The 57,671-nt window shown below is 71.0% G+C and carries 42 protein-coding genes (2 of these 42 running past the window's edge); 21 read left to right on the plus strand and 21 right to left on the minus strand.

Features of this window, described 5'->3' with window-relative positions; genetic code table 11:
* A protein-coding gene (locus EV372_RS28400) for an epoxide hydrolase (RefSeq protein ID WP_130398604.1) crosses the window boundary here: on the plus strand, positions 1-1,139 show its 3' portion. The gene continues 4 nt to the left of window position 1, outside the view; 1,139 of the gene's 1,143 nt are visible here — the last part of the coding sequence; its start codon lies beyond the left edge, outside the window; the stop codon is at positions 1,137-1,139.
* A gap of 120 nt (positions 1,140-1,259) precedes the next feature.
* On the opposite strand, the gene EV372_RS28405 is transcribed toward EV372_RS28400, so the two are convergent.
* Together EV372_RS28405 and EV372_RS28410 are read right to left on the minus strand one after the other, a co-directional pair.
* Entirely contained in the window at positions 1,260-2,657 is a 1,398-nt protein-coding gene (locus EV372_RS28405; protein WP_130398605.1) for a purple acid phosphatase family protein, read from the minus strand.
* A gap of 97 nt (positions 2,658-2,754) precedes the next feature.
* Positions 2,755-4,410, minus strand: a complete 1,656-nt coding sequence (locus tag EV372_RS28410) for a hypothetical protein (protein WP_130398606.1) — start codon at positions 4,408-4,410, stop codon at positions 2,755-2,757.
* 253 nt (positions 4,411-4,663) lie between these two features.
* On the opposite strand from EV372_RS28410, the gene EV372_RS28415 reads away from it, so the two are divergent.
* Positions 4,664-5,320 carry a hypothetical protein gene (locus tag EV372_RS28415; protein ID WP_130398607.1) on the plus strand — a complete coding sequence of 219 codons (657 nt, stop codon included), beginning with the start codon at positions 4,664-4,666 and terminating at the stop codon, positions 5,318-5,320.
* A 195-nt stretch (positions 5,321-5,515) separates the two neighbouring features.
* On the opposite strand, the gene EV372_RS28420 is transcribed toward EV372_RS28415, so the two are convergent.
* The 5 genes from EV372_RS28420 to EV372_RS28440 all read right to left on the minus strand — a co-directional run bounded on the left by EV372_RS28420 (position 5,516) and on the right by EV372_RS28440 (position 10,314).
* On the minus strand, positions 5,516-5,959 hold the full coding sequence (locus tag EV372_RS28420) for a YchJ family protein (RefSeq protein ID WP_486484073.1): 444 nt from the start codon (positions 5,957-5,959) through the stop codon (positions 5,516-5,518).
* A 170-nt stretch (positions 5,960-6,129) separates the two neighbouring features.
* A complete protein-coding gene (locus tag EV372_RS28425; protein ID WP_130398609.1) occupies positions 6,130-7,089 on the minus strand; it encodes a serine hydrolase in 960 nt (319 codons plus the stop codon).
* Positions 7,090-7,390: 301 nt separating this feature from the next.
* The gene (locus EV372_RS28430) at positions 7,391-7,579 is read right to left on the minus strand and encodes a protein kinase family protein (RefSeq protein WP_486484074.1); all 189 of its coding nucleotides are present in this window, start codon (positions 7,577-7,579) and stop codon (positions 7,391-7,393) included.
* A gap of 68 nt (positions 7,580-7,647) precedes the next feature.
* Positions 7,648-8,493 carry a poly(ethylene terephthalate) hydrolase family protein gene (locus EV372_RS28435; protein ID WP_130398610.1) on the minus strand — a complete coding sequence of 282 codons (846 nt, stop codon included), beginning with the start codon at positions 8,491-8,493 and terminating at the stop codon, positions 7,648-7,650.
* A 408-nt stretch (positions 8,494-8,901) separates the two neighbouring features.
* Positions 8,902-10,314, minus strand: coding sequence for an MFS transporter (locus EV372_RS28440; protein ID WP_253794161.1), 1,413 nt, complete (start codon positions 10,312-10,314; stop codon positions 8,902-8,904).
* Between the two features lie 200 nt (positions 10,315-10,514).
* Between EV372_RS28440 and EV372_RS28445 the strand changes: the two genes are divergently transcribed.
* Positions 10,515-11,369 carry an MmyB family transcriptional regulator gene (locus tag EV372_RS28445; protein ID WP_130398611.1) on the plus strand — a complete coding sequence of 285 codons (855 nt, stop codon included), beginning with the start codon at positions 10,515-10,517 and terminating at the stop codon, positions 11,367-11,369.
* A 215-nt stretch (positions 11,370-11,584) separates the two neighbouring features.
* On the opposite strand, the gene EV372_RS28450 is transcribed toward EV372_RS28445, so the two are convergent.
* On the minus strand, positions 11,585-12,631 hold the full coding sequence (locus EV372_RS28450; RefSeq protein ID WP_130398612.1) for a glucose 1-dehydrogenase: 1,047 nt from the start codon (positions 12,629-12,631) through the stop codon (positions 11,585-11,587).
* A gap of 368 nt (positions 12,632-12,999) precedes the next feature.
* Between EV372_RS28450 and EV372_RS28455 the strand changes: the two genes are divergently transcribed.
* From EV372_RS28455 to EV372_RS28470, 4 genes are all read left to right on the plus strand, one after another.
* Complete coding sequence (locus tag EV372_RS28455; protein ID WP_130398613.1) at positions 13,000-14,400, plus strand: acyl-CoA synthetase; 1,401 nt, start codon at positions 13,000-13,002, stop codon at positions 14,398-14,400.
* A gap of 254 nt (positions 14,401-14,654) precedes the next feature.
* Complete coding sequence (locus EV372_RS28460) at positions 14,655-15,422, plus strand: FG-GAP repeat domain-containing protein (RefSeq protein ID WP_165436048.1); 768 nt, start codon at positions 14,655-14,657, stop codon at positions 15,420-15,422.
* Between the two features lie 198 nt (positions 15,423-15,620).
* Positions 15,621-16,040 (plus strand): Fur family transcriptional regulator, encoded by a 420-nt coding sequence (locus EV372_RS28465; RefSeq protein ID WP_013153727.1) that lies wholly within the window; start codon positions 15,621-15,623, stop codon positions 16,038-16,040.
* A gap of 59 nt (positions 16,041-16,099) precedes the next feature.
* Positions 16,100-17,599 carry a catalase gene (locus EV372_RS28470; RefSeq protein WP_130398615.1) on the plus strand — a complete coding sequence of 500 codons (1,500 nt, stop codon included), beginning with the start codon at positions 16,100-16,102 and terminating at the stop codon, positions 17,597-17,599.
* A gap of 192 nt (positions 17,600-17,791) precedes the next feature.
* Here the strand turns inward: EV372_RS28470 and EV372_RS28475 are convergent, their stop codons facing one another.
* Positions 17,792-18,169: an ankyrin repeat domain-containing protein gene (locus EV372_RS28475; RefSeq protein WP_130398616.1), complete on the minus strand. Its 378-nt coding sequence runs from the start codon at positions 18,167-18,169 to the stop codon at positions 17,792-17,794.
* Between the two features lie 224 nt (positions 18,170-18,393).
* On the opposite strand from EV372_RS28475, the gene EV372_RS28480 reads away from it, so the two are divergent.
* Positions 18,394-19,182 carry an SAM-dependent methyltransferase gene (locus EV372_RS28480; protein WP_019608411.1) on the plus strand — a complete coding sequence of 263 codons (789 nt, stop codon included), beginning with the start codon at positions 18,394-18,396 and terminating at the stop codon, positions 19,180-19,182.
* A gap of 357 nt (positions 19,183-19,539) precedes the next feature.
* Complete coding sequence (locus tag EV372_RS28485; RefSeq protein WP_130398617.1) at positions 19,540-19,974, plus strand: hypothetical protein; 435 nt, start codon at positions 19,540-19,542, stop codon at positions 19,972-19,974.
* A 103-nt stretch (positions 19,975-20,077) separates the two neighbouring features.
* Here EV372_RS28485 and EV372_RS28490 read toward each other — a convergent pair whose 3' ends face one another.
* The gene (locus tag EV372_RS28490; protein ID WP_130398618.1) at positions 20,078-21,079 is read right to left on the minus strand and encodes a glycoside hydrolase family 11 protein; all 1,002 of its coding nucleotides are present in this window, start codon (positions 21,077-21,079) and stop codon (positions 20,078-20,080) included.
* Between the two features lie 392 nt (positions 21,080-21,471).
* Here EV372_RS28490 and EV372_RS28495 point away from each other — a divergent pair, with 392 nt between their 5' ends.
* Positions 21,472-21,765: an Rdx family protein gene (locus EV372_RS28495; protein WP_019608408.1), complete on the plus strand. Its 294-nt coding sequence runs from the start codon at positions 21,472-21,474 to the stop codon at positions 21,763-21,765.
* A 99-nt stretch (positions 21,766-21,864) separates the two neighbouring features.
* On the opposite strand, the gene EV372_RS28500 is transcribed toward EV372_RS28495, so the two are convergent.
* Positions 21,865-23,052, minus strand: coding sequence for an FUSC family protein (locus EV372_RS28500; protein WP_130398619.1), 1,188 nt, complete (start codon positions 23,050-23,052; stop codon positions 21,865-21,867).
* A 231-nt stretch (positions 23,053-23,283) separates the two neighbouring features.
* Here EV372_RS28500 and EV372_RS28505 point away from each other — a divergent pair, with 231 nt between their 5' ends.
* The 3 genes from EV372_RS28505 to EV372_RS28515 all read left to right on the plus strand — a co-directional run bounded on the left by EV372_RS28505 (position 23,284) and on the right by EV372_RS28515 (position 28,824).
* On the plus strand, positions 23,284-23,880 hold the full coding sequence (locus tag EV372_RS28505; RefSeq protein ID WP_130398620.1) for an HD domain-containing protein: 597 nt from the start codon (positions 23,284-23,286) through the stop codon (positions 23,878-23,880).
* 239 nt (positions 23,881-24,119) lie between these two features.
* The gene (locus EV372_RS28510) at positions 24,120-25,061 is read left to right on the plus strand and encodes a VOC family protein (RefSeq protein WP_130398621.1); all 942 of its coding nucleotides are present in this window, start codon (positions 24,120-24,122) and stop codon (positions 25,059-25,061) included.
* Between the two features lie 346 nt (positions 25,062-25,407).
* Entirely contained in the window at positions 25,408-28,824 is a 3,417-nt protein-coding gene (locus tag EV372_RS28515) for an AAA domain-containing protein (RefSeq protein ID WP_130398622.1), read from the plus strand.
* 127 nt (positions 28,825-28,951) lie between these two features.
* Here the strand turns inward: EV372_RS28515 and EV372_RS28520 are convergent, their stop codons facing one another.
* The 4 genes from EV372_RS28520 to EV372_RS28535 form a co-directional block, all read right to left on the minus strand.
* Positions 28,952-29,311, minus strand: coding sequence for an MmcQ/YjbR family DNA-binding protein (locus EV372_RS28520; RefSeq protein ID WP_130398623.1), 360 nt, complete (start codon positions 29,309-29,311; stop codon positions 28,952-28,954).
* Positions 29,312-29,425: 114 nt separating this feature from the next.
* Positions 29,426-29,974: a CG0192-related protein gene (locus EV372_RS28525; RefSeq protein WP_130398624.1), complete on the minus strand. Its 549-nt coding sequence runs from the start codon at positions 29,972-29,974 to the stop codon at positions 29,426-29,428.
* 326 nt (positions 29,975-30,300) lie between these two features.
* On the minus strand, positions 30,301-32,280 hold the full coding sequence (locus EV372_RS28530) for a caspase, EACC1-associated type (protein ID WP_130398625.1): 1,980 nt from the start codon (positions 32,278-32,280) through the stop codon (positions 30,301-30,303).
* Positions 32,277-32,657: an effector-associated constant component EACC1 gene (locus tag EV372_RS28535; protein WP_013153739.1), complete on the minus strand. Its 381-nt coding sequence runs from the start codon at positions 32,655-32,657 to the stop codon at positions 32,277-32,279. Before EV372_RS28535 ends, EV372_RS28530 begins: the two co-directional genes overlap by 4 nt.
* Before the next feature lie 586 nt (positions 32,658-33,243).
* Here EV372_RS28535 and EV372_RS29290 point away from each other — a divergent pair.
* Positions 33,244-33,618, plus strand: a complete 375-nt coding sequence (locus EV372_RS29290) for a hypothetical protein (RefSeq protein ID WP_197044339.1) — start codon at positions 33,244-33,246, stop codon at positions 33,616-33,618.
* Positions 33,619-33,773: 155 nt separating this feature from the next.
* Here EV372_RS29290 and EV372_RS28545 read toward each other — a convergent pair whose 3' ends face one another.
* From EV372_RS28545 to EV372_RS29200, 6 genes are all read right to left on the minus strand, one after another.
* Positions 33,774-34,598: a peptidoglycan recognition protein family protein gene (locus EV372_RS28545; protein WP_130398626.1), complete on the minus strand. Its 825-nt coding sequence runs from the start codon at positions 34,596-34,598 to the stop codon at positions 33,774-33,776.
* A 557-nt stretch (positions 34,599-35,155) separates the two neighbouring features.
* A complete protein-coding gene (locus tag EV372_RS28550; protein WP_130398627.1) occupies positions 35,156-36,241 on the minus strand; it encodes a type I restriction endonuclease in 1,086 nt (361 codons plus the stop codon).
* 330 nt (positions 36,242-36,571) lie between these two features.
* On the minus strand, positions 36,572-38,158 hold the full coding sequence (locus EV372_RS28555) for a 3'-5' exonuclease (RefSeq protein WP_130398628.1): 1,587 nt from the start codon (positions 38,156-38,158) through the stop codon (positions 36,572-36,574).
* Between the two features lie 495 nt (positions 38,159-38,653).
* Positions 38,654-41,284, minus strand: coding sequence for a phospholipase D-like domain-containing protein (locus EV372_RS29590; protein ID WP_486484075.1), 2,631 nt, complete (start codon positions 41,282-41,284; stop codon positions 38,654-38,656).
* Positions 41,281-42,774: a hypothetical protein gene (locus tag EV372_RS28565; protein ID WP_130398629.1), complete on the minus strand. Its 1,494-nt coding sequence runs from the start codon at positions 42,772-42,774 to the stop codon at positions 41,281-41,283. The genes EV372_RS29590 and EV372_RS28565 overlap by 4 nt, the downstream gene beginning before the upstream one ends.
* A 159-nt stretch (positions 42,775-42,933) precedes the next feature.
* Positions 42,934-43,095 carry a hypothetical protein gene (locus tag EV372_RS29200; RefSeq protein WP_156095253.1) on the minus strand — a complete coding sequence of 54 codons (162 nt, stop codon included), beginning with the start codon at positions 43,093-43,095 and terminating at the stop codon, positions 42,934-42,936.
* A gap of 437 nt (positions 43,096-43,532) precedes the next feature.
* Between EV372_RS29200 and EV372_RS28570 the strand changes: the two genes are divergently transcribed.
* The 7 genes from EV372_RS28570 to drmA form a co-directional block, all read left to right on the plus strand.
* Positions 43,533-43,853 (plus strand): hypothetical protein, encoded by a 321-nt coding sequence (locus EV372_RS28570; protein WP_130398630.1) that lies wholly within the window; start codon positions 43,533-43,535, stop codon positions 43,851-43,853.
* 11 nt (positions 43,854-43,864) lie between these two features.
* Complete coding sequence (locus EV372_RS28575; RefSeq protein ID WP_130398631.1) at positions 43,865-45,466, plus strand: alpha/beta fold hydrolase; 1,602 nt, start codon at positions 43,865-43,867, stop codon at positions 45,464-45,466.
* A 125-nt stretch (positions 45,467-45,591) separates the two neighbouring features.
* Positions 45,592-46,182 carry a DUF6518 family protein gene (locus EV372_RS28580; protein WP_372497204.1) on the plus strand — a complete coding sequence of 197 codons (591 nt, stop codon included), beginning with the start codon at positions 45,592-45,594 and terminating at the stop codon, positions 46,180-46,182.
* Positions 46,183-46,212: 30 nt separating this feature from the next.
* On the plus strand, positions 46,213-46,380 hold the full coding sequence (locus tag EV372_RS28585) for a DUF397 domain-containing protein (RefSeq protein ID WP_130399166.1): 168 nt from the start codon (positions 46,213-46,215) through the stop codon (positions 46,378-46,380).
* A gap of 465 nt (positions 46,381-46,845) precedes the next feature.
* Positions 46,846-50,019: a DISARM system SNF2-like helicase DrmD gene (gene drmD, locus EV372_RS28590; protein ID WP_130398633.1), complete on the plus strand. Its 3,174-nt coding sequence runs from the start codon at positions 46,846-46,848 to the stop codon at positions 50,017-50,019.
* Positions 50,016-54,101, plus strand: coding sequence for an Eco57I restriction-modification methylase domain-containing protein (locus EV372_RS28595; RefSeq protein ID WP_130398634.1), 4,086 nt, complete (start codon positions 50,016-50,018; stop codon positions 54,099-54,101). The genes drmD and EV372_RS28595 overlap by 4 nt, the downstream gene beginning before the upstream one ends.
* Positions 54,101-57,671: the 5' portion of a DISARM system helicase DrmA gene (gene drmA, locus EV372_RS28600; RefSeq protein ID WP_130398635.1), read on the plus strand. The gene runs 368 nt beyond the window's last position; 3,571 of the gene's 3,939 nt are visible here — the first part of the coding sequence; its start codon is at positions 54,101-54,103; its stop codon lies off the right edge, out of view. Before EV372_RS28595 ends, drmA begins: the two co-directional genes overlap by 1 nt.

Here is a 57,671-nt window from a genome sequence, read left to right on the forward strand (position 1 = left end):
ACGAGGACGACGCACTCACACCGTTTCGCATCGACATCCCGCAGGCCGACGTCGACGACCTGCGCGACCGGCTGGCGCACACGCGCTGGCCGGTCCCCGTGCCGGGCCGAGAAGACCGCGCCGACTTCAGCCGCGGCATCCCCCTGGTGTACCTGAAGGAGCTCGCCGAGTACTGGCGCGACGGGTTCGACTGGCGTGCGCAGGAGGAGGGGCTCAACGGGTACGGACAGTTCACGACGGCCGTCGACGGCCAGACGTTCCACGTCGTCCACGTGCGGTCGGCGAACCCGGAGGCCGTCCCGCTGATCCTGAACCACGGCTGGCCGGGCTCGTTCGTCGAGTACCAGCGGCTCATCCCGCTGCTGACCGATGCCTTCCACGTGGTCGTCCCGTCACTGCCCGGCTTCGGGTTCTCCACCCCGCTGTCGGGGACCGGCTGGGAGCTGGCGCGGACGACGGAGGCCTACGCCGAGATCATGACGCGTCTGGGCTACGAGAGGTTCGCGGCCCACGGCACCGACATCGGTGCGGGCACCACCGGCCGCCTCGCCGCGCTCCACCCGGAGCGCGTCATCGGCACGCACATCGGCAGCGACCCGCGGTGGCTCGGGTTGCTCGGCGACAAGTTCCCCTACCCCGACGGCCTGTCCGATGACGAGACCGCCCGGATCGAGGCGGTGCGCGCCGAGGCCGCGGCCGAACGCGGGTACCTGGCGATGCAGGACCACCGCCCCGACACGATCGGCGCGGCACTCACCGACTCGCCGGTCGGTCAGCTCGCGTGGATCGCCGAGAAGTTCAAGACCGGGACCGACGGCGCCTACCGGACGCCGGACGAGACGGTCGACCGCGACCAGCTCCTCACGAACATCAGCCTGTACTGGTTCACCCGCAGCGGCGCGTCGAGCGCGCAGTTCTACTACGAGTCCGCGCACTCCGGAACCGACCTGGTCACGGTCTCTGACGTGCCGTCCGGATGGGCCGTGTTCGACGCCCACCCGCTCATGCGCCGCGCGGTGGACCCGCAGAAGGCGATCGGTCACTGGAGCGAGTTCACCGAGGGCGGTCACTTCCCCGCGATGGAGGAGACGGAGCTGCTCGCGGACGACATCCGCGCCTTCTTCCGCGGCGTTTCCTGACTCCGCGTCAGGGCCAGCGGGACGCGAGGACCCGTTCAAGACCCGACCGCCCCGGGCGCCCGCCCGGCCGTGGCCGGGGCAGCGGCCGCCCGGAAGACGCGTACGACGGGGGACGGTGCCTCAGGAGCCGTCGGTGACGCGCTTGCCGTCCCCCTCCTGGACGATGGTGAAGGAGTCCACGACCCGGCCGTCGGCGGTGCGGGACCGGTACTCCAGGGTGTCGCCGTCCACCGAGACCGTCTGGAAGGTCTGGGTGTCGGTGCGCTGCACGCGCACCTCGGCGCCGTGGTCGGTCCAGTTGCCCTCGGCCGCGTCGTAGGTCTTGGGGCCGGTCACCGCGACCACGTAGACCGGGCCGGTGTGCGTGTCGGGGTCGCCGGTCCGGTGCTCGGCCATGTTGCCGCGGGTGTAGGAGTGGTCGTGCCCCTGGAGGACCAGGTCCACGTCGTACTCCTCCAGCACCGGCAGCCACGCCTCGCGCAGCGGTTCGTTGTCGCGGTCGGGGTCGGCGGAGAAGACCGGGTGGTGGAAGGTGACCACGGTCCACTCGTGGGGGTTGTCGGCCAGCACCCGCTCCAGCCACCGCCGCTGCGTGTCCAGCCACTGCCCGGTCTCGTCCGGGGGCGCCTCGCGGTAGTTGGAGTTGAGCACCACGAACCGCACGCCCTGGTAGTCGGTGTGGTAGACCGTCTCGGCCAGGTCCGCGCCCTGGTCGGGGCCGTTGCCCGCGCCGTGGAACTGCGGAACCCAGTGTTCGCTCAGTCCGTCGTCGTACTCGTGGTTGCCGGGCGTGGCCACGTGGTTCACGCTCCCGGTGGCCGGGCCGAAGGCGTCGAACCACTCGTCCCACTCCGAGCCGCTGTCGGCCGAGTCGATCAGGTCGCCGGAGTGCACGGCCAGCTCGGCGTCGGGCGCGGCCTCCAGCCCGGCCCTGACAACGGGGGCGGCCTCGTCGGTGATGTCGTTCTGGATGTCGCCGAAGTACAGGAAGCTGAAGGGTTCGGCCCCCTCGGCGGCGGTGGTGAAGGTGCGCCAGTCGCTCACCGCTCCGCCTGTGCCGCCGCCCTGGTCTCCGGCGGCTTCGCCGCCTCCCCCGCCCGTACCGATCCGGTAGCGGTAGGCGGTGTCCGGTTCCAGGCCGGTGGCCGTGGCCGTGAAGGTGGAACCGGGCTCCTCCCCTCCGGTGGCCCGCCCCCGGACCCGGGTGGGCTCCGCGGATTCGTCCTCGGGACCGATCTCCAGGAAGGCCTCCCGCGCGCCGTGGGCGCGCCAGGTCACGGTCTGGGAGGTGCTGGGATCGGCGGTGGGTGAGAGGAGGACGCGGTCGACCGGCCGCTCGGGCGGGGCCTCGGGGGTACAGGCGCCCAGCCCGACCGTGAGGACCGCGCCGCCGAGGGCCGCGAGCGCGCGGAACGCGACGGAACGGGACCGGACCGGGGCGGACGCGGCCGAGCGGTCCCGCGGGGACCGGGGCGGCACCGAGCGGGGCCGAGGAGCGCGGGACGAAGCGTCGAGCATGAAGGACCTGTCCTTTCTGACGGCGAACCGGTGCCGCGGGCGCGAAGGGGCGGCGGGGAGCCGCCGACGCGACGGCTCCCCCGGTCTACCCGGACAGCTACCCGACCAGGGAGTCGAGCATGGGCCCGAACTCCTCGTCGGAGGTCAGCAGCTCCACCGACCTGTTCTCGTGGTCGATCCTGGCCCCCACGGGACGCAGGTCGGGCGGCGTGCCCTGATCGCGCGAGCGCGAACCGGGGTGCCACCAGTAGAGCTGGGCGCTGACGGGCTTGTCGCCGTCGGCGGTGAACCGCTCGGCGATCTGCTGCATGTGGTCCAGGGCGGCGATCGGGTGACCCTTCCCCAGGGGGTGGGCCAGGAGCACCTCGGGGACGGGGAAGGCCACGAGCGCGCCGTGCGGCAGGTCGCCGAGATGGCGGGCGAGGTCGTGCGCGTGCGCCGCCACGTAGGGGTGCTGGCCGCCGATGTGCACGATGTGCGCGCCGTTGACCTCGTGCTCGCTGACCTCGACGGCCTCGGCCACGGAGGCGGCCACCGCCTCAGCGAAGACCTCGCCGTCGGGGCGGCCGGAGCGCTCGTGCACCTGGCGGGGCAGCGGCCTCAGCGAGTCGGAGGCGTCCACGACCACGGTCTGCCACAGCCCGGGGGCGATCTCGCGGGTCAGGAGGGAGTCCAGCACGCCCTCGGGGAAGGCGGAGGCGGGGTAGAGGCGCACCCGGAGCCGTCCGTCGGTGTCGCCGCCGCCCTGCCCGGTGGCCTGGTTCAGCTGTTCGACCGACGTGCGTGCGAACTGGGCGGTGTTGTGCGCGATCTGCTCGGGGGTGGCCTCGCTCAGTGCGGCGCGCAGTCCGCTGATGTCGGCGCTGGCGTGGTTGCCGTCGGGCAGCGTCACGACGAGCGTGTCGGCGCCCTGGAAGGCGGCGCCCACCCCGACCTCGGCGAAGGCCTCCGCCAGGGAGACGGCCACCGTGTCGTCGGGGTCCGGCGCGGAGGGAGCGCCAGCCGGGTCCGCGTCCCGCGTACCGGTGGAGGACGCCTCGGCGGAGGACTCGTCGGCGGCCTGCTCCTGCTCCCGCTCCCGCGCGGCGCCGGCCATGAAGTCCGCGAAGCGGGCGGCCAGGTCGGTCCGCTGCTCCTCCGCGGCGATGACCGCCTGGTCGAAGGTCTCCCTCATGTCGGTCTCCATGAGGACCGCGCCCCCGAAGTCGAACACGCGCAGGCGGGTCGGCGGCAGGAAGTCGGCGCGCAGCCCCTCCCCCTCGCAGGCCCGCACCAGGGCCGCGCCGAACTCCTCGCGCGTCCGCTCGGGGTCCAGTTCGCGCGCCTGCTCCAGCCGGGCGCCGAGCCAGTCGGGGATCCGGTCGTGCGCGCGCGGAAAGCGCTCCAGTTCCTGGGCGTAGATGAGCGGGCTCGTCCCGGGCGGCAGGTCGGGTTCGGTGTCGTGGTTGTACTCGACGTTGAACTGGTGCGTGTGGTGGACCGAGAGGACCATGGAGAGCCAGGTGCCCCCGTCCTCCTGGAACCCGGACCGCTTGAGCGCGTCGACCAGGTCGCCGACACCGCCGGGTACCTCCAGCTGCCGGACCCGGCCGTCCGCCTCCTGGACGGCGAGCATGTCGCTGCGGTGGGCGCCGATCACCCTGGCCAGGTAGGTGAGCTGCTGCCAGCCCTCCGGGACGACCGCGACCAGTCGCCCGGCGAGGTTCTGGAGGACCTCGCCCTGCTCCAGGGGGCCGGGAGGTTGGGGAGTCATGTGGGGCTCCGTGTCCGTGTGGGTGCGTTCGGTCGGTTGCGCCTTCCCTTCCTATCGTGCCGGGAGGACGGAGTGTGACCTCGTCCGCACCTCACGCTGTTCGCCGCGCTCCGACGCCTGCTGACGCGGCCCGGGCGCCGTTTCGACCCTCCGACACGGAACCGCTACCGTGAACTCCGCCCTGTCGTGGCCGCCCCGCCCCGCCGCGGCCGCGCTCTCTCCCCCGGACCTGATACGGACTCCCATGAATTCCATGCGTACGCGCCGCAACGCCTCCCTCCTGGTCGGCGCGCTCCTCCTCGCGGTGACGGCCTGCGGCGGCGGTGAGGGCGAGGAGGCCCCAGCCGAGGGGGAGAAGGTCGTGCTGGACCTGGCCGAGTTCACGCGCGCCGAGGTTCCCGACAGCGTCGACAGGATCCGCCCCGAGGACCTGCCCGAGAAGCCCACGAGTGCCGAGCCGATGAACGTGCGCATGGCCTGGAACGCCATGGAGATGGCGCACAAGGCGGGCAACCACGTGGACCCCGACGCGACGGCCGAGTGCCCCGGCCCGGAGCTGGAGCCCGAGGTCGGATCCACCCTGACCTGCGACGTCGTGTACATGGGTGAGGAGTTCACCTGGGACATGGAGGTGACCAGCGGGGGCGTCCTCATCCAGTACGAGCAGACGCTGTCACCGGTGCCGGTGACCCGCGAGCGGGTCGAGCACTTGGTGCGCTGGCAGGTGCAGGGCGAGTACGTGCGGTGCGACATGCCCGAGATGGTGACCGCCGAGCACGGCGAGGACGCCGGTGTGACGTGCGAGTCCTGGAACGACTACGCCCACAGCACGCACCGCGTCACGGCGAGCCAGGACGGCATGCACGGGATCGAGACGCCGGAGAGCGACTACGGGGCCGAGGCCGCCTGACCTCGGGGCGGTCGGCCGCCGGGGCCCCGGGGCCGTGTGCGCAACCGCCGTGCGGGCGGGCCCGCCGGGCTCCCGGCGGCTTCGCCCGGAACCGCCCCGAGGGCGGGTGCCCGGGCGCCCGCCCTCGGCGTCGGGGGCCGGATACCCGGCCGGGACGGAGGCGTGCCCGCCGGGCCCTTGCCGTCCGCCGGGCCCTCAGTCGGCGAGCGCGTCGAGGTAGACCCAGGAGCCCTCGTGGCGCACGAAGCGGCTGTTCTCGACGAGCGCCTCGTCGCGGGCGCCCTCGCGGTAGGAGGCGCGGAAGGCGACCGTGCCCTCGTTGTGGAACGGGGTGCCCCCGGTGGTGGACAGGATCTCCAGGCGCACCCACTCGGTGCCGGGGTCCAGGTCCAGGCGTCGCGGCCTGGTGCTCGGGTGCCAGGTCCGCAGGAGGTGGTCGCGGTCGCCGACCGCGAAGGCGCTGTAGCGGGAACGCATGAGCTGTTCGGCGGTGGACGCCGTGGCCCGCCCGCTGTGCAGGCGGCCGCAGCAGTCCCGGTAGACCGCCGGAGCGCCGCAGGGGCAGGGCGCCTCGGGATCGGCCGCGGGCCGGGGCGGGGACGTGCGGTGGCGGGGTTTGCGCTGCGACATGCCCTCCATTGTGGCGTCCCGCCCCCGCTGGCGGTGACAGGCCCGGAGCCTGACCGGTTGCGGAGCCGGGGCGGCCGTGGAACCGGACCGGTTGCGGAGCAGAGGTGGCCGCGGAGCCGGGGCGGGTGCCGACCGGAGGCGGCCCCCGGGGCCCGCACGCGGGGACACGGTTCCCGCGTTCAGGCGCGGCCCGAACCGTCGGAGCCGTCGGACAGGGGCTCCGACATCCGGTCGGTCGGCGGTGTCACGCTCCGGACGTCCTGTCCGGTGAGGCCGGAGTGCACCTCGGCCGCCACGGACTCGACGGTGTCCACTCCGTACCGCATTCCGTCGTTGTCGTCGGTCAGGACGACGATGTCGTAGTCGCCGACCGGGGTGCCGCGGAAGCCGCCGATGCTGTGCACCCGCCAGAGGTTGGTGCCGGTGTGGGGCAGCCAGCCGTTCTTGAGGTGGACCCCGGCGTCGGCGGGCGCCCCCGAGGGCACGCCCCAGCGCTGTTCCCCGATGACGTCGCCCATGAGGCCGAGCGCGAACCCGCGCTCCTCCTGGCCGAGCACGTCGTTGTCGGTGCGCAGCAGGCGGAGCAGGGTGAGCTGGTCGGAGACAGTGGTCCCCATCAGTCCGACGTAGCCCTCGGGGTCCGGTTCCGTGGCGTCCATGCCCGCCAGGTCGAGGAACCGCTGGATGCGCTCGGCGCCGACCCGGTTGCGCAGCTCCGTGGCGGCGTCGTTGTCCGAGACGGTGATCATGGCGGTCGCCAGTTCCCTCTCCTCGGCGGTGAGCTCCCGGTCCTCGTCCATGGCGGTGCGCAGCAGCGCGCCGAGGACGACGACCTTGCCGACGCTGGCCGCGTCGAACTCCGCGTCGGGGTCGAGTCCGCAGGTGAGGTCGCCGCCGCGCGCGGAGACCCCCACGGCGATCGTCCCCTCCCGCTCGTCCACCCGCTCGCGGATCCCCTCGTCGAGCCGCCGCGCGACGTCGGGGTGCGACTCGGAGGTGCAGATCGGCTCCTGCGCGGAGGCGTCCGTCGCGGCGGTGCCCGGTGCGGCGGCCGCCCCGGAGGTGAGCGCGGCGGCGAGGACCACGGCGGCGGACCGTGCCGCGCGTCGGCGCCCGGCGGGCGTGCGGTCGGCGGACATGGAAGGGGCCCTCCCTCGTTCGGTGGATCGGGGCGGCGGAGCAGGCCGCGGACAGGGCCGACGGGCACCCTGGGGACACATGCGAGTGCACGGGGTGATCGACCGGCGCCCTTCGATTCTCGGTGTCCGCGCTCCGCCACGCGTGAGCGACACGGGGACTTCCGTTCGCGCGAAGCGGTGGTGCGGGGGGTGGTACGGGGAGAGCCGGGTGTCGAACGCGAAAGCGCGGACCGCCGACCGGTTCCCACCCGCCCTCCGACCGGCGGTCCGCTGGAGACGCCCCCGTCCGGGCCGTCCGCCGCTACCCCGCCTCGGCGCCGGTGCCGTCGTCGACCACCGCCGGGGTCAAAGGCCCTCGGACCCGGCGTGCGGAGCGCACCTCGCGGGCGAACCGGGCCCGGAACCCGGGGTCGTGGGCCAGCTCGTCCTTGACGAGCTCGACGGCGACCAGACCGCCGCCCGGGGAGCGGGCCAGGTGGACCTCGCCCATGCCGCCGGCCCCCGGACGGGCGCTCCCGGAGGGCGGTCGGCCGTCCGGGAGCGCGTGGGGCCGGTCCCCTAGCCGAGGTTCTTGCTGTCGGTGTCCCACTCGGTGGAGCACAGGCCGCAGTCGTCGCCGACGAACTCCTGGCGGGCCCGCTGGTCGCCCTTGAGCCGCCACTCCAGCCAGGCGACGCCGACGCGTCCGTACTCCCCGCCGTTGGGCTCGGCGAAGGTGCCGTAGTGGCCGACGTCGAGGTGGCCGATGAAGGCGGGCAGCCCCCGCGGCAGCCGCCCGTAGTCGTCCAGGGCGTTCTCGTAGGCGATGTCTCCGGGGCCGCCGGTGAAGTAGGCGACGGGGGCGTGCAGGTCCTCCAGCAGGTCGTTGTCGCGGTCGGTCAGCAGGCCGCTGTTCCACAGCACGGTGGTGTCCACGCGCGGGTCGTCGGCGACCTCGTAGGTCTCCAGGCCGCCGCAGGACTGGCCCATGATGGCGACGCTGTCGGTGTCGATGTGGCCCCGGTACTCGCTGAACAGGCGGCCGTTCTCCTCGATCGCCCAGTCGACGGCCTCGGTGAGCATCTCGGGGTCGGTGCTGCCGAACCCGCCGGGTCTGCCGCTGGCGATGACCAGGAAACCGTGCGAGGCGAACTCGGTGAGGATGTTCTCGAACCACGTCCCGTCGGCGCGGCAGGCGCCGTTGCCCCAGGCCACGATCGGCAGCCGCTCTCCCTCGGGCAGGTCCACGGGCCGGTAGACGGTGTGGTCGCGCAGGCGCAGGGTGGTGACGTACTCGGCGTCGTAGGGCCCCGTCCCGCCCAGGGCCCGCACGGGGTCGGCGGCGGCCGTCCCGGGGGCGAGGGCGGCGGCCGTCGCCAGGCCGAGGAGGACGGACGCCGTTCGGCGTACCAGTGGTGTTCCCATCACATGCTCCTTGGGGGGTGCGCGAAAAGCGGGGGTGTGTCTTCCAGCGCGCTGGACACCGAATATCGGACGCCCCGGAAGGGCTGTCAACACACCCCCGCGCACAACACGTGGTTCCACCGATACGCCCTCCGGGCCTGCGTTTTCTCCGCTCGGTGACGGCGCGCGCACCTGACCAGGAGAGGAGGGGACCGGAGAAGAGGGAGAACGCTCCCGCGGAAAACGCGGCTGTTTCTCCGGCCCCGCACGGAACACCGACGGGGGCTTCGCGCTCCCGTGACTCGTCACAGGAGACGAGCCCTTGACCGCCGGTCCCGCGGCCCGGAAGGCTCCACACCGTGATCACCTCCGCTATCGGCGGCATCGCGCGACCGTCGGCTCATGGTGTCGGCACCGATTGTTCTCAGCTCAGCGTCTGGGCAGGGCGAAGGCGAAGAGGGCGAAGGCGATCGCGAACACGGCCTGGACGATCATGCAGATCGCGAGTGCCGTCATGTAGGCCTGCCCGGGCGGGGCGGTGGAGCCAGCCATCGCAGTACCCAGAACCCCGCCAGCGACCGCGACCCCGAGCCCCATCGCGGCCTGCTGCGTGGTCTGGACGACCCCGGAGGCCGCCCCTGCCGAGGAGGGCGCGACGTCGGCGATCATCGCTCCGACCAGCGGACCGAACATGAGCGCCTGACCGACCCCGACGCCGACCAGCAGGGCACCCAGCGTCCACCCGCTCATGCCCGGGCCCTGCATGAGCACCGGTGCCGCGGTCGCCGCCAGCATCGCCGCCTGGACGAACCCGCCGATCGTCAGCAGACGGCGGAACCCGAAACGGGGTGCCAGCTTTCCCGACCAGATCGACACGGCGAAGAAGCACAGCGCGAACGGCAGCAGCACGAAGGCCGCGCTCATCGGGGACCAGCCCAGACCCGTCTGTGTGGAGAGCGCGTAGAGGAACGTGAACGCACCGAAGGCCGACTGGAGCAGGAGGGCCATGATGAGGCCGAGCCGGTACGACCTCAGACGCAGGAGCGGAGGCGGAACGAGCGGGACCAGGTCGCGGCGGTGCAGTCGGAGCTGCCGCGTCCAGAACGCCGCGAACGCCACCGGACTGGCCGCCAGCAGTGCCCAGCACCACCCGGGCCAACCGAGCGCACCGCCCTGGGACAACGGGATCATCAGCGCGAGCAGCGACGCCCCCAGCAACGCGGTACCGATCAGGTCCAGCGAACGATCGCCCGGCGCGTCGGTGCTGGGCATCCAACGCAGAGCGGCGAGGAACGCGACGGCGCCCATGAGGGCACTCATCGCGAAGACCGTGCGCCAGGGGGAGCCGAGCAGGGGGACCGACAGCAGGACGCCGCCGAACACCTGACCCACCGCCGTCGCGCCGCCCGCGGTCGCCCCGAACAACGCCACCGCCCGGGCACGCTCGCGTCCATGCGTGGAGGCCGTGATCGTCGCGAGCACCTGAGGCACCATCGCCGCCGCCGACACGCCGGTGAGCGCGCGGGCGACGATCAGCACGGTAATGGTCGGCGCGAGCGTCGCCATCAGCGAGAACGCGGTGAACCCGGCCATGCCGAACAGGAAGAGCCGCCGCCTGCCGTACAGGTCGCCCAGGCGTCCACCGACGACCATCGGCGCGGCGAAGCCCAGGGAGTAGACCGACACCACCAACGACTGCTCGGAAGCTGAGGCCTGCAACGAGGTTCCGATACTCGGTACGGCGATGCCCGCCGCTGCGAAGCTCATCACCGACAGCAACAGGGCGGACAGCGCGGTCAGGAGTCCGACCATGCCCAGCGTCGCGGGCGGCGCCCCCTCCATAGCCGCTGATCGGTCCAGCGTGGTGGCACTGCGGGGCTCGCGGTGACCCCCGGTCCGCGCAGAGGACGTCTCGCTCCGCGGTTTCGATTCTCTAGTCACGTCTCGACCCTGGCAGGGGCCTCATCCTGGTACCAGGTGCCTGTTTATGGGGGTACTGACCGAACCTGGCTACTGGTCCGCACGTGAGGCATGGTGGGAACATGACAGGTTCCCGACCCCCCGCGATCAGACGCGATCTCGGCGCCTTCCTGCGCACCCGACGCGAGCGGCTCACCCCGGACCAGGTGGGGCTTCCCGCCACCGGGCGCCGTCGCACGCCCGGCCTGCGGCGCGAAGAAGTCGCGGTGCTCGCTGGGGTGGGCGTCACCTGGTACACCTGGCTCGAGCAGGGCCGACCGATCAACGTCAGCACACAGGTCCTGACTGCGGTCGGCAGGGCCCTTCGCCTGGACGACACCGAGAAGCGACACCTGGAACGCCTGGCCGGTGCGCGTACTCAGTCGACCGCTCCGCTGGCACTCGACGCGTCGCTGTCGGCGGCGTACCAGCCGGTACTGGACAAACTCGACCCCTACCCCGCCTGTCTACAGACCAGCGTGTTCGACGTGGTGGCCTACAACCTCTCCTACCGCTTCCTGTTCACGGACATGGACCGGATACCGCCCGCCGAGCGGAACTGCGCGTTGCAGTTCTTCACCAACGCCGAGTGGCGCAGCCGTTACGTCGACGACGACATCGTCGCCGCGCGGATGGTCGCACAGCTGCGCGCGGTCGCCGGCACCGGCACGGGCCACACCGCGAGCACCGCGGTCGAGGAGCTGCGGCAGCGGTCGGAGGAATTCTCACGGCTGTGGGAGCGGCACGACGTCATGCTCCAGCACCTGGAGACCAAACGACTGGACAGTCCGCGCGTCGGCTTGCTGCGACTCAATTTCGTCTCGACCAACGTCGCGGAGACCGGTCACCGCCTGACCGTGATGACACCGGCCGACGAGGTCACCTCACAGCGGCTCCTCCAGCTCTCAGAAGTGAACGTCGACGCCCAGCTCGGATGACCTCAGCGGCCCACTGAGGGCGTCCGCCGACAGGCTCTTCGCCCCGGGCGCGCCCTCGCACAGCGACCGTGGCCCCTTTCACCGTGGTCTCGCGCCCATAGCGCGGTTCGACCGTCGATCCCCGCCATGAGAACAGGACCACCGCGGGTCAGGGCCCTTGCGTCGCACCGGTGGCGTTTCCGGCCAGACCTCGTCCAGCACCTGCCCGCGACCGCTCACAGCTCGATGACGGTCTTGACGTCGTCACCGCCGGGTTCGAACGCCTCGTGCGCGCGCTCCAGCGGCAGCCGCCGGGTGATCATCCGCTCCAGCCAGGAGCGGTCGGCCCGCGCCAGCGCCCGCGCGGCCATCTCGTAGTGGCGCAGGTTGGCGTTGACCGACCCGAAGAGCACGTCGTTCTCCAGGACCAGCTGGCGGTTGATCGCCCCGGCGTCGACGTCGATCGTGCGCCCGCCCGACGAGATGCCGGTGAGGCACACGATCCCGTAGGCCGCGTTGTGGGCCAACGCGTCGAGGATGACACTGGAGGCGCCGGTGGCCTCGATGACCACGTCCGGCTCGCCCGTGGCAGCGACCTCGGCGACGCCGCCGGTGTGGTAGGTCGCCCCGAGGGCGGCCACCAGTTCGGGCTTGACCCCGTGCTCCACCCGGTCCAGCACGTGCACGTCCAGACCGCGCTGGACGCCGATCATGGCGGCGAGCAGGCCGATCGGCCCGGCGCCGGTGACGAGCAGGCGGCGCGGATCGAACCAGGCGCGGCCGCCGATCCGGTCGATCTGGTCCCACGCCTTGGCCACGACCGTGGTCGGCTCCATCAGCACGCCCACGCGCTCCAGCGACGGGTCGAGCCGGACCGCGTAGTCGGCCTCCACCGTCCACTGCTGGGAGCCGTAGCCGTGGATCTGCTTGATGCCGCGCTCGGTGAACCCGCCGTTGCGGCACATGTCGAACTCCCCGTGCGCACAGGCCCCGCACGGCACGGGGTCGGGCCTGCGCACCACCCCCACCACCAGGTCGCCCGGGGAGAAGCCGCTGTCGTCGGGGGCCTCGCGCACCCGGCCCAGCGACTCGTGCCCCAGGACCAGGCGCTCGTGGCCGGGAGGCGCCTCGCCGTACTCGCCGCCCGCGATCTCGCGGTCGGTGCCGCAGACACCCAGCGCGACGCCGTCGACGAGCAATTCCCCCGCGCCCGGCACGGGCGCCTCGACCTCGCTGACCCGCACCGAACCGGCCTGCGACGGCACCACCGTCAGAGCACGCATGGCCCTCCCCCTCACCTGACGCACGTGTTGGCCCCGGTACCGCGTGCCGAGGCGTCCCCGGAACGCGGGACCGGGGGTCGGGAACGCTCCCCGGCGCCCGCCCCGTCCCCGGGGATTCTGCCAAGCGGCTACCCGGGCGCCGCTCCCGACACACGAGGCGGGGCGCGAACGGGCCGAGGCGCAGCCCGAACGGGGCGCGACCGGGTCGGGACGTGAACAGGGCGGGGCAGAGCGGGAGCGGGGCCGGGGCGGGCAGAGCGGGAGCGGAGCGCGGACGGGGCTGGGGCGTGAACGGGCCGAGGCCGCTCCCGCACCGCTCCTGTGGTGTACTGGCCGACTGGACAGGACACGACCGGAAGGGGCACGAGGTGCTGCTGGGTTCTGGCGCGGGCGGGGGAACCGCGGTGAGCGTCGGCGGGGCGGAGCTGGACCGCGAGGGACTGTGGTCGGCCGCGGCCGCCGTGGCCGGGCGTGTGGCGGGGGCGGACGCCGTCGCCGTGCACGGCGAGGCCTCGCTGTCCACGGTCGTCGCGGTGGTCGGCGGCCTGCTGGCCGGGGTGCCCGTGGTCCCGGTCCCGGCGGACTCGGGGACCGCCGAGCGCCGCCACATCGTGCGCGACTCCGGCGCCTCGCTGTGGCTGGGCGCCCCGACGGAGGACGTCGGCCTCCCCGTGGTCCCCGTGGACCCGGCCGAGCGCTCCTCGTTCGCGCTCCCCGAACCGCCGCCCGAGTCCACCGCTCTGGTCATGTACACCTCCGGGACCACCGGACCGCCCAAGGGCGCCCTCATCCCGCGCCGGGCCGTGGCCGCCGACCTGGACGCGCTCGCCGACGCCTGGGACTGGACGCCCGACGACGTGCTGGTGCACGGCCTGCCGCTGTTCCACGTGCACGGCCTGATCCTGGGCGTGCTGGGGGCCCTGCGCGTGGGCAGCCCGCTGCTGCACACCGTCCGCCCCACCCCCGCCGCCTACGCGGCGGCGGCACGGGGGGCTCGGCGCGGAACCCTGTTCTTCGGCGTGCCGACGGTGTGGTCGCGGATCGCCCGCGACCCCGACAGCGCACGCGCCCTGTCCGGGGCGCGGCTGCTGGTCTCGGGCAGCGCCCCGCTGCCCGACACGGTGGCCGACGGCCTGCGGGAGGCGTGCGGCCACAGCCCCGTGGAGCGGTACGGGATGACCGAGACGCTGATCACCGTGGCGGCGCGCGCCGACGCGCCCCGGCGCACCGGCTGGGTCGGGACGGCGCTGCCGGGCCTGGAGACGCGGTTGCGCGGCGAGCACGGTGAGCCCGTCGCCTGCGACGGCGAGAGCGTCGGTGAGCTCCAGGTCCGCGGCGCCACCCTGTTCGGGGGCTACCTCGGGCTGCCGGAGGCCACGGCCGCGGCGTGGACCGGGGACGGCTGGTTCCGCACCGGCGACGCGGCGGTCCGCGACGGGGACGGCTGGCACCGGATCGTGGGCCGGATGTCGGTGGACATGATCAAGACCGGCGGCTACCGGGTCGGCGCGGGCGAGGTCGAGTCGGTGCTGCTCGGCCATCCCGGGGTGATGGAGGCCGCCGTGGTGGGCGAGGCCGACGACGACCTCGGCCAGCGGATCGTGGCCTACCTGGTGGGCGAGGGCGTCTCCCCCGAGGCGGTCATCGACTTCGTGGCCGAGCGCCTGTCGGTGCACAAGCGCCCGCGCGAGGTGCGTGTGGTGGACACGCTGCCGCGCAACGCGATGGGCAAGATCCAGAAGAAGCTGCTGGGCGACGCGTCCGCCTGAGTGCCGGCGGGGCGGCGGCCCGCCCGGACAGGGGATTCTCCCCCTCGCTGGAGTACTTGATCAAGCAGCACTTTTACGACGTAGATCACAAAAGGGACATTCCCATGGCCGCAGGGACGCGGGTGGTCCACCTCGGCGGACCACCCGCGTCGACGGACACGGAGACGGGTCCGGCCGCGAGGACGCCAGTGCCCCACATGACCGGATCCGGCGCCAGGCACCGCCCGTCCGGGCGGACCGCCTACGGTTCTGTCATGACCTCCGACGCACCTCCCCCCGCCCCGTCGCGCTCCCCCGCGGTAACCGGCCGCGGGCACCGGGGGCTCTGGGCGGCGATCGGCCTGGGACTGGCGCTCACCGGCTGCGGCGGTCCGGCTCCGCCACCCGAGCCCTCCGGGCCCAGCGCCTTCCCGCCGTGCTGGGACGCCGCGGGCCGGCTGACCGCCGATGTGGACAACGACGGCCACCTCGACCGGGTCACCGGCACCCGGGGCGTCGGCGCGGAGCTGGGCGTCTCCTTCGGCGGGGAATCCGGGTTCGCGGAGCCGCGCACACCTCCGGACCTGGTCGGAAGCCCTCCCGAGGAGGAAGGGGAGGAGGTCAAGGCGGCGGTGGCCGACTTCGACGGCGACGGGTGGCTCGACCTGGCGATCGCGGCCGCCACCCTCACCGGGGGAGACGACGTGGTCCCTCCCAGGGTGGCCGAGCTGCGCCTGGGCCCCTTCTCGGAGCGGGGGACCGGGCAGCGCACCGTGGGACTGGACCTGCAGAGCACGGTCGGGCTGCGCGTGGTCGACTTCGACGAGGACGCGCACCCCGACCTCGCGTCGTACTACTACGACGGGGACGGCGTGTACGAGATGCTCGGCATGCTGGGCGGCGCCGAGGACGGACTGGGCGGCAGGGTCGACCACGAGATCGACATCGGCGACCCCTACGACGACGTTCCCGACAAGAAGGGGCCCTCGGAACACCTTCCCCCCGCCGCCCTGGACCGGTTCCATCCGGCCTGCGATGCGTGACCGCGGCAGGCATTCGGTGACCGGGCGCGGCCCCCGCGCCCTCCCGCGCGACCCCGCGCTTCCCGTCCCCTCGGAAAACCGGACGAGGCGCGCGGCGAGACGGCTCCCCGAATCCGCCACGGCCCGCCGGGTGGGGGCCGGAGCCGGGTTAGGCGCACCTTTGTTGGAATCATTCCAGAAAAGTGGTTCAATGGGCGCATGCACCAGACGGAGACCGAGGCCCTCCTCCGGGGGGCTTCGCTACGCGTGACCCGACCCCGGGTGGCGGTCCTGGAGGCGGTCGGGGCTCATCCGCACGCCGACGCCAGCACCGTGCTCCAGGCGGTCCGCGGCCAGCTCGGTGCGGTGTCCACACAAGCGGTGTACGACGTGCTCAAGGCTCTGACGGACGTCGGACTCGTCAGGCGGATCGAACCGGAGGGGTCGCCCGCGCGCTACGAGCGCAGGGTGGGCGACAACCACCACCACGTGGTCTGCCGCAGCTGCGGCACGATCGCGGACGTGGACTGCGCCACCGGAGCCGCGCCCTGCATGACGGGTTCACAGGACCACGGTTTCGCCATAGACGAGGTCGAGGTCACCTACTGGGGCATCTGCCCCGACTGCCAGAAGGCCTGACACACGCCCGGTGCCCTGACCGCGGCACCGAAAGATCCCACCTTAGGACCGAGGAATTCATGTCTCAGGACAACACGAAGCCGCTGACCACGGCCAACGGCGCCCCGGTAGCCGACAACCAGAACAGCCTCACCGCCGGGCCGCGCGGCCCGATGCTGCTCCAGGACCTGTGGTTCCTGGAGAAGCTCGCGCACTTCGACCGCGAGGTCATCCCCGAGCGTCGGATGCACGCCAAGGGCTCCGGAGCCTTCGGTACCTTCACGGTCACCCAGGACATCACCCGGTACAGCAAGGCCGCGATCTTCTCCGAGGTCGGCAAGCAGACCGAGATGTTCGCCCGCTTCTCCACGGTCGCCGGTGAGCGCGGCGCCGCCGACGCCGAGCGCGACATCCGCGGCTTCGCCCTGCGCTTCTACACCGAGGAGGGCAACTGGGACGTCGTCGGCAACAACACCCCGGTCTTCTTCTTCCGCGACCCGCTGAAGTTCCCCGACCTCAACCGCGCCGTCAAGCGCGACCCTCGCACCAACATGCGCTCGGCCGAGAACAACTGGGACTTCTGGACCAACCTCCCCGAGGCCCTGCACCAGGTCACCATCGTGATGTCGGACCGCGGCATCCCCGACGGCTACCGCCACATGCACGGCTTCGGCTCGCACACCTTCTCGTTCATCAACGAGGCGGGCGAGCGCTTCTGGGCCAAGTTCCACTTCCGGACCCAGCAGGGCATCAAGAACCTCACGGACCAGGAGGCCGCCCAGGTCGTGGCCGGGGACCGCGAGTCCGCGCAGCGCGACCTGTTCGAGGCCATCGAGCGGGGCGACAACCCCAAGTGGACCTTCTACGTCCAGATCATGCCCGAGGCCGAGGCGGCGGACTACCGCTTCCACCCCTTCGACCTGACCAAGGTCTGGTCCAAGAAGGACTACCCGCTCATCGAGGTCGGCGAGTTCGAGCTCAACCGCAACCCGGAGAACTACTTCGCGGACGTGGAGCAGGCCGCCTTCACCCCGGCCAACCTGGTCCCGGGCATCAGCTTCTCGCCCGACCGCATGCTCCAGGGCCGCCTGTTCTCCTACGGTGACGCCGCCCGCTACCGCCTGGGCGTCAACCACCACCAGATCCCGGTGAACTACCCGCGCGGCGCCAAGCTGGTCAACACCTACCACCGCGACGGCACGATGCGCGTGGACGGCAACCAGGGCGGCGTGCCCGGCATCGAGCCCAACTCCTACGGCCGCTGGCAGGAGCAGCCCTCCTACGCCGAGCCGTCGCAGGCCATCGGCTCGACCGCGGACCGGTTCGACTACCGCGAGGACGACGACAACTACTTCGAGCAGCCGGGGAACCTGTTCCGTCTGATGAACGCGGACGAGCAGCAGCGCCTGTTCGAGAACACCGCGCGCGCGATCGACGGCGCCTCCCAGGCCACCATCGAGCGCCACATCGGCAACTGCACCAAGGCCGACCCGGCCTACGGTGAGGGCGTGCGCAAGGCGATCGAGGCCCTCCAGGCGGGCAAGGTCTCCGCGACCGACCCCAACTCGGACGCCGTCTGAGCGACGCCTGAGGCCCCGACCGGGGCGAGGGCGTGAGGACCCCGGACCCGGGTCCGATCCACCGAGCCGACGCGGCCCCGACCGCGTCGGCTCGGCCTGTTGGGGGCCCGGGCCCGCGGGTCCCCGGAGGGCGTCGAACGCCGTCGGGCCCGGGGGCCGCGGCGGCGCGGCCCCCGGGGCGGGATCGGCGGATCAGGGCAGCAGGTGGGAGCGGCCGAACATCTCGGCCGCGGCGCGGGCGCTCGGCGTGCCCGCGTCGAGGTCGGCGCCCGCGGCGACGAGCACCGCCACGATGCCCTCCTCCCCCTTGAACAGCGCACCGGCCACGGGGGTCTGGTCCCGGTCGTTGCGCAGGTCCACGTCGGCGCCGCGGTCCACGAGGGCGCGGACCGCGGCCTCCTGTCCGTGGTAGGCGGCGAGCATCACCAGGGTGTTGCCCTGCTCGTCGCGGGCGTCCACGGGAAGGCCGTGGTCGAGGAACTCCAGCAGCTCCTCCGTGCGCCCCTCCCGGGCCAGGTCCATGGCCAGGGCGATGACCCGGCCCGTCTGCTCTGCGGAGAGTTCGTTCATGGGTTCCATGCTAGACATCCCACCTGGCCGAACGCGCGCACGCGGGCCCGGCGGAACCCGGAGGGCGCCGGGGCGGGAGGGAGCCGGGCCGGGGACGCACGGGGGCGTAGGAGGGCACGCATCGTTGCCCGCAAACCCCTGTGACGCAAGGGTTTCGTGGTTGCGGTGGTGCCCACCGGGCCAGGACAATCGCAGTGCGACACCCACTTCCCCGAGAGGACACCATGACCGCCACTCCCCCCATCGACACGTCGGTCCCCCACTCCGCACGCGTGTGGAACTACTGGCTGGAGGGCAAGGACAACTACCCCGTCGACCGGGAGCTGGGCCAGCAGATCGCGCGGGCCTTCCCCGAGATCGTGGAGGTCGCCCGCGCCGACCGGCAGTTCCTCGTCCGCTCGGTCACGCACCTGGTCGAGGAGGAGGGCGTCCGCCAGTTCCTGGACATCGGCACCGGCCTGCCCACCGCCAACAACACCCACGAGGCCGCCCAGGCCGCCGCACCCGAGTGCAAGGTCGTCTACGTCGACAACGACCCCCTGGTGCTGACCCACGCCCGCGCCCTGCTCACCAGCAGCCCCGAGGGCTCGACCGAGTACGTCGACGCCGACCTGACCGACCCCGGCCCCCTCCTGGAGCAGGCCCGCCGGTACCTGGACTTCTCCCAGCCGATCGGGCTGACGTTCATGGGCACCCTGGGCCACTTCCCCGCGGACGAGAACACCTACGCCCTGGCCCGCGCCTACGTGGACGCGCTGCCGTCGGGCAGTTTCCTGGCCCTGTGCGACAGCACGAGCACGAGTCCGCAGATCATCGAGGCGTCCAAGGCGTGGAACGAGGGCGCGAGCCAGCCCATCCACCTGCGCACCGCCGAGGAGATCGAGCGCTTCTTCGACGGTCTGGAACTGCTGGAGCCCGGCGTGGTCTCGGCGTCCCTGTGGCGCCCGCTGCCCACCGAGCTGGGCGAGCCCAAGGAGGTCGCCCAGTACGGCGGCGTGGCACGCAAGCCCTAGCCGGAAACGTGCGGGCGGGGTCGTCCGGCCGCCGGAACCCGGAACGGGGCTCTGGTGCCGGGCGGTCCCGCTCCCACCGGCTGGTGGGAGGAACCGGGCCCGGGGGCCGGAGTCAGAAGGGCGGTCCCGTACTCGGCGGACGGGACGAGGGAGCGATCGGTACGCGGCACGGACCGCCTCCCTCCGGAGGCCGACCGGTGCTCTGACCCGCTGGGGAGGAACCGGAACCGAGGGCCGGAGCACCGCGCGCCCCGGGGACAGCCTGCCAGCGGCCTCCCCCGGAAGGAACTCTGATCCGCCCCGATCGGGCCTGTGGACAACCCGGTCCGGCCGCGTCGGCGCGCGCATACTCAGAGCATGCTCTCCTCACACGCCTCCGCCCTGCTGTCCGCCCTCCTCGACGAACTGCCCGGCACGAAGCACATCCTGACCCTGCACACCCGGCACGTGCTGGTCACATCCGTCGAACGCCGGGAGGAGGGCTTCGACGCCGAACACCCGGCGGTGGTGGAGCGGCTGTGCGCCGCCGTCACCGGCGGCGACCTCGCGGCGGTGGTGCTGCGCAGCCCCACCGACCGGATCTCCCACACGCTTCCCGACGGGGTGGACGTCCCCGTGACGCTGGTGCGCGGCTGGACGGTCACCGACCGGACCCTGGTGCCCCTCGACGAGGCGCGGATGTTCGACGCCCACTGCACCGACCCCGCGTCGGGCGAGCCCGTCCCGCCGGAGCCGGGCGTGGTGTACACGGACGCGCCCGCGGTCGACCTCACCCTCTTCCACGGCACGTGAGGGTCCCCGGCGCCGTTCGGTGCCGGGGACCCTCACGTGCCGCTCCGGGCGGCGCGGCGGCCGGGGCCGCCGCGCCGCGGGTGGGTGTGGGCGGCGTCCGGGATCAGTTCGCGTTGCAGGAGACCGTCGGCCAGGTCCAGTTGCCGTTGTGGTCGATCGTCACGCCCCAGTTGTTGCCGTTGCCGTTGGGCCTGGCGGTCAGCACCTGGGAGCTGGGGTAGTCGGCGCTGACGTTCCACGTGGCGCTGATCCTGGCCGGGGACGGCACGTTCATCGTCACGGTCCAGTCGCTCGAACCGCTGACCGAGACGTTGAGGTTGTACCGGTCGCTCCACTGCTGGCCCGCGGACAGGGTCGCGGTGCAGCCGCCGCCACCGGGGTTGCCGGGGTTGCCCGGGTTGCCGCCGCCGCTGGAACCCACGGTGATGTTGGAGCTCCCGCTGCTCTGGTAGCCCTCCGTGGCCATGATCATGTAGTCGTGGTTGCCCAGGTTCATTCCGGCCCGGGCCCACGCGTCGAAGTGGTTTCCGGAGGTGATGGTTCCGCCCGTGCGCCTGGACTGGCGCACGCTCCAGTACTGGGGGAAGGTCTGGATGCCGTCGATGGAGGGGGCGTCGTAGCGCATCGTCCGGTAGATGTCGTAGGTGCCGCCGTCGCTGGTGACCGTGCCCATGTGCGTTCCGGTGGGCCGGTAGGTGCCCCAGTTGTCGACGATGTAGTACTCCACGAGCGGGCTCCTCGTCCACCCGTAGAGCGTCAGGTAGGAGTTTCCGGACGGGTTGAAGCTGCCCGAGTAGGTCACCGCCCTGCGCCCGCCGGTGGGCCAGCCCTTGCCGGCGACGAAGTTGCCGGTGTTGCGCCATGAGGTGGTGTAGTTGCCGCCGGAGCCCAGCTCCATGGAGACGGTCCCCTGGCTGTCGGTCCAGAAGGAGTAGAAGTAGCCGTTGTGGGTGCCGGTCTGGTTGGTGGTGATGGCCGCGCTGGCGGTGCCGGGCAGCAGCGCCAGGGTCGTGACCAGCGCGACCGCGACGGCGCAGACCCGGCCGACGAGCGTTCTGGCGCGGCCTCGTCCGCGGCCGCGCGGGGGTGCGGGGGGATGGTTCATGGGTGCTTCCTCCTCGGGGATTGGGGGGTCAGGAGGCGTGCGGAGGACCGGACCGGGGGTGATCCGACCCGACGGGGACCGTGAGCCCCGTCACAGAGTCAGTGTCCGTCCGGCTCCGCTGTGTTGTCAATAAATTCCGGAATATTCCGGATAACTTGGCGGTCGGCTCTCCTGCCGCACGGCATCCGCCCTGTTCGGTGACGTGCAGCCGTGACTCGCCCACGACCGAACACCCCTGATTCCGGAAGGGTTCCGGATCACGGCGGGCGGTGAGCCGTCGCCCCACGGGCGCGCCAAAGACCCTGCACGCGCGGGCAACGCCTTCGCGCACCGGCCGCGACAATGCGCTCCGGCCTCCCTCTCGGGCCCGTCCCCGTGCCATGCTGGGAGTCATGGAGGTCAAGGAACCGCGGCTGGAGATCGAGTACTGCACCCGGTGCCGGTGGCTCCCGCGGGCCACCTGGATGGCACAGGAGCTGCTGACCACGTTCGAGGCCGAACTCGGCGAGGTCGCTCTCGTCCCGGGCACCAACGGCGTGTTCGAGGTGCGCCTGGACGGGGAGAGCGTGTGGTCGCGCCGGACCGACGCGGCCTTCACCGACGCCGCCGAGCTCAAGCGCCTCATCCGGGACCGGATCGCCCCCGAACACCACCTGGGGCACTCCGAGCTGCCCTCGGACGGCTAGGGGGCGGGGTCACGCCCGTTCGCGCCGGGCGCGAACGGGCGTCTTCGGCGGTGCCGGGAGACCGGAGGCGGGCGACGGCCGCCGCCGGACCCGGACGGTTCAGGAGCGCCGGAACGGCCGACGGCGTCGGCCCCGGTCCCCGCCCCGGGCGCGTCCCCGGGGCGCCCACGGCAGCCACGGCTCGCGCGGCGGGTGGGCGACCCGCGTCTGTTCGTCCTCTCCGGCCAGCGCCCGTTCGGCCCCCTCGGGTTCGAGACCGGCGAACAGCATGATGTCGGTGGCCACCATCCGCACGTACAGGTGGGCCGCCCCGGTCACGGGGTCGTCCACCGCGTCCTCGTCGAAGGGCCCGACCAGGCCGAGCACCCGGTCGACCGCGCGCTGGCGCGCCGCGCGGTCTCCGAGGCCCGTGGCCAGCACGTCGAGCACGGAGGCCATCTCGCACACCACCGGTGCCAGGCGTCGGCGCTCGTCGGTCTCCGTGGCGGCGGTGGTCCGCGCGAGTGACAGGCAGCTCTCCCCGAGGATGATGAGCCGGTCGATCCGCTCGTCCTCGTACCGCAGCGGCTCGGGGTCGGTCCACCGCGCACTGGACCAGCGCACCGCGCGGTGGCTGTTCTCGCGGGCGCGGCTGAGGTCGGCCATCGGCCTGCTCAGAGCGCCCAGACGGTCCACCGTCCACAGGGAGGGGTCCTCGTCCTCCTCCAGCGCGCGGCCGGTCGCGCCGAGCAGGCGGACCATCTCCGCCAGCGCGGCGGCCTCGGCCCGGCGCAGCCGCGAGACCACGCGCGCGGGGAACAGGAGCTGGCTCACCACGAGCGCCACGCCCGCTCCGATGAGGGCGTCGGTGAGCCTGCCGGTCCCGGCGAAGGCCACCGTGAGGATCGCACCGGCCGCCGCCTGGGCGATCACGAGCCGGGCGGCGCCGACGGCGACGGCGATCGCCATCGCCACGCCGGTGGCGGCGGCCAGGGCCCCGTAACCTCCGCCGGTGACGACCAGGGCCAGTTCACCGACGACGATGCCGATGACCACGCCGAGCAGCATCCGCACGGCGTTGGTCCCCCGCTCCCCGCCCGCGGCGTTGAGCGCGATGACCGCGGCGATCGGCGCGAAGAAGGGGGAGTGGTCGGTGACCAGGCCGCCCGCGATGATCCACGCCGCGGTCGCGGCGACTGTGGCCTGTACCACCGATCCCCCGTCCGCGGACAGGCGGTCCAGCGCCGCCGAGCCCGCGCGGGCCGCCGACCGCAGTCCGGCGCGGACGAGGCCGCTCAGAGACCGCATGCCCCTCCCGACGCCTCCGGGTCCGGCGGGCTCCGCACGCCCGCGTGGACACAGCCACTGCCGCCACAGCTACCCATGAGGATCACATGATCACCCTGCGAAACAAAAGCCCCGCGCGTCACTTGGGCAGAAGCCGTCCGCGCCGCCCTTCCTCCGGGGGTACGGCCTCCCCCACCGGGACGGGGAGGAGGCGTGGAAGGTGCGGCCGCCGTTGCGGTTACCTTCGTGGACATGGTGATCCCGAGCGACGAAGAGATCCGCGCGCTGCACGAGAGGTACGCGCCCACACGCGAGGCGTTCGACCTCGTCCACACCCACTGCGAGATCGTGTGCGCGGTCGCCGAGCAGCTGCTCGACCGCTCCGGCCCGGCGCTGGACCGCGCTCTGGTGCGGGCGGGGTGCCTGCTGCACGACATCGGGGTCTACCGCCTGTACGACTCCTCCGGGCGGCTCGACCACGCGCGCTACGTGAGCCACGGGGTGCTCGGTCACGAGGTCCTCGCCGGGGAGGGGCTGCCCGAGGCGCTGTGCCGGTTCTGCTCGCACCACACCGGGGTGGGGCTGACCCGGGAGGACATCCGCGACCAGGGGCTTCCCGTTCCGGAGGGGGACTACGTGGCCGAGTCCGCCGAGGAGGAGCTGGTGATGTACGCCGACAAGTTCCACAGCAAGCGCAACCCGCCGGTGTTCTTCTCCGCCGACTCCTACACCGCGTCCGTCGCCCGCTTCGGCGAGGACAAGGTGACCCGCTTCAAGGAGCTGCGCACGCGCTTCGGAGTCCCCGACCTGGCCCCGCTCGTGGCCGCCCACGGCCACGCCCTGGTCTGAGCCGGGCTCTGTCGGCCGCCGGACCGGACGAGGCGCCCGTTCACGGGGCGGTGACCGTGAACGGGCGCTCCCCTTTTCCGGTGCGCCGTTTCCCGGGGACCGGCGCGGGATCGGCGGGGAGGGCCGCACGACATTTATTTGACAAGGAAGAAACTTCCCTAGGATGGTGTTATCCGGGCAAAGAAGCCCCGACCTCCGAGGCACGGCGAACCCTCGGACCTACTGACTGGGAGACCACCATGTCCGATGCGACCGAGACGACACCGCGGGCGTCGTCCCCGGACGAGCGCAACCTGAGCGACGACGCGGGCATGGACGCCGTGACCCTGCGCGTGGGCGACCTGGAGTCGATGACCTCCTACTACGCGAACGCGCTCGCCCTGGAACCCGTCGAGGAGCGGGCGCACGGCCGCGAGGTGCACCGCGTGCTCGGCCGCGGCCGGACCCCCATGGTCCGGCTGGTCTCCACCCCGGGGCTGCCCGCCGTCGACCCGCGCCAGGCCGGGCTGTTCCACACCGCGTTCCTGTTCGAGGACCCGGCGTCGCTCGCCGCGACCGTCTACCGCGCGGCGCAGGAGCCGCGCAGCCGGTTCGTGGGCTCCTCCGACCACCTGGTCAGCGAGGCCTTCTACTTCACCGACCCCGAGGGCAACGGCATCGAGCTCTACACCGACCGGGACCGGTCGGCCTGGAGGTACGACCAGGGACGGCTGCGGATGGGCACGCTGTACCTGGACCCCAACGACTACCTGCGCGCGCACCTCGACGAGGCGGTCATCGCCGAGGGGCCGCACCGGGCGGGCAGGGTCGGACACGTCCACCTGCAGGTCGGCGACATCGAGACCGCCAGAGCCTTCTACGTCGACGCCATCGGGTTCGAGACCACGGTCGACACCTACCCCGGCGCGCTGTTCGCGTCGGCGGGCGGCTACCACCACCACGTCGCGATGAACACCTGGCAGAGCGCGGGCGCGGGTCCGCGCGCCGCGAGCCTGGGGCTGGGCGACGTGGCGATCACCGTGCCCGCGCGCCAGGACCTCGACGCGCTCGTCGCTCGCCTGAGGGAGCACAAGCTGGACCACGCCGACACCGGCAGGTCGGTGGTGCTCCGCGACCCGTGGGACACACAGGTCACGGTCGCCCTTCCCGGCACCACCACGGAGGAGCTCCTGGACCGCTGACCGCGGCCGCCGGTCGAACCGAACAACCGGCTCCACGTGACCGGCGGCCACCCCCCGAGGTCACTGGGACTCCTCCGGAGCGCCCCTGCGGGGGCTGGCGCCGGCGAAGAGGGCGGCCAGGCCCTCGGAGGACCAGATCGGTCACGACCTCGTGGATACGGCCACCATTCGGCGCGGTTCCTCTGGATGACGCCGAGGGCCCTCTTGGCCGGATGCGGCCACGGGCCTCCCGATCCGCTTCAGGGAAGCCTCTCCGTGAGGAACGCCGTCGCGCAACTGGTATCAACGACGGGTGACTCCCAGCGGACCGAACGTGTCCGCGCGCACCGAACGGAAGAGGGGACCTGTGGCCAGGAGCGACCGGGAACGCGCACACATCGTGGACTTCTGGCGGGCGGTGGAGCTCTTCGAACCACAGAAGGTGGACCGCCCGGACCTCCGAAGCGACACTCCCGTCTGCGACGTGGACGCCGGGCTCCCCCTGCCTTGGGAGACGGGAAGCCCTCTGTGCAACAAGCGTCCGCCGCGCAACACGGTCTGGCGGCACACGGTCCACCTCGGGGTCTTCTCCACGCGGGAGACCAACACCATCCTGGATGAGGCCTTCGGTGCCGACCCTAGGCAGGTGGAAGAGCGGCCCGGCGCCGAGACCGCCCTGGGCGCCTTCGATGTGGACGAACGGGGCCAAGCCCTGCTCGGCACGCAGGTGGTGTCCACCTGCGGTTGGGCCGTCGGCAGGACACTGTCCCCCGGCCCGGCGGCCGAGGACTGGTTGGAGGGGTTCACCGGAGTCGAGGAACGCTTCGAGACCCTCTACGCGTGGTTGGTCGCCGAACCGGGCCCGGGACCGACACGGGCACTGCTCGCCCTGGTGGACGGCGGGCTCGTCTCCGCTCCCCTGGTCGAGCTCTGGGCGGCCGTGCGCGACTCGTTGGACGTGTCGGTCGAAGCGGCCGCCGCGGTCCGCGTGGACGGATTCGACGCCGGGGTGTCGGCCTCGACCGAGGTGTCGGCGGAGGCCACCACTGGGTCGCGTCCGCCCGCCGCACCTGACGACCGGTCCTCGCGGGTGCTGGGGCACGGTGAACTGAAGGCCCTGTGCCAGGTACTGGCCTCGCTGTTGGGCGTGCGGGATCGGCTCACACTCGGCATGCGGATCAGGAGCTATCCGGTCTCCCAGGCCCGGGCCCAAGACGAGGCCGAACGCCAGGAGGTTCTTCTGGCCCGCCAGGCCGGTGACACCGAGGCCCGCCTGGACGAGGACGTGGACTCCGCGGACACCCCTCTGCTGAACAGCTTCATCGCCGACGACCTGGCCATGGTCGCCGAGGCCGTACGCGAGGGACGGTACGGGGCGGCACTGCACGATTACCTCTCCTCCTCCCGGGAGGTGTCCTCAATCTCCCGACGGGACATCCGCGCCGAAGGGGCGGCGGCGGTCCGCCGAGTCTCCCCCGAGTTGACACCATCCGGACGCTGGCCCGCCAAGGACACCCACCCCCTCGCGCTGAGTCAGCAGATCGCGATCAACACCATCACCGACTCGCTGGGGAGGCGGCCGGGCCTGTTCGCCGTGAACGGTCCACCGGGCACCGGCAAGACGACCCTGCTGCGGGACCTGGTCGCACACGTGGTCGTGGAGAGGGCACGGGTGCTGTCCGGCATGGACAAGCCCTGGGACGCCTTCACCACGTGGGGTTCCTGGGAGACCGCCAGGGGGCGGACCTCATTTCCCCGACTGCGCCCGGAGCTCGCGGGGTTCGAGATCGTCGTCGCCTCGGCCAACAACGGCGCGGTCGACAACGTGACCACCGAGATCCCGGGCCGCCAGGCCGTCGACGAGCGCTGGAAGCACGCCGACTACTTCGCGGCCACCGCCACCAACATGCTCGACGACGGAGAGGAGGCCTGGGGGACCCTGGCCGCCCAGTTGGGCAACGCACGCAACAGGCGCAGGTTCGTCAAACGCTTCTGGTGGGGGGACCGCTCGGACGGTTCCCGGGGCGAGCACGGCATGTACACACTGCTCAGGGAGCTCGACCAAGCGGACCGCGGCGACCAGGGCTCGGCCCTGCGGGAGTGGCGCAAGGCTGTCGAGGGGTTCTCCAGGGCTCTGCGGGAACGGGACAGGCTGGTCGCGATCCGTGAAGCGGTCGCCCGCGACGTGGAGCGCCTGCCCGGGCTCCGGCACGAAACCGACCGGGCGACCCGTACCGTGGCCAAGCGTGAGAGGGAACTGGTCTCGGCGCGAGATGACCACGAGGAAACCGTGCTTCGGCACGCGGAGGTCCTGAAGCAACGGCAGTCCGTGGAGGCCGAACGCGCCCAACACTGGGAGTTCAAGCCGGGTTTCTGGGATGTCGTGTTCTCCCTGGGCCGTCGGTTGCGGGAGTGGCAGAAGCGGGACGACGAGCTGATGGGGGTTGTGGGAGATCTGCGCTCGGTCGAACACGAGCGTGGGTTGGAGGAGGCGGAGGCACAGCAGCAGGTGAGCCGGCGCGAGCTCGCCCTGGACACCGCCGACCGCGAACTGGCGAAGGCCCGGAATCGGCTCGTCACGGCGGAGAGGAGGGTGCACGCCGCCCAGCGGAACTGGCCCGGCCATGTGCCCCTCGGAGACCTGCTCACCGACGAGCACGAACGCGAACTGAGCGCCCCCTGGAGCGACCCGGAACTGACCCGGTCCCGCACCGAGGTGTTCCTGGCCGCCCTGGCCGTGCACCAGGCGTTCGTCCGGGCTGTGCCGGGCAAACTCGCCAAGAACCTGCGTGCCGCTATGCAGGTCCTCTCCGGCGAGGTACGCAACGCACCCGCCGACCTGGAGCGTGACGCCCTGCGGAGCCTGTTTTTGGTGGTGCCGGTGGTGTCCTCGACCTTCGCCTCCTACCCCCGGCTCTTCGGCGCCTTCGACTCCGAGTCGCTGGGGTGGCTGCTGGTGGACGAGGCCGGGCAGGCCACACCCCAGCAGGTGGTGGGCGCGCTGTGGCGGTCGCGGCGCGCAGTGATCGTGGGCGACCCGCTCCAGCTGGAACCGGTGACCTCGTTGTCCTTCCCCGCCCAGCAGCACCTGCGGAACCGGTTCGGTGTGGAGGAGCGGTGGTTGCCCGCGCGCACCTCGGTCCAGGCCCTGGCCGACTCGGTGAACCCGTTGGGCACCCTGCTCGACCGCGGCGGGGAGGAGGCCCTGTGGGTGGGCTCGCCCCTACGGGTGCACCGCCGGTGCGAGGACCCGATGTTCACCGTCTCCAACCTGGTCGCCTACGACGGGATGATGGTGTACGGCACGCCTGCCCGTGGGGAACTGGATCTGCCGCCCAGCCAGTGGGTGCACGTTCCCGCGTCAGGTTCGGGTTCGTCGGACCACTGGCGTCCGGCGGAGGGTGAGGCGTTGGAGTGGCTTCTGCGGGGTCTGGACAGGCGCGGTCACCACATGGACGACGTGTTCGTGCTGGCCCCCTTCCGGGCTGTGGCCACCAAGGTGGGCCGGATCGCCCGCGGTTTCGGGGTGCGCCCTGACCGAACCGGGACCATCCACACATCACAGGGCAAGGAGGCCGGTGTGGTGGTTTTCGTGCTCGGTGGATCACCCCACCGGGAAGGGGCGATGGAGTGGGCCAGCCAGACTCCGAACCTGCTGAACGTGGCCGCCAGCCGGGCCAAACGTCGGCTCTACGTGATCGGCGACCACTCCGCCTGGGCGCACCGTAACCACTTCGGGACCTTGGGACGGCACCTGCCGTTGCGCAGGCCCTCGGCAACCTGAACAGACCGTACGAGGTCGCTCCGGGGGCTGAACAATAGACGCGCGGACCACGGGATCCGGCCGGGCCGACGGGTGGGACCGGCCGCGTACGCACGCGGCCGGACCGAGGACCTGTCCGGGGTCCGGGTCAGGCCCGGACCAGGGACGCCGGGGTCGGCGGGGCGGCGATCAGCTCCTCGGGCGCGGTCAGGTACCAGGCCTCCAGGGTGAGCTCGCTGAGCTCGTCCAGGTCGATCCCGTCGAGGTGGACGACCACCCAGCCGAACCCGCCCGCGGTGAACTGCACCTCGAACACCTCGGGCCGCTCGGCCACCAGCGCGGTCTGCTCCAGGAGGGTCTGCTTCAGCCCCACGGTGGCGGTGCGCGGCCACAGGTAGCCGAAGGGCCTGCCGCGCACGCGGAACGTCGTGTACTGGTCCGAGTCCCTGGACTCGCACTCCGGCAGAGCACCCACCAACCGCACGAACCGCTCGATCTCCACACCCATGGGAGGAGCCAACCACACACCGCCGACAGGTCGGCACGCGGAGGGTGCCCGACCACCGGCACCGAGCCCGGTCCCGTGTGTGGCGGGCCCCGCTCGGGCAGGAGGGACCGCAGGTCAGACCAGAGTCGCGACCACCGCCCGCTCGTCGCCCCACCGGGCGAGAAGTCGCACGCTCCCCTCGGGCTCACCGTCCAGGACCCGCTGGACCAGCACCCGTCCGCCCCGGGGGGAGCCGGTGCCGGGCTCCCTGGAGACCACGACCTGCTGGGACCTGTTCTCCAGGCGGCGGCCCTCCTCCCAGACCTCCAGCTCCGCCTGCTCCTGCTCGCCCTCCAGAGCCCGCCGGAAACAGGCGAGGGACACCTCGTCCTCGGTGCCGTCGTAGACCCAGCGCGTTCCCAGGACGGAGTGCTCCAGGGTGCCGACGAGGTGCTCCTCGTGGCCGGGCAGGGGCGCACCCCGGTAGGTCAGCGGCAGGTGGAGCAGACGGTCCCCGCGCCGGACCAGGAACACCTCCACCCCGACCTCGCCCTCCGGGTCGTCGAACCGGTACGCGCCGAGGATCTCGCCGGGCCCCCGGCCAGCCCACGGCTGAGCGTCCAGCCAGGCGCCGATCAGCTCGGGTTTGCTCGGGGTGAGATCGGCCTTGTAGATGATCGCCATGGGAGCCAGTATCCGGCACGGGCGTTCGGGCGGGAAGCCGACCGACCGCGAACCCCTCCCCCACCGTCCGGGTGGGAGAACGCACCCGAAGGCGGTGCCCGGGGGCGCACCGGCGGGACCGCGAACCGTCCCCCGTTTCGTTTCCCCGGGGTCATGTCCCCGGGGTCATGGCGACCAGCGGGCGAGGTGAGCCCCGGAACCGGCGCCCCGGCGCACGCGGGCCGCTGTGTCCGCCCTCCGGTGGGGGACCGACACGCCTTCCGGCTCCTTCGGGCCGTGTGCGGCCCGCGCACCTCCGGTGGCGTCGGCGCCCCGCCGCTCCCGGGTCAGCCCAGGTCGACCGCGAGCGAGTAGAGCCTGGTCGCCTGGGTGTGGCGTCCGTTGTCGTCGGAGACCAGGTACAGCACGCGGCGGCCCTCGTAGGGGGCCTGCTTCATCACGGGGCCCAGGGCCATGCCCTCGACGTTGGCCAGGATCTGGTTCTGCTGGGTCTCGTCGGAGACGATGTCGCCCTCAGGGCAGTCCGCCATGTCGAACAGGAGTTCCTTGTGGGCCAGGAGGTCACCGGCGTTCCTGCTGAGCGTTCTGCCGGTCACGTCCTGGGCGGCGCCGAGGTTCACCTCGTACACGCGGATGGCGTTGCCGAGCCCGCCGAGGTAACCGCGTTCGAGGGCGAGCAGGTGGTTCTCGTCGATCGCCGCCAGCTCCGCGAGGTAGAGGCCCACCTCCGTCTGGTACCCGTACTGGCGGTCGAGTGCGTAGGAGCCTCCGGGCTCGCCCCGGTAGCGCTGGATACGCAGCTGGTGGCGGCCGTGCACGTCCGCGTCGCCGAAGAGCGGGCCCTCCATACCCGCGAACAGGTGGGCGCCGTCCGGGGTGGCGGTCAGGGATTCGAGGTTGCGTCCGGGCTGCGCCTGGCCGAGAGGGGCCGGGAGGAAGGCCTCCGGCAGCGGGAGGGGGTCACCGATCTGCCCGCCGTCGGCGGTCCCGAAACGGCGGATGGACGGTTCGTGCTCGGCCGCGACCAGGATGCTCTCACCGCCGTTCTCCACGACCAGACCTTCGCCGTCGAACGCGTCGAAGGACTCGCCGTCCGGGCCGTAGAGGACCTGCATCCCCGTGACGGTGGGGGCCAGGGCCTCGGGGGCGCCGAGCCCGAGGGTGAAGAACTGCGCGGGCTCGTTGTCGCGGATCACGAGGGCCTCGGAGTCGCCGCCGGTGAGGGCGAGGGCGGACAGGCCCTCGACCGGGCTCCCCAGGTGTTCGTTCTCGGGCGGCTGGTCGAGCTGGTCGGAGACGTCGAGGAGCCGCGCCCGGCCGTGCGTGTCGCAGGGGCCGGGAAACGGTGCGGCGCCGAAGCGCGGGTCCGTCCACTCGCGGAGCTGGTAGCCGCCCAGCCCTCCGAGGAGGAGGCCGGGGACCAGGGTCGCGGCGGCCAGGGAGGCCATCGTGCGGCGCGGCAGCGCCGCGGGGACCGGTACGGGGGGACGCGGGCCCTGCCGGTTGCGCACGAAGAGCAGGTCGCCGACGCCGTTCCGGTCCATCCGCTGCGGCTCCGGGAGGCCCTTGTCGGCGAGCCTCGCCCTCAGCAGGCGGTAGATCTGGTTGAGGGTGAGCAGTTCCTGCTGCTTGTTCCCGGGGTCGCCGCTGGTCAGGATATCGATGAGCTCACCGGTGAAGGCGGTGTGCCTCGCCTCCGGAGGGGCCTTGGCCTGACCGCTCCCGGTGGTGGAGGTCAGGACGTAGGAGCCCTCGATCTCGATCTGCTGCTTCTCCGGGACCGTCGCCCCGTTCCCGGTCATCACTCCGTCGAGCGCCCTGCCGCTGTAACAGCAGTCGAGGATCACGATCTGGCGCTTGACGCTCTTCCGGGACTCCCTGAGGATGTCGCGCAGCACACCGTAGGCGAGCGAGGTCTCGCTGCGGTCGCGCACCGAGCTGGAGAGCGTCAGGTAGAGCTGGTCGTCGCGGATCTCCAGGAGGCCGTGCCCGGCGTAGTAGACGAGCAGGGTGTCCTCGGCCTTGTCCGCGGCGTCGTAGATCGGCCCGGTCAGCTCGCCCGGCAGGGAGGGGTTGCGCACCACCCAGCGCCGGTCCTCGGGAACGCCCCAGAGGTCGGTGTCCGCCAGTGCTCGTTCCAGATCCTTCAGGTTCCGCGGCACCGAGCGCAGATCCGGCAGGTTCTGGTAGGCGTCTACCCCGATCAGGACACAGGCCGACCGGGCGGGGTCCAACCGGCCCCGCCCACCGCCCGCGGTGTCCGGCCGCTCCGCGTCGGACGGCTTCGACGTGGCCTGCTCCGTCACTCCCCGTCCTCCGGCTCGTCCGCGTCCCGGAGTTCCTCCAGGGCGCGCAGCACCGTGGGCAGGTCGTCGAGTTCGGCTTCGGTGAGGGTGATCTTGACACCGTCGCGCTCGAAGGTGAACGAGGAACGGGCCGGGTGCGCGCGCCGCCAGGACGCGATGGCCACGGCGAGCGCGCCGTACTGGGCTCCGAAGTCACAGACGAACTGGACGACCTCGAAGGCGCCGCCCATGACGTCGGGCTCGTCGAGAGATCCGCCCGTGTGCTCCATGGTGACGCCCGCGGCGCGCAGGTTCCCGGCCTCGCCCCTCAGCCACCGGTACAGGGACCTGAACTCGGCGTCACTGGTGGGTCCGTGCACCGACAGTTGAACGTTCATCTCGCAACCTCATGACATCGAAGGCCCGCATCGCCGCCTGGAGCCGGCTCGCACCCGGGGGGCGGGTGCGCAGCCCCGGAGGCGGGGGCCGACACCACCCACAAGGATGCCGGTTTCCCGCTCCCGGTGTCCGGGATTCGTCAGGATTCCCGGCGACCCGGACGGCGACCCGCCGGGCACCGCGGACGGCAGGCGCCGCGGGGGTGTGCGACCGATCCGCGTTTCTCCCGAGGACGACGGACTCCTCCCGCTCGGTTCCGCGAGTCGATGAACTATTTGCCGCTAATGTCCGATCCCCTGCGGTCATGCGGATATTCCGCCCGAGTGCATGCTTGAAAAAGAAGCCACGATCCATATTATGGCCCCATGCTCATACAAAGATTGCAAGCGCTGGCACTTTTTTTCGGCCCGGTCGTTTTTGCCGCATCGCCGTTCTTCTGGAACAATGGACATTACGGCGTGAACGGCGGGATGCTGATTTCGCTGTCCATGGTCCCCTGGGTGTACGGCCTCCTCGGGGAGTACGAGCAGCTGCGCGCACATCCCCAAGACCGCGGGGATCTGGCTCCTGCTGCTCCTGGCGGGGATGTTCGGAAGCATCTCGTTCGGCCTTCAGGGCTTCTTCGAGGAAGCGCTCGGAGTGGTCGACAGGATCGCGCTCGACAGCTTCTCCGAATATCCTCCGCAGAGCCTTCTCGTGCTCTGGCTCCCCGGCCCGGCCTTCCCTCTCTCCATCCTTCTTTTCGGCATGATGATCGGATGGACCGGGGTCGCACCCCGATGGGCCGCCGTATTCATCTGTATCGCGGCCGTCGCCTTCCCGGTGGGTCGGGTCCTGCGACTCGAATGGGTCGCCTACGTCGTCGATTTCCTGGTGGTCCTTCCCTTCTCCTATCTCGCGTGGCGGGCCTGGCACCGGGCGGAGAACGCTTCCCGGGAGCCCCGGGGACCCCGGGGATGACGGACGACCCCGCGCGGCGTGGGAGCGGGCTCGTACCGTGGTGGTGTCCACGCTCGCGACGGGCTCTTCCGCGTCGGCGGCGTCGATCCGCGACCGGTCGGCGATTCTCCGCCAGGTGCCGTCGACGCACCGGCGGCGGTGCTTGGGAACAGTGCCTATCGGGAGAAGTCGTCCGGGCCCCGTGCGGGCCCGTGGTAGAACTCGCGCTCCGGCTCGTCGTCGGGAACGGGCGGGTAGGTGGGACCGTCCTCGCCCGGCTCCTGGCGGGCGGCGACGGCGATGCCCCGGGCACGCATCGTCTGGGCGGCCCTGTCGCGCAGCTCGGGGAGCCTGGAGTACAGCACGTCGCCGGGGCAGGCGGTGGCGTTGAAGTCGCGGTGGCCCAGGATGGCGCCGTGGGGGTTGAGCCCGTAGGCGCCGCACAGCCACGCCAGGGTCTGCACCAGCGCGTCGGTCAGGGCGGCGGTCGGGCCCACGCTCGTGTACAGGCCCTCGTTCTCGATGCCGATGCAGGTGTTGTTGTGGTTGGCCACGTGGGCGCCCACGACGTGGTTACCCGCCGCGATGGCCTCCGGTGTGCGGTCGCGCCCCTCCATGACGTAGCCGCCGCGGCTGATGGTGAGCTGCTGACCGGTGTCGCTCCACCCGTTGGTGTCCATGTGGTGGTTCTGGATCGACCTGGACAGGTTCAGGGCGTGGTCGAGGGAGTAGTTGGTGCTGTTGGGCGTCGCGGTGTGGTGGACCACGATGTAACGGGGCGCGGCGGCCAGGACCTGGATGGGGCTGCTCGGCGGGCGTGCGCCCCAGGCGCCCCGCCAGTACAGGTACGGCTGGGCCGCCTGGACGGCGGCGCTCGTGTCGGCCGGTCGGGCGAAGGCGCTCGTGGCGCCGACCGCACCGAGGGCGGCGGTGGCTGAGGCGATGGTGGCCGCGCGCAGGATGCCGCGCCTGTCCGGACCTGACCTGTGGGTGTTGGTCATGGGGATCCTCAGGGGGTAGCGGGGGTTACTTGCCAGTTCATGAAAAAACATGGACCCCACGGCGCGCAAAGGGTCACATCGCATATTTCCGTGACCGCTTCCGGCCAGAAAAGCAACCCACAGACCCCGTGGCCGGATTCCGTTCGATGTTGTATGAGCGGCGGGGAAGGCGGAAGGGGGATTCCTGCGCTTGCCGTTCCTTTCCGGAATTCCTTCCTCTGCTGGACGGCCGACGGCTGGGCCGGTCGCCTTCCACCCCGAATGGGCCAGGAGGGGCTTCCGGGGAGTGGGGATCGCACGGCGCCCCGCCGCGGCCCGGCGGATGCCCGCGACCGGACCGGTGGCCCCGCGCGGGAGGGCCGGAGCGGTCGTCCGGTCGGAGCCGGACGGTGAGGCGGACCAGCCAGGCGTTGTCGTCCAGGGCGCCGACGCAGACGTCGGCCCGGGCGTGGGCGGCCTGCCGGAACGCGCGCATGAACGTGGGCCCCTCCTTCCGGGCCTGGCCTGAGAAGGAGCGGCCCGAGGCCGTACGGCCGCCGGACGGGACCGCCCGGACCTCAGACGAGGTAGTTGCGCACCGCCTCGCGGATCTTCTCCGCGTGGAGGTAGATCTCGTCGATCGACGCCAGGGGGTGGCGGGTCTCGTTCTTGTCGGCGTCGAAGGTGCCGAGGTACTTCTTCGACCTGGCGTTGAAGTGCAAACGCGCGATCGGCTTCCGGTTGTTGTCGTCCAGCAGGACGGCGAAGTAGCTCTTGGAGTCCCGTTGCGTGACCCGCTGCGGCTTGACCTCGCTGCACGCGATGGCCTTGACCACCTGGTAGCCCTCCAGCTCCTCCAGAGTGGTCTCGATGCTGGTCCCGCGCTCCAGGTCCTCCTCCGCGACGTCCCCACTGCTGACCGGCGCCGTCTCCTCCTGCTGGGGGCGCGTGGACTCCAGAGCCTTCTTCAGCCGGACGTTGACCTGGTCGTCGAGGAAGGCGGCGGTGGCCTCCTTGACGAGCGGTGTGAACTGCTCGCGGGCCCGCTTGGTGAAGGACTTGTCGTAGACGCGGCTGGCGAAGAACTTCACCCACTCGTCCTCGGGGTCCTGGAACTGGTCGGCCAGAGCGCGCTTGATGGCCCCGAGGTACTTGAGCTTCTCCGCCGCGTCGATCACCGAGGTCAGGTCGAAGGAGGCCTTCGTCAGCTTGTGGAGCTCCGGAAGCAGGGTCTGGTCCACGTCGCCGAGGTCGAGCACCATGAACGGCTTGGAGTCCATGCGGTTCGGTGCTTCGAGGTCGGTGTAGAACTGGTACTCCACACCGTTGGTGAGAACCGCGATCCGCGCGTTGGTGACGGAGAAGTAGCGGTAGAGCTGCGAGGCGTGCTCGATCCGCAACTCACCGTTCGCCTTCTTGCACTCGACGAGCATCTGCACCTCATTGTCGCGCATGATGGCGTAGTCGACCTTCTCGCCCTTCTTCATACCGACGTCCGCGGTGAACTCGGGCACCACCTCGCGCGGATCGAAGACGTCGTATCCGAGAACGGTCGCGATGAAGGGCATGACGAAGGCGTTCTTGGCCGCCTCCTCGGTCTGCGTCATATCACGCTGCTTCTGCACCTTGGCGCTGAGCGCGGAAACCTTCTCTTCGAATTCCATAACGGCCCTTCTACGGCAACCCGGTCAGCGAACCCTAGCAAGGGGGAAAGGAGGGTATCCACAGGTCGACACATTCGTTATAACGGCGCCCCCGATGACTTCAGGCATCCCGGAATAGCCCGTCCCCGCCAACGGTGGAACGAGCGAAACACATTCCGGGCAGCCCCGGACGGGGAGGTTCCTCCGGCGAGGAGAACACCGAAGTGCTCCTTTTCCCGCTGTCGGGCGAAGCGCTCCCTGTTCGGCGGACGCCCCGTGGGGGCTCCTGTCCTCCCTTCCCTGCCTGGGTGGGCCCGGTGCGGTGCGCGGCGAACCGGCGGACCCCTGCGGTCACGTCCAGAAGGGCAGCAGACCCGAGACCGCGACCGCCGCTCCCGTGGCCATGAAGAGCAGCGCCGCGCCAGCGCAGCCGCCGCTCTTCTTCTGCGGCTCCACGGTGATGCGGGCGTTGATCCTGTGGGGTCCCCGATCCGATCGGCGCTCGTGTGACGCGGCACGGTCACGGCGTTCGAAGGGCGCCACGAACTGTTCGTGGTACTGCCGGTCCGACAGCTCCCGGGGACGCCAGAACGCCTGCCAGGGCCTCCTGTCCGCGTCCTCCCGCTGCTCGGCCCGGAGCTGGGCGGCGACCATCACCCCGGTCCCGTCGTCGAACAGGCCGCGCTCCGCCTTGTCGACGGCCGCCTTCAGCAGGTCCCAGGCCTCGGCGGGGGTCGCCACCCGGATGCCCGTCTCCCGGGCCTTGCGGACCTTGGCGTCGTCCGCTCCGGGTTCGGCGATGACCAGCCGCACCGTCTTGGTGACGTTGACCCCGACCGTCGCGCCGTGGGACACCGCGAAGTCCACGACCGCGTTCACCGACCCGTCCTCCCCCACGGGAACGACGCGCCAGCCCTTGAGCGGGCCGTTCCTGCGCGCCTTCTCCTGGTCGGCGACGTAGAGCAGGTCCCGGATGACGTGTCCCGCGCCCAGGTTCCTGGCGGCCTTCTCCAACTCCCTGAGCTCGGTGGAGGTGACCCGCCCGTCGGCCTCGGCGCGGGCGCGTGCCTCCAGGAGCACCTGCTCGTGCACCCGGAGCACCGTGGACCGGGTGAACCCGGCCCGGGTGGCGAGCAGGGCCAGCCGCTGCGCCTCGTCACCGACGATCCTCCCGTCCGCGAGGGCGTGCCCCAGCATGGAACGGTAGGCGGCCACGCCCTGGGGGTGGGGGCGGGGCGAGGGGTTCATGTCGGGCAGTCCGGCGGCCAGGTTGGCCAGCCACCCCTCCTGCCCCTTGCGCAGGTCGCTGGTGCGCGGAGCGATCCGTCCGCTGCGGGGCACCTGCGGCGCGGCCACCGGTCCGGCCCCGGACCAGGCGAGCGGCTGCGGGCTCTCGTTCACCAGTATCGAGAGCATGCGGGCGAGGTGGCGCGCGTCGGCCAGGGCGTGGTGCTGCCCCTGCATCCACTCCCCGGTCATCAGCTGGTAGAGCTGGTGCTGGCGGTAGGCGTACCGGTCCAGGTGGACGCGGAAGGCCTGGAGCGTGCACAGCCCGGGCAGCCCGGAGGGGCGCATGCCCAGGGCCTGGAACTCCGCTTCCAGGAACCTCTCCTCGAAGGGCAGGTTGTGCGCGACGACCACCGCGTCGGACAGGTAGGCCACCAGGTCGCCGGCGATGTCGGCGAAGGCGGGCGCGTCGGCCGCCTGGGCGGGGGTGATGCCGTGGAACTCCTCCCCCGCGAGGGGGCGCCCGGGATCGACCAGGGTCGCGTACTCGTCGACGACCGTGCCGTCGCCGCGCATGCGCACCACGGCCACCTCACAGATCCGGTGCCCCCTGCGGGGGTCGAGCCCGGTGGTCTCCACGTCCAGGACGGCGAACAGCATCCGCCGCGAATCGGTTCCCTGGCCTCGGGTCAGGCGGCCGTGGGTGAACATGCGTACCTCCGATGCGGGAGTGCGAGGCGCCGCTCCGGAGAGGGCAGGGGGAAGGGGAAGGGGGGAGGACGGCCGTTCTCCGGGGCGGTCCTCTCCTTCGTCACCGCTTCCTCCGATCCGCCGCGACGGGACCGCATCCCTTTCAGGACCAAAGCCCTGTCTGGGAACGGACAGCCGAGCCGGGTCAACCCGAAGGCCCACGCCACCGTCACATCATCGAGGACTGCCGCGACGTCATTGAAACTAAGATACACACTCAGATTGTGAATATAGTTAACAATAAAGTCTCGGTCGTCGAAGCGGCACCCGGCAGCCCGGATGACCCGCGGCTCGTCTCCCGGCTCCCGGGAGCGCGGAGAAGACACGGCGCCGTCCCGGCACACGGTTCACGCCCTTCGACCGGCTCCGCGCACGGCGCTGCGCCAGAGCTTCCCGAGGAGGTCCGGCGCGGTTCCGGTGGTATCCGGGTGCGATGTCACGCGGGCCCGTTTCGGTTCAGAGCGGTTCGTGGAGGAAGCCCACCTTCTCCAACAGGGCGATGTGGCCGGTACCGAGGCTCTCCAGGAAGGCGCTCACGTCCGGGTGCGGAGACAGGTGCAGCGGCGCGCTGGTGCGCAGGAGCCCCACCCGCGACAGGCCCTCGCCGCCCAGGCGGGAGGAGGGGGTGGCGGGCGGGTCGACGCGGTACAGCCGCCAGGCGCTCCCCCTGGGACGGGAGGCGAGCAGCATCCTCGGCCTGCTCCAGACCAGCAGGGCCCACGCCTTGGGCCCTTGGGCATGCACGATCACCGGCCCGACGTGCTCCTCCAGGATCTCGGCGACCCGGGCGGCCACCGGAACCGGGTTGGTGAAGTCCCCGTGGACCCGGTGCACCCCGGAGTCGGTCTCCAGGGTCCAGCCCGACGTCTCCAGCAGTTCCTCGCGCACGTGGACCAGGGGGTCGTCCTCCCAAGCCAGCCGTATGACCCGTTCGAGCCCGGCCGGACCGAGCACCCGGGCGTGGGGTGCCCCGGGTACGAGGAGCAGCCCCGAGTCGAGTCCGGAGTCGGCCAAGGCGACCCGCTCGCGCAACCGGGACCAGGTGGTGCGGGCCTCCTGGGATCTTGAGGTCCCGGCGTTGAGCGGGACGTCCTCCACCAGCAGTCCGGCGCACACGGCGGTCACCAGACAGGCCTGTTCGAGGGCCCGGTCGGGGATCGCCTCCTCCTCGCGGACCAGGCCGAGGGCGAGCCGGGCCAGCTCGGGACGCCAGGACTCGTCTTCGCTGTTCCAGACGCCCGCGCCGAGCAGCCGGACCACCACACGGGTCACCAGGAGCCGCACCGGAAGGGGTGGCACGGGAGCACCCTCGTCGGGGACACAGGCGTTCACCGCGCGTCTGGTCCATCCGCGCCATCTGCGCTTCTCCTGCTCGGTCAAGCCTTTCCCGGGCGCCCGCTCTTCCTGCACGGCCCGCGCAGCCTCCTCCTGGACGCCCTCCTCGTCCTCCTCCCGGGCCCCGGCCAGGTTCCAACGCTCCTCCCCCGCCTTCGATCCGTCCGGGCTCGCGGCAGGGATTCGGTGGCCGAGCATACTCACCGTCAGCGGGACACCGAAGGTCCTCTCGCAGTCTTCGAGGTACTCCGTCCACCGGTCCCCGGCCGAGGCCTCGACGGTGTCGGAACGGTTCTCGGCGGCTGCCGTTCCCCGGGGCGCCGTACCGGCCAGGCCGTGCGAGGCCAACTCCTCCGCCAGGCGCAGGATGTCCCGCTGGAACTCCCGCTCCGATTCGCCGTCGAACAGCGACTCCTCGGTGTGGGCACGGCGCATCCGCGGCCTGGAATCCTCCCCGGACGGCCGTGCGCACCTCCTCGGGTCGACGGTGAACACCGGTGCGGAGGCTCTGCCGTCGGGTACACGCACCCGTACCACCAGCCCGCCCCCGCCCCAGGTGGCGAAGGTCCCCTCCGTCTCACCGGCCCGGATCGTGCCCACGTCCTCCCAGGTCCCGGGGGAACCGTGCCGGGAGGACTCGACCACGACGTCCGCGGAGTGGGCGTCGGCCAGGGTCACCACCAGGCTCTCCCCCTTCAGGAAGGCCCCCAGCGGCACGGGCACTCCGGGAGCGTGTCCACGCTCGAACCGCCCGATGGTGTTGACCCCCGCCAGCCGGGAGACGGGAAGAGCCGTGGCCTCGGGCATCAGGGAGGCGCCGACCGGGACGACCGTGCCCAGCTCGCAGTTGCCGCCCGCGCGGGTGGAGCGCAACAGCGCGGCCCCGGTGAGGTTGGCACTGCCGGTCAGCGCCCACCGCCCCTCCCCCGCCGACCACTCCACGAGCTTGCCGTGGCGGGGCACCTTCTCCTCCAGGAGGCGGAGTTCGGCGTCGGTGCCGGCGAGCGCCCGAGCGAGGGCGTCACCGTCGTAACTGCCTGAGGACTCCTGCACCCCCAGCACCACCCGGGCCGGGTCCAGCCGCTCCACCAGGGCCCGCAAAGCGCGGGCGCCGGGGTCGACGAACGGCGCGTACAAGCACAACTCGTCCACGGGCCCCGCGTCCAGCTGTTCGATCAGCTCCAGATCGAGGTTGTGCACCACCCGGGCCCCGGTCTCGTCCGGTCGGCCGGACAGCAGCAACTCCTCCAGGTGGCCGGCCACCTCCCCCAGCCGATCCCCCATGTACCCAGGAAGGCGTAGGGCCCCCGTTCCGGCGCACCCGCGCAACCACGCGGCCAGTTCGGTCAGCTCCCAGGGCATCCCGTCGGGACCGCCGCGCAACACCGTCCACAGCTCGTCGTTGTGCCCCCACCCGGCCAGGGTCGGGTTGCCCGAGCCGATCGCCGCCACCACCTCGTGGTCGCCGAGCAGCAGCGCCAGCTTGGGGTGGAAGGCCGAACCCCCGCAGGAGGCCAGGGCGTGCGTGTAGTCGCGTCCGGCCCTACGCACGTCCACGGGGTCGTGCCTGCTCTGGGCGGCGTCGCCGACCAGGGTGACGGCCGCGCCCAGACCGCGGGCCATGGGTACCGCGGCGCGTTCCAGGAAGGGCAGGTCCATGGTGAACCCGGTGAGCAGGAACTCGCGCAGCGGAGCGCGGTCGGTGCGCTCGTTCCACTCGTGGAGCAGGCTCAGCGGGGAGTACAGGCTCATCCGGCCACCTCCAGCAGCCTCGCGCCGGTGTCGGTCAGGGCTCCGGCGGGTCCCCGGTCCTCACTGATCAGCCCCAGCTGCAGGGCCAGACCGGCCATCTCGTTGATCCGTGTGGCCGGTTCGCCCCGGCCCTCGTCGCCGGTGCTGTAGTACCTGCCGTTGCGCTCGTGGACCTTGGAGAACACGGTGATCCCGCCGTCGTCCCCGATCCTCGTCTTCTCCCGGGCGACCCTCTGGGACTGGTGGAGCATGTCCGAGACCAGCCCGGCGGCGAACTCGGCGACGGGCCGGTCCCACAGGTCGTCCCGGCGCTGGGCCACCCACAGGGGGTTCAGGAACTCCTTGGCCTGCCCCAGGAAGGCCCGGTGGACGTCCCCCTCCAGCTCCCCGGCTCTGCGAGCGCCCAACAGCAGCAACTCGACGTTGAGCCGTGGTTCGTCCCCGTCGCCGGTGTCGAGGAGGCCCTCCTCGGCGGCGACCGGATGCCCGACCCCGGTGGTGTCGGGCAGGTCCTGCGCGAACGCCCGCACACTCGTGTCCGGCATCAGCGACGCCACCCGGTCACGGAGTTCGTCCTCGGTCGAGCCCGACCCGGAGTCCCCGTCGTTCATGCAACCGGTCACGAACGACCACAGCCGCCGCCAGGCCCCCACCGAGAACCGGCGCAGCAGGGTTCCGCGCCAGCCCAGAGCCTGGGGGTGGGCGCCCAGGACTGGATCGGTCACCGCGGTGTCCCCGTAGGCGACGGCGGCGCGGAAGGCCCGCTCCCAGTCCCACTCCCAGGACCAGTCCGTACGCACGCGGTAGAGCTCGGCGGTACGTCCCAGGATCCGCAGGGCAGCGCGCCGGTGCAGGTCCTCGTGCTCCCAGGAGTCGGGGTCGTGGACTCCCTGTTCGGATGCGGTGAACAGACCCGCCAACCACGGGACCTCGGCTTCGGTGAGGTGGTGCGCCCCCACCTGGGCCAGCGCGACCAGGCGGTCACGGGACAGGTGGTCGTGCGCGGTCGCCTCGAACAGCGGGGCGAACACCTCACGGACCGGTTCGGGGCACGTGTGCCGACCGGGCGTCGGGAGGGCGTCGCCTCCGGCGGCCACCCCCAGGGACAGGCACGGTCCCCTGTAGTCGGACCAGAACCCGAGTCTGCGCGGCGAGTAGCTGCGGATCGGCGCATCGGTGCTGTGAGCCGCCGCGCAGGCGGCCAGGTCCAGCCCGTCCTCGCCCAGGTGCGGCCGGACCCCGTCGGTGCCGTGCGGTTTGCCCCCGGTCACGCGGTCGTGGACGTGCCCGGCGTCCTGGCAGGCAGCCGTGACGGCCGCCATCAGCACCTCACCCCGGCGCAGGAGCAGGATCCGCTGTTCCTCGTCGGTGTCCACACGTGCGCAGTGCTCGGCCAGAGCCGCGTAGAACGCGTAGGGGCGGGCGAAGTGGGTCAGCGTGGAGACTCCCGGAAGCAGCCGGTCCACGGTGTCCAGAACGGGACGGGCCACCCTGAGCGGGTCGATTCCGCCTCGTTGGTCCAGTCCTCTACCGGCCCAGACCGGGCCTGTGACGGTCGCTGGCACGAAGGCCTCTCATACGGGGGAACAAGGGGTGCTGGCCGAGTCTAAAGGGGCGGTCCAAGGGCCGCGGGACCGCTGGCGGGACCCTCAGTGGTAGAAGCCGACGATCCCGTGGTTCCGTTCGGCCGCCGCGCGAACCCACTCCAGGACGGTGTGCACGGACTCGCGCATGGAGTGGTCGTCCAGGGCGTCGACTTGTGAGGAGATCCTGTCGGGGTCGACGCTGTAGGCCATCAGTCCAGAACTCATGACCGGCAACCTACGGTGCTCCTACGACATCGCGGTGCGGGGAAACCGGACCGGCGTAGGCCCCCGGAGCACTCACCGCTGGCCGGGACAGGGCCACGAAATACCAGGAATGGCCGTACCGGCACCCACACCCGGAGCGGCCTTGCCATGGAGGCGCGGAATGGCCGAATGCGGCCATATTCCACGGCCTCGGCGCCTGGCGCCGGATACCGGAATCCCGCAGGCCAGGGCGTCTCACTCGTGAAAGACAGAAAATCGTCCTCTTCTCTCGTGCGGAACTCAGAAGAGACCAGAAAAGCCGTTGAGCTGGAGTGTTCACCAGGAACAGCCCGCCGTTCCGGCCAACCGTGCGCGCCGGCCCGTCCCCATCGTCTTCGGAAACGTCTCTCCTTGGCTAGGATCAGCGCACGACCACTCCCTCCCCCCAGGAGAAACACATGGCCGACGCAGGCGCGAACCCGGCCGATGCCGTGAATTCCGCTGGTAGCGCGGCGGACACGGCCGACAGCATGGCCACACTCGCCCAAGACTTCGGGAACGACATCTCTCCGCTCTATTCCGGGGCACCGGAGCTCGGCGGTTCCCTGGTGGACTACGACATCGAGGGCAACGAGCGCATTCGTCTCGCCGTGATGAGCAGCAGGAGCCTCGCCGAGAGGAGCGGGCATGCCGGTGGTGAATTCTCGGAGACGGACCACCAGTCATCCTCGGACTACGGAGGCGCTGTTCCGTCCATTCCCCGACCGGTCAACTTCTGAGGGAGGGCCACATGTCACCTGAATCCATGGTCCTCGGGCTTCCCGACGACGTCGACGCGGACGAGGGCGCCCTACGCGACGGAGCCGCGGGCCTCCTCGTCACCAGGAACACGATGCTCGGACAGTCGGCCGACCTGGAGACCGGCTTCTGGGCGACCGCGAACGAGTTCAGCGACACGATCGCCTGGGACATCAAGGACGCGACCGCGCAGGAGGTCCAGACCTGGGAGAGCGCGGCCGAAATCCTGACCCACGGCTCGGGCACGTTCACCTTGTACGCCGACGCCGTCGAGGAATACCGGGGCGTGCGCATCGACCTCCATGCCCGCTGGAGCGAGTGCAAGCGCGAGGCTCTGGCGCGAATCGAGGAGTTCGGCGCCGACACCATGACGTTCAGCGGCGTCTCCCAGGAACAGGCCGAGGTGGACTACCTGAACGGGGTTCGTGAGGGGCTCCTGGGTGAGCACACACAGGCGCGATCGGACCTGGACGACGCGACCGACGACGCCAAGGACGCGCTGACCAACGGCCCGAGCGCCGCGTCCTGGAAACGCATCGAGGACGCGGGCCTCATGACCGGCAGGGAGATCCACCTCTTCGGTGGTGTACCCGATCCAGAGGTCGGCTTCAAGCCCCAGGACGACTGGCCCCCGGAGGAGGTGGCGCAGTGGTGGTCCACCCTCGCACCGAACCAGCGGGAACACGCGATGGAGGAGTACCCGGACGACCTGCGGAACTTGGACGGTGTACCCGTCGTCGTCAGGGACGAGCTGAACCGCGCGGCGCTCGAGGAGGCGATCGACCACTTCTCCTCTCCGGGCGTCGGGAACAACCCGTTCACTCTCCAGCAGTTGCGGGAGATCCAGGAGGCGACCGAGGGAGACGACAACAAGTTCCTCATGTACTTCGATCCCTTCGCCCCCGGGGGAGGGCAGGCAGCACTCTCCACCGGCAACCCCGACCTGGCGGACCATGTCTCCACCATGGTCCCCGGGATGTTCAACGACATGGGAACTCTCGCAACTCCGATCGAACGCTCCGAAGCACTCCACGACCAGATGGTCGAGAACGATCCGAACGGTGAGCACGCCTCGATCACCTGGATGGGATACAACGCGCCGCCCACTCACTGGGACTCGAAGGACGGCGCCACAGCCCTCGCCTCGTTCCAGGAAGGACTGCGTGCCACACACCAAGGAGACGAGCCCTCGCACAACACCGTTCTGGGGCACAGCTACGGTGCCTACATCGCCGGTGCCGCGGCCAATCCCCACATCGGTGGCGGTCTCGACGTCGACTCGCTCGTTCTCGTCGGCGGGGCGGGCGCGAGCGTCGACCACATCAGCGACCTCACCGTCGATGAGGAGAACGTGCACGTCATCCAGGGAGACGACGACTGGATCGAGGATGCCAGAGACGATTTCGGGCTCCTCATCGACGGTTTCGGAACCCCGCTACACGACGATGGGTTCTTCGAGGACCCGGACAACCCCGGCGAGGAACTGGGCAACAGACTCGTTCCCGAAGCGGACACCGGCCACAGCGGGTACTTCACGGACGAGGAGACCCTCAGCTATCTGGGCGAGGTCCTGACAGGAGACACCCCCCGGTGAACACGGATTCCACCCCTTCTCCTCACAGCGGGCAGGCGGGCGGAGAGGACAGGTCCCGGCGAGAGCCTCCCTCCATCATCCGCGACTTCCTGGATCGGCACCTGGGCCTGTTCCTGGTGCTGTCCGTGGGAACGGGCTTGGTCTGCGGAGCGCTCGCGGTGTTCATCGACGGCCTCAGTTCCGAGGGGCTCCCGTTCCTGGAATGGTCCGTCGGCCTCTACGTCGCGCCGCCGCTCCTGATCGGCCGGACGGCGGTCCGTTCCCGGGCGGCGGCCACCGCGGGTTCGGTCACGTACCTGTCCGCCGTTCTCGGACACCTGGCCACCACCCATCTGGCAGCCGGCGACTACACCATGCGGGAGTACTGGGTCTGGGTGCCCGTCGGGTTGGTCGCGGGAGCGCTTTTGGGGTTTCTCGGCAACAGGTTCCGCTCGCACGCCACGGGCGTCCGGGCCTTCGCCGCAGGGTTTCCCCTAGGGCTGATCGCGGTCTTCCTGTGGGTGAGCGTCAGGGCGTACGTGAGGTCCGGTGGGGAGGAAGTCCACCTGGGCGTGCTTCTCCTCGAAGGAGTTCTGGCACTGCTCCTCCTGGCGCTGTGCCGTGGATGGGCCGCCCGGGGCGCGGCCCTGGTGTGGGCGGCCGTACTGAGTATCCCGTTCGCCTTCGGCATGTTGTCCGTGTTCTCGCTCGTGTGGTTCGCGAGCGGAGACTACTGAGACTGCCGTCCACCACGATTCGGTGATCACATACTTCCGCGTGGGAAGGCGAGCTACACCAACGACAGGGGAGCTTGCGCGGAGATCGCGGAAGGACCGGCCACCGGAGTCCGGGACACCAAGCACCGCGAACTGGGCGCACACTTCTTCGGCTCGGGTGAGTGGCAGGCCTTCATCGGCACCACCAAGGACGTCTGAGCCCTTACCCGCCCCTATCCTCCCCGTGATCTTGCCCCTGGTGGCGCGCTCGGCGGCCGACAGTGCCGCTACGGCCCAGATCACGGATGTTCGACCCTGTCTGCTGTGAACCAGCAGGCGGGGCCGAAGCCTTGCCGAGCGCAGTCAGCCAGCGTTCGCGCCGCCGACCGTGATGCGTGCGGCCACCTTGCCAAAACGGGGATTTCGGGACCAAAGACCCGACTTTGCCCCGACGCCTCCCAACTGCGTAAACCCCCGGGAGTGCACCGCCGTCCTGGTGTACACAGGTCCTGCGGCGCCGCGATCCCCACTCCCCACGCCTCTTGCGTGTGAACCGGGTTCACAATAGAGTTCCTGCCATCGAAGTGGTACTCCGACCCCCCTAAGTTGGATTCCGCCTCCCCCGCCGCCCCGCTCCGCCGAGGCTGACGGGGTCCCCACCCGGCGCGACGCAGGAAGACCGCCATGCCCAGCAGCACCACAGAGGACCCCACCTCTGCCTCCCGGAAACTCTCCCCCGGCGCACTCGTCGAGGTACGCGGCCAGAAGTGGGTGGTCAGCGGGGTCGAACCCGGTGACGCCTTCACCATGGTCACCCTCCAGAGCATCCAGGAGGGCCGCTACGGCGAGACCCTCGATGTGCTCTGGGAGGTCGAGCCCGGCCGCAGACTCCTGCCCAGCGGCTCCCTCCCCGACATCGCCGGGATCTCCCCGGACCGCCCCGAGCAGCTCGCCGCCTTCCTCGACGCCGTGCGATGGTCGGCGGTCACCTCCGCCGACGTGCGCAGCCTCCAGGCACCCTTCCGCTCCGGAGTGGCCATCGAGGACTACCAGCTCGAACCTGTCTCGCGTGCGCTCGGCGCACCCCGCGTCAACCTCCTGCTCGCCGACGACGTCGGCCTCGGCAAGACCATCGAGGCCGGGCTGGTCGCCCAGGAACTCCTGCTGCGCAACCGCACCCAGCGGATCATGATCGTGTGCCCGGCGGGCCTGACCCTGAAGTGGGAGGAGGAGATGAAGGAGAAGTTCGGCCTGGACTTCACCATCGTCGACTCCGAGTGCGCGGCGGCCGTGCGCCGCGAGTACGGCAGCGCCGCCAACCCGTTCAAGGTCCACCGGCTCACCATCGTCAGCCTGCCGTGGCTGCGCGGCGCCAAGGCCCAGCGCCTGCTGGACGAGGTCCTGCCCGCCGACGGCCCCGGCTATCCGCGCGCCTTCGACCTGCTCATCCTGGACGAGGCCCACCATGTGGCCCCGGCCGCGCCCAAGCAGGTGTACGCGGTCGACTCCCAGCAGACCAAGCTGATGCGCAAGCTGGCCCCGCACTTCACGCACCGGCTGTTCCTGTCGGCCACCCCGCACAACGGCTACCAGCAGTCGTTCACCGCGCTGCTGGAGATCCTGGACGACCAGCGCTTCGCCCGGGGCGTGGACCCGGACCCCTCGGCGGTCTCGGACACCGTGGTGCGCCGCCTCAAGCGCGAGGTGGAGAACGACGACGGCAGTCCCCGCTTCCTGGAGCGCGTCACCAGGGAACTCCAGGTCGCCTACCCCGACAGCGAGCGTGAGGTCCACGCCCTGCTCACCCGCTTCGCCGAGCTGCGCCGGGCCAAGCTCACCACGAGGAAGGGCAGGCGGGCCACCGACCTGGTCACCCTGCTGCTCAAGAAGCGCCTGTTCTCCAGCCCGGCCGCCTTCGCGCACACCGTCGGCGTCTACACCGAGACGCTGCGCTCGCGCGGCGGCGACTCCCTCCCCGCGGGCGCCGACCTGGACGAGGTGCCCGAGTGGATGGACGACTGGTGGGACGAGACCGCCACCTATGACGACGAGGAGCTGGCCGAGGCCGAGGACGACGCCCTGGGCCGCGCCCGCCCCCTCCAGCCCGACGCCGACGAGACCGAGGAGTCGCTGCTGGAGCGGATGCGCTCCTGGGCCCTGACCCACGAGGCCCAGCCCGACGCCAAGGCGCGCAGGCTCATCGACCACCTCAAGGCCATCTGCAAGCCGGACCAGCACTGGACCAACGAGCGCGTGGTGGTCTTCACCGAGTACCGCGACACCCAGTCCTGGCTGCGCTCGCTGCTGGCCCAGGCCGGGCTGGGCGGCGAGCAGGTCAAGGAGCTGCACGGCGGGATGTCCGCCGAGGAGCGCGAGGCGCTGCGGGTCGCCTTCCAGAAGGACCCGGGCGAACACCCGCTGCGCATCCTCATCGCCACCGACGCCGCCAGCGAGGGCATCGACCTCCAGCGGCACTGCCACCGCCTGGTCAACTACGACATCCCCTTCAACCCCAACAAGCTGGAACAGCGCATCGGCCGTATCGACCGGTACGGGCAGACGAACCCGCCGGAGGTCTTCCACTTCGTGGGCACCGGCTGGGAGAAGGCCACCGACTCCTTCGAGGCCGACCTGGAGTTCCTGTCCCGCGTGGCCACCAAGGTCGCCCGCATGGAGGAGGATCTTGGCTCGGTCAACGCGGTGATCTCCGACGCCGTGCAGCGCCGGATGCTGGGCCAGAGCGCCGACCTGGACGCCGAGACCGCCCAGGCGGGCGGCAGGGGCCGAGTGCCCTCCGACTCCAACATCCGCGAGCGGGTGCGCCGCCTGCGCCGCAACCTGGACGAGACCGTGGAGTCGCTCGCCCTGACCCCCGACCGGGTCAAGCGGGTGGTGGACACCGCCCTGGACCTGGCACGGCAGCCGGGGCTGCGCCCCCATATCGACGAGGACGAGGAGCGCGCCGCTCAGGACCTGTACGAGGTCCCGTCCTTCACCGGGTCGTGGGTCAAGGCCGCCGACGGGCTGCTGGAGAAGGCCTCGCACGGCGCACCGAAGGGCGCCGAGCTGCGCCAGCTGCCGGTGACCTTCGACGCGCAGACCGCCAAGGGCCGCGACGACGTGGTGCTCGCCCACCTCAACCACCCGCTGGTGTCCCGGTCGATCGGGCTGCTGCGCACGGCGGTGTCCAACGACCGGGTGGGCCTGAACCGGGTGACGGCCGTGGTCAGCGAGGACCCGGAGCTGGAGGACGTGCTGGTCGGCGCCTACTCGCGGTTCGTGCTGGTGGGCGCGGACGGGCTGCGCCTGCACGAGGAGGTGCTGCACTCGGGCGGGTGGCTGCCCGAGACGGGCCGGTTCCGTCGCCTGGAGAACCTGGGCACCCTGGGCGGCATCCTCAACCGCGCCCTGGACAGCGGTCGGCCGCTGTCGGACGCGGTGTGGAACCGCGTGCGGGAGCGCTGGGAACGGGCGGGCGGCCGCGCGGGCCTGGAGCGGGCCATCGAGTGGCGCGCCGACACCCGCCTGGAGTCGCTCAAGCGGGTGCTGGCCGAGCGCGAGGAGAACGAGCGCGCCCGGGTGACCGGCGTCCTGGACCAGTTCGCCGCGTCCCTGCGCGAGGCGCTGGCGGGCGACGACGACGAGGACGCGCTGTTCGGGCGCTCCCTCACCCAGACCAAGGAAGAACGTGAGCAGTACCGCAAGGACCGGATGAACTGGGAGAGGCGGCTCGCCGCCCTGGACGGGGAGCGCGAGCGCGAACTGGCGGCCATCGCCGAGCGCTACGCGAAGCAGGACCCGCACACCTTCCCCGTCGCCGTCGTCTTCGTCGTTCCCCGTAAGGAAGCCATCCGATGAGCAACCCCCGATCCCGCGGCAAGCACTCCCCCGCCGACGCCGTCCGCCAGCAGCACCTGGACTGGCTGGGCCTGGTAGAGGTCAGCGGCCCCTTCCTGACCCTGCCGGTACTGCGCGAGGTCTGGTCCGCCGGACTCGACTCGCTGGAGGCCGAGCAGATGCGGGAGCTGCGCCGGAGCTCCGCCCTCTGGCGCGACGAGACCGGGCCGGGCAGCCGGAACCCCGAGGCCGGGCGGGACGCCTGGGTGCGGTACGTGCTCGGTGAGCTGCTGGACTGGCGCGAGACCCTGCGCACCGACGGGCTGGAGCCGCTGGCCATGGAGGTGGCCGAGCACGACACCGCTGTGGCCCCGTCGTTCGTGCTCACCTCCCCCGACGCCGAGCCGGAGGGCGAGGTCAAGGCGGACGGCGTCCGGCTGCTGGGGCTGACCCTGCCGGTGGGCCAGTCCCCCGTGCAGCGGATCAGGGGCGAGTCCTGGTCGGCCACCCCGGCCGACCGGCTGGCGCAGCTGTGCCGCCACCACGGGGTGGAGCTGGGCCTGGCCACCGACGGGCGCTGGTGGGTGCTGGTGTGGGCGCCGCGGGGCGGGGTCACCACCACCGCGCTGTTCGACGCCTCGCTGTGGACGGACGCCGCCGAGCGCGACGTGCTGCGCGCGTTCTACTCGCTGCTCAACCGGCGGCGGTTCTTCACCGTGCCCGACGAGCAGCAGCTGGTCCCGCTGCTCAACCGGAGCATGGGCTCACAGGAGGACGTCACCGAGGCGCTGGGCGTGCAGGTGCGCCAGGCCGTGGAACTGCTGGTCGCCGCGATCGGCCGAGCCGACACCCGGGCGCGCGAGCGCGGGGAGCGGGACCTGAGCGCCGTGTCCGCGCACGACGTGTACCGGGGCGCGGTGTCGGTGATGATGCGGACGGTGTTCCTGCTCTTCGCCGAGGAGCGCGGTCTGCTGCCCTCCGACAACGACCTGTACGCGGGTTCGTACTCGGCCGGTGGGCTCTACGAGGAGTTGGAGGCGCTGGCTCGGGAGGGCACCGAGGACGACCTGGAGCGGACCACCGCGGCCTGGCACCGGCTGCTGGCGCTGTTCCACGCGGTCTACCACGGTGTGGACCACCCCAAGCTGAAGATGCACGCTCTGGACGGGTCGCTGTTCAACCCCGAGACGTTCCCGTGGATGCCGCTGGACATCGACGACCGGACCGTGCTGCACATGCTCAAGGCGGTGCAGTACGTCAAGGTGGGGCGCGGGAAGTCGGCGGAGCTGAGGAAGCTGTCCTTCCGCGCCCTAGACGTGGAGCAGATCGGTTACGTGTACGAGGGCCTGCTGGCCTTCGACGGGTTCCGCGCCGAGGAGCTCGTGGTGGGGCTGGTCGGCAAGGAGGGCCTGGAGGCGGAGGTCCAGCTCCGGGACCTGGAGGCGTTGGCCGCCCGGCACACGGACGCGGAGACTCTGGCGGAGGAGCTGGCCGCCGAGTACAAGGACTCCGGGATCGGCTCGAAGGGCAAGCTGGCCAAGGCGCTGGCCCCGCTGTCCAAGGAGGAGCGGACCGAGGCCGTCAAGCAGCTGCGCGGTGTGGTGCCCGGTGACGACGTGCTGGTGGAGAGGCTGCTGCCCTTCTTCCGCATTCTGCGCAACGACCTGCGTGGACTGCCCATGGTGGTGCGGGGCGGGGAGCTGTACGTCACCGAGTCGGCGCTGCGGAAGAACACGGGGACGCACTACACACCTAGGGAATTGGCTGAAAAGGTAGTGTTCAACGCCCTGGAACCTCTAGTTTACGCTCCGGGACCACTCCAAACGGCGGACACCAGTAAGTGGAAACTCAAAAACAGCCACGAGATCCTGGCGCTGAAGGTCGCCGACATCGCGATGGGTTCGGCGGCGTTCCTGGTTGCGGCAGCCCGTTACCTGGGTGACCGCCTTATCGAAGCTTGGGTAAAGGAGAAAGACCCGCACGCCGAGGGCTACACGCCGCAGGAAAATGATGTGCGTTCCGACGACGACAAGGTCGTCATCGAGGCCCGTCGTCAGGTGATTGAGCACTGCCTTTACGGCGTAGACATCAACCCGATGGCCGTGGAGATGGCGAAGCTGTCGCTGTGGCTGGTGTCGATGGACCCGGAAAGGCCGTTCACGTTCCTGGACGACCGGTTGGCTTCGGGTGACTCACTGCTCGGGATCACGTCGCTTGAGCAACTTGAGTACATGCACATGGACCCGAAGCAGGGCCGAAAGATTCACGAGCGCGGCCTAGTGGACTTCACCAGGGGCGTGCGTGTCCTAATCGGCCGGGCTGCGGAATCCCGGAGAAAACTTTCCAAAATGGACGGCGCCACGATGGACGGGGTGAACCGGAAGCGGTCGGTCCTCGGCGAAACCGAATTGGAGACTGGCCAAGCACGACTACTCGCCGACCTGGTGGTGGGCGCTGCGCTTTCCAGTGCGGGCAAGAGTGAAGCCATCGCGCGGGACCAAGCATTGAAAGCGGCCGACCTGGCACGACGCCTGAACACTGCCGAACCTGAGGCTCGAATCACAGCGAAAAAGTGGCTGGACACTGACCACCCGAATGGAGCTTTCGAACGCAAGCCTCTACACTGGCCTTTGGCATTCCCCGAGGTCTTTGAAAACGGTGGCTTCGATGCCGTAATCGGCAACCCTCCGTTCCTCGGCGGACCAAAGATCCGTCCAACACTCGGAGGGCAATACCGCGAATTAATTACAGAGGTAATTGCCAAGGGAACGCGAGCAACAAACACAGACCTCGTTGCCTATTTCGCACTACAAGCCCACCGAGTCGTCAACAAGGAAGGACAGGCAGGAATAATTGCAACAAACACTCTCACCCAAGGAGCAACACGACGAGTCGGACTCGATCAGATAATCGAATCTGGAGCTCTTATCAGAGGAGCCATTAAAAGCGAGTCGTGGCCTTCGCGTTCCGCAGCACTCGAATACTGTGTCGCATGGACTACTAAAAAGTCAATCGAAAAAGACTCAATCGTTCTGGCCGACGGCGTGGCCACTGCGACCATTACTGCCACCCTTGACGCGAGTACTTCAAAGAAGAAGCCAGCTCACAAACTCGCCAAAAACGCCAAAGTTTCATTCCTTGGACACCATGTCAACGGAAAGGGTTTCATCCTCACTCCCCAAGAAGCAAGCCACTTTCTATCGACAGAGGACAACAATTCAGAGGTCGTCTTCCCGTACCTAATCGGTCAAGATATCGCAGACTCTCCGACATCGTCTCCTTCGCGATGGATAATTAATTTCCACGACTGGAGTGAAGAAAAATCCAAAAAATACAAAGATCCTTTTCAAAAGGTGGATTCACTCGTAAAGCCAGAGCGACTAAAGAGAAATAGAGAGTCGCATCGAAAATACTGGTGGAGGTATGCCGATTATCGACGAGGCCTCGAATCCTCTATTTCGAGCCTTGATCGGATTATTGCCTTCGCACGAGTGAGCAAAACTACTGCTCCCGTCATGGTGCCAACAGGTCAGGTTTTCAGCGAGCAAATCGTAGTGCTCGCTAGTGATGACACGGCCATGCTGGCGCTACTTTCAAGCGCTTCCCATTATTGGTGGGCTATCACACGTGCCTCCACACTGGAGACTCGAATCCGCTACACACCCTCGGATGTGTTCGAGACCTTCGCGATGCCCGAACTCACCCAGGAACTCCGGGACCTCGGCGACCGTCTCGACACCTACCGCCGGGACGTGATGCTCTCCCGCAACACCGGGCTCACAAAGACCTACAACCTGGTCTTCGACCCCAACTGCAACGACTCCGACATCGTCGAACTCCGCGCCATCCATCGCGCGATCGACGAGGCCACCATCCGCGCCTACGACTGGGAGGACCGGATCGAGGCCGTCGGTGGGCTCGACCACGGGTTCCACAAGGTCGGCCGCGAGACCCGCTACACCATCGGCCCGGCCGCACAGCGCGAGGTCCTCGACAGCCTTCTCGAACTGAACCACGAGCGCTACGCCGAAGAGGTCGCGCAGGGCCTCCACGACAAGAAGTCCAAGCGCAAGGCCGCCAGCGACGAGGGGACCCTGTTCTGATGCCTGACGACGCCCTCTTCGATCACCCCCACGGCGAGCAGACCGCCCTCGACACTTCCACCACCCCCACCCAGGCCAGCGGCTCCCCTATCGCCAAGCCACCCACCAAAGCCGAACTCCGCGCCGCCCAGAACGCCGCCCGCGACGCCGAGCTGATCGCCTCGCTCGACCGCCCCCAGGAGTTCCGGGAAGCCACCTCCTTCCAGGTCCGCGACGAACTCCAGCACTTCCTGGAGCGCGACCTCCTCGGCCCCTGGGACGGCCCCACCGAGGAACTCCCCACCCGCTACTCCGGCCCCCGCGAGCGCTACCTCGTCGGCATGCTCGGCCCCCGCCACCAGACACCCCTCTCCTCCCGGGACGCCGCCGACCAGCTCCCGGACTCCGACGCCGAGGCGGACGGCGCCGCCTCCGGCGAGGGCTCCGGCGAGCTGCCCGAGAAGGCCACCACCCAGAACCTGGGCCACCTGTGGGCCTCCACCATGGGCCTGTCCTTCTCCGTGCCCGCCGACACCGACGCCGTCCACGTCCGCGCCGCCTGGGGCCAGTACGGACGCGAGAGCGTGGAGGAGGACGAGGGCAAGAAGCGCAGCGTGTGGGTGCGCGAGCCCAAGGAGTTCGAGCGGGATATCCGCCTCGACGGCGAGCCCGACTTCAAGGTCGGGCTGACCGACCCCGACCCCGACTCCCCCTGCGTGTACCTGGCCGTGTCCGTGCGCGAGGACCGCGACGGCCTCCCCCGCCGCACGGTCGAGCTCAACCTGGTCAACAACCGCGTCCCCGTCCACCCGGGCGGCGACACCATGTGGCTGTTCCAGGCCCGGCTGTCGGTCACCGCCCTGGACGGCTCCTCCCCCGTCTTCCTCCCCGTGGACGACCCGCTCGACGGCGGCGTCCCCGCCTCCGACGACCCCGAGGAGCTGCACCTGCGGCTGCTCTACCGGGACCTGCTCAAGTACGCCGACGGGCGCAACATCGCCGTGGACGCCGAGGTGGCCGAGGGGGCCCGCCGGGCGCACCGGCTGACCACCACCTGGCTGCCCCACCACGACGTGCCCGCCACCACGGCGGCCGTGGGCGCGGGTTCGGCGCTGGCCTCGGCGCAGCTGTCCATGGACGTGCTGGCCTCGCCCGAGACCGGCACCGATGCCCTGCGCGCGGGCCTGCTGCCGTTGGCCGACGGCTACTCCGCCTGGCTGGACGGGCGCGAGGCGGCAGCCGCCGAGCTTCCCGAGGCGCTGCGCAAGACCGCTGAGACGGCCGTGTTCCGGGCCCGGCGGGCCGCCGAGCGCATCCGCGCGGGAATCGACCTGCTCACCGACCCGGCCCGCCCCCGGCACGGGGAAGCGTTGCGGGCGTTCCGGTTCGCGAACCGGGCCATGGCCGACCAGCGCCGCCACAGCGAGATCTCCCGGCTGCGCGAGGACCCCGAGGTCTCCTACGCCCAGGCCCGGGAGGCCGTGAACGCGCGCGGCGCCTCCGCCGCGTCCTGGCGCCCCTTCCAGCTGGCGTTCGTACTGCTGAACCTGCCCGCGATCACCGACCCCGACCACGATGAGCGGGCCGCCTCCACCGAGGCCACGGTGGACCTGCTGTTCTTCCCCACCGGTGGCGGCAAGACCGAGGCCTACCTGGGGCTGACCGCCTTCACCTTCGCCATCCGGCGCCTCCAGGGCGTGGTGGGATCGGGCGCGGACGCCCGTGACGGTGGCGACGGGGTGGCGGTGCTCATGCGCTACACCCTGCGCCTGCTCACCGCCCAGCAGTTCCAGCGGGCCGCCGCCCTGGTGTGCGCGGCCGAGGTGCAGCGCGCCGAGGACCCCGCCACGTGGGGCGAGCACCCCTTCCGGATCGGCCTGTGGGTGGGCGGCGGCGTCTCGCCCAACTGGTTCGACGAGGCGGAGAAGCAGATCGCCGAGGCCCGTGAGCGGGGCCGGGGCGAGCGCGCCAACGTGTTGCAGACCCTGTCGTGCCCCTGGTGCGGCACCAAGCTCCAGGCCCACCGGGACCTGGACCCCCGGCACGAGGTGCGGCGGGTGCTGCTGTTCTGCGCCAACGGCGAGGGGGCGGACGCCTGCCCGTTCTCCCAGCGCAACAGCGCGGAGGGGCTGCCGATCCTCACGGTGGACGAGGAGATCTACCGCTACACGCCCAGCCTGCTCATCGCCACCGTGGACAAGCTCGCCCAGCTGCCCTGGCGGGGGTTCGCCGGAATGCTGTTCGGCCGCGTCGCGCGGTACTGCCCGCGCCACGGCTACCGCCACCCGGACCTGGACGAGAAGACGGGCTGCCGTGGCCGCCACAACGCCAAGGGCCCCCTGCCCAAGGTGGAGAGCGTGCCCGTGCGGCGGCTGCGCCCACCGGACCTGGTCATCCAGGACGAGCTGCACCTGATCTCGGGTGCGCTGGGCACCACCGTGGGCCTGTTCGAGGCGGCGGTGGACGAGCTGACCTCGTGGACCACACCGTCGGGGAAGCGGACCTCGCCCAAGATCGTGGCCTCCACCGCCACCACCAAGCGCGCCGGGGACCAGGTGCGCGGGGTGTTCGGGCGAGGCTTGGAGGTGTTCCCGCCGCAGGTGAGCGAGGTGTCCGACACCTTCTTCTCCACCCAGGTGGAGGTCACCCCCGCCAACCCGGGGCGGCGCTACATGGGCGTGTGCGCGCACGGGGTGCGGCTCAAGGCCGCCGAGATCCGCCTGGCGGAGATCCTGGCGCTGACCGGCCAGCACCTGTTCGACACCTACGGTGCCCCGGCCGACCCGTACATGACCACGGTCGGCTACTTCAACGCCACCCGCGAGCTGGCGGGCATGCGGCGGCACATGGACGACGACGTGACGGTGCGCGCCCGCAGGCACGGGCGCGAGCGCGGGATGGCCAACCGGCTGACCCGGTTCGGGCGCACGTCGATGTTCAACGTCCAGGAGCTGACCTCGCGCATCTCCTCGGCCGACATCAGCGACGTGCTCAAGCGCCTGGAGATCGGCTTCGACCCCGAGCTGGACACCAGCGAGCGCAAGCGGGCCGTCACGGCCGCCTTCATGGAGGCCAGGCGGGCGTGGGAGTCGCGTTCCTCGGCCGCCCGCCAGGTGGAGCCCCACCCGCTGGTGCGGCGCGAGGGCGAGCGGCACAAGGAGACGCGGGACCCGGTGGACACGGTGCTGGCCACCTCGATGCTCCAGGTGGGCGTGGACGTGTCGCGGTTCGGGCTGATGGTGATGACCGGCCAGCCCAAGAACACCGCCGAGTACATCCAGGCCACCTCGCGCGTGGGCCGTGACGCGGCCCGGCCGGGACTGGTGGTGACCCTGTACAACTGGACGCGCCCGCGCGACCTGGGGCACTACGAGGACTTCGGGTACTACCACGCGACCTTCTACCGGCAGGTGGAGGCGCTCAGCGTCACCCCGTTCACGCGCCGGGCCCTGGACCGGGGCACCGCGGCGATGTTTGTGGCGGCGGTGCGCCACGCCCAGGAGGACTTCTCGCGCAACGGCGACGCCCACGACGTGGACCTGGACGGGCCCGCGGTGGAGGAGGTCGCCGCGCGGATGCTGGTCCGGGCCG

It is taken from the genome of Nocardiopsis sp. CNZ308 (genome assembly GCF_004217075.1).

Excerpts from the sequence above, each read along its gene's own strand:
- EV372_RS28470 (WP_130398615.1), top strand. The coding sequence starts at position 16,100 with ATGTCTCAGGACAACACGAAGCCGCTGACCACGGCCAACGGCGCCCCG.
- EV372_RS28475 (WP_130398616.1), bottom strand. The coding sequence starts at position 18,169 with ATGAACGAACTCTCCGCAGAGCAGACGGGCCGGGTCATCGCCCTGGCC.
- EV372_RS28440 (WP_253794161.1), bottom strand. The coding sequence starts at position 10,314 with ATGGAGGGGGCGCCGCCCGCGACGCTGGGCATGGTCGGACTCCTGACC.
- EV372_RS28510 (WP_130398621.1), top strand. The coding sequence starts at position 24,120 with ATGTCCGATGCGACCGAGACGACACCGCGGGCGTCGTCCCCGGACGAG.
- EV372_RS29200 (WP_156095253.1), bottom strand. The coding sequence starts at position 43,095 with ATGAGTTCTGGACTGATGGCCTACAGCGTCGACCCCGACAGGATCTCC.
- EV372_RS29590 (WP_486484075.1), bottom strand. The coding sequence starts at position 41,284 with ATGAGCCTGTACTCCCCGCTGAGCCTGCTCCACGAGTGGAACGAGCGC.
- EV372_RS28435 (WP_130398610.1), bottom strand. The coding sequence starts at position 8,493 with ATGGGAACACCACTGGTACGCCGAACGGCGTCCGTCCTCCTCGGCCTG.
- EV372_RS28505 (WP_130398620.1), top strand. The coding sequence starts at position 23,284 with ATGGTGATCCCGAGCGACGAAGAGATCCGCGCGCTGCACGAGAGGTAC.
- EV372_RS28490 (WP_130398618.1), bottom strand. The coding sequence starts at position 21,079 with ATGAACCATCCCCCCGCACCCCCGCGCGGCCGCGGACGAGGCCGCGCC.
- EV372_RS28495 (WP_019608408.1), top strand. The coding sequence starts at position 21,472 with ATGGAGGTCAAGGAACCGCGGCTGGAGATCGAGTACTGCACCCGGTGC.
- EV372_RS29290 (WP_197044339.1), top strand. The coding sequence starts at position 33,244 with ATGTTCGGAAGCATCTCGTTCGGCCTTCAGGGCTTCTTCGAGGAAGCG.
- EV372_RS28465 (WP_013153727.1), top strand. The coding sequence starts at position 15,621 with ATGCACCAGACGGAGACCGAGGCCCTCCTCCGGGGGGCTTCGCTACGC.
- EV372_RS28525 (WP_130398624.1), bottom strand. The coding sequence starts at position 29,974 with ATGGCGATCATCTACAAGGCCGATCTCACCCCGAGCAAACCCGAGCTG.
- EV372_RS28460 (WP_165436048.1), top strand. The coding sequence starts at position 14,655 with ATGACCTCCGACGCACCTCCCCCCGCCCCGTCGCGCTCCCCCGCGGTA.
- EV372_RS28485 (WP_130398617.1), top strand. The coding sequence starts at position 19,540 with ATGCTCTCCTCACACGCCTCCGCCCTGCTGTCCGCCCTCCTCGACGAA.
- EV372_RS28520 (WP_130398623.1), bottom strand. The coding sequence starts at position 29,311 with ATGGGTGTGGAGATCGAGCGGTTCGTGCGGTTGGTGGGTGCTCTGCCG.
- EV372_RS28425 (WP_130398609.1), bottom strand. The coding sequence starts at position 7,089 with ATGTCCGCCGACCGCACGCCCGCCGGGCGCCGACGCGCGGCACGGTCC.
- EV372_RS28450 (WP_130398612.1), bottom strand. The coding sequence starts at position 12,631 with ATGCGTGCTCTGACGGTGGTGCCGTCGCAGGCCGGTTCGGTGCGGGTC.
- EV372_RS28545 (WP_130398626.1), bottom strand. The coding sequence starts at position 34,598 with ATGACCAACACCCACAGGTCAGGTCCGGACAGGCGCGGCATCCTGCGC.
- EV372_RS28415 (WP_130398607.1), top strand. The coding sequence starts at position 4,664 with ATGCGTACGCGCCGCAACGCCTCCCTCCTGGTCGGCGCGCTCCTCCTC.
- EV372_RS28575 (WP_130398631.1), top strand. The coding sequence starts at position 43,865 with ATGTCACCTGAATCCATGGTCCTCGGGCTTCCCGACGACGTCGACGCG.
- EV372_RS28550 (WP_130398627.1), bottom strand. The coding sequence starts at position 36,241 with ATGGAATTCGAAGAGAAGGTTTCCGCGCTCAGCGCCAAGGTGCAGAAG.
- EV372_RS28555 (WP_130398628.1), bottom strand. The coding sequence starts at position 38,158 with ATGTTCACCCACGGCCGCCTGACCCGAGGCCAGGGAACCGATTCGCGG.
- EV372_RS28410 (WP_130398606.1), bottom strand. The coding sequence starts at position 4,410 with ATGACTCCCCAACCTCCCGGCCCCCTGGAGCAGGGCGAGGTCCTCCAG.
- EV372_RS28420 (WP_486484073.1), bottom strand. The coding sequence starts at position 5,959 with ATGGAGGGCATGTCGCAGCGCAAACCCCGCCACCGCACGTCCCCGCCC.
- drmD (WP_130398633.1), top strand. The coding sequence starts at position 46,846 with ATGCCCAGCAGCACCACAGAGGACCCCACCTCTGCCTCCCGGAAACTC.
- EV372_RS28405 (WP_130398605.1), bottom strand. The coding sequence starts at position 2,657 with ATGCTCGACGCTTCGTCCCGCGCTCCTCGGCCCCGCTCGGTGCCGCCC.
- EV372_RS28430 (WP_486484074.1), bottom strand. The coding sequence starts at position 7,579 with ATGGGCGAGGTCCACCTGGCCCGCTCCCCGGGCGGCGGTCTGGTCGCC.
- EV372_RS28535 (WP_013153739.1), bottom strand. The coding sequence starts at position 32,657 with ATGAACGTTCAACTGTCGGTGCACGGACCCACCAGTGACGCCGAGTTC.
- EV372_RS28445 (WP_130398611.1), top strand. The coding sequence starts at position 10,515 with ATGACAGGTTCCCGACCCCCCGCGATCAGACGCGATCTCGGCGCCTTC.
- EV372_RS28480 (WP_019608411.1), top strand. The coding sequence starts at position 18,394 with ATGACCGCCACTCCCCCCATCGACACGTCGGTCCCCCACTCCGCACGC.
- EV372_RS28570 (WP_130398630.1), top strand. The coding sequence starts at position 43,533 with ATGGCCGACGCAGGCGCGAACCCGGCCGATGCCGTGAATTCCGCTGGT.
- EV372_RS28500 (WP_130398619.1), bottom strand. The coding sequence starts at position 23,052 with ATGCGGTCTCTGAGCGGCCTCGTCCGCGCCGGACTGCGGTCGGCGGCC.
- EV372_RS28595 (WP_130398634.1), top strand. The coding sequence starts at position 50,016 with ATGAGCAACCCCCGATCCCGCGGCAAGCACTCCCCCGCCGACGCCGTC.